This is a genomic window from Neisseria sicca, assembly GCF_003044565.1.
GTDB classification, from domain to species: Bacteria; Pseudomonadota; Gammaproteobacteria; order Burkholderiales; family Neisseriaceae; genus Neisseria; species Neisseria sicca_A.
On sequence record NZ_POXG01000006.1, the window covers coordinates 1 to 55,895 of the forward strand.

General features: G+C 52.2%; 55 protein-coding genes, 1 tRNA gene and 1 pseudogene (1 of these 57 running past the window's edge). 33 read left to right on the plus strand and 24 right to left on the minus strand.

Going from position 1 to position 55,895, the window contains the following annotated elements; genetic code table 11:
* Positions 1 to 505: 505 nt before the first annotated feature.
* The 4 genes from DBZ16_RS11000 to DBZ16_RS11015 all read left to right on the plus strand — a co-directional run bounded on the left by DBZ16_RS11000 (position 506) and on the right by DBZ16_RS11015 (position 3,724).
* A complete protein-coding gene (locus DBZ16_RS11000; RefSeq protein ID WP_107814025.1) occupies positions 506 to 1,483 on the plus strand; it encodes a DNA polymerase III subunit delta' in 978 nt (325 codons plus the stop codon).
* 19 nt (positions 1,484 to 1,502) lie between these two features.
* Positions 1,503 to 1,859 carry a PilZ domain-containing protein gene (locus tag DBZ16_RS11005; protein ID WP_003760734.1) on the plus strand — a complete coding sequence of 119 codons (357 nt, stop codon included), beginning with the start codon at positions 1,503 to 1,505 and terminating at the stop codon, positions 1,857 to 1,859.
* Positions 1,860 to 1,863: 4 nt separating this feature from the next.
* Complete coding sequence (locus tag DBZ16_RS11010) at positions 1,864 to 2,640, plus strand: TatD family hydrolase (protein WP_107814026.1); 777 nt, start codon at positions 1,864 to 1,866, stop codon at positions 2,638 to 2,640.
* A 418-nt stretch (positions 2,641 to 3,058) separates the two neighbouring features.
* Positions 3,059 to 3,724, plus strand: coding sequence for a sulfite exporter TauE/SafE family protein (locus tag DBZ16_RS11015; RefSeq protein WP_107814027.1), 666 nt, complete (start codon positions 3,059 to 3,061; stop codon positions 3,722 to 3,724).
* A 125-nt stretch (positions 3,725 to 3,849) separates the two neighbouring features.
* On the opposite strand, the gene dxs is transcribed toward DBZ16_RS11015, so the two are convergent.
* Complete coding sequence (dxs, locus tag DBZ16_RS11020; protein ID WP_107814028.1) at positions 3,850 to 5,763, minus strand: 1-deoxy-D-xylulose-5-phosphate synthase; 1,914 nt, start codon at positions 5,761 to 5,763, stop codon at positions 3,850 to 3,852.
* Between the two features lie 201 nt (positions 5,764 to 5,964).
* Between dxs and gmk the strand changes: the two genes are divergently transcribed.
* From gmk to DBZ16_RS11045, 6 genes and pseudogenes are all read left to right on the plus strand, one after another.
* Positions 5,965 to 6,582, plus strand: coding sequence for a guanylate kinase (gene gmk / locus DBZ16_RS11025; RefSeq protein ID WP_107814141.1), 618 nt, complete (start codon positions 5,965 to 5,967; stop codon positions 6,580 to 6,582).
* A 59-nt stretch (positions 6,583 to 6,641) separates the two neighbouring features.
* On the plus strand, positions 6,642 to 6,848 hold the full coding sequence (gene rpoZ / locus DBZ16_RS11030) for a DNA-directed RNA polymerase subunit omega (protein WP_003740638.1): 207 nt from the start codon (positions 6,642 to 6,644) through the stop codon (positions 6,846 to 6,848).
* A gap of 110 nt (positions 6,849 to 6,958) precedes the next feature.
* Positions 6,959 to 9,115 (plus strand): RelA/SpoT family protein, encoded by a 2,157-nt coding sequence (locus DBZ16_RS11035; RefSeq protein ID WP_107814029.1) that lies wholly within the window; start codon positions 6,959 to 6,961, stop codon positions 9,113 to 9,115.
* A gap of 93 nt (positions 9,116 to 9,208) precedes the next feature.
* Positions 9,209 to 9,325 (plus strand): annotated as a pseudogene (locus tag DBZ16_RS16000) (IS5/IS1182 family transposase); the annotation flags it as partial.
* Between the two features lie 287 nt (positions 9,326 to 9,612).
* Positions 9,613 to 9,825 carry a 30S ribosomal protein S21 gene (gene rpsU, locus DBZ16_RS11040; RefSeq protein ID WP_002214819.1) on the plus strand — a complete coding sequence of 71 codons (213 nt, stop codon included), beginning with the start codon at positions 9,613 to 9,615 and terminating at the stop codon, positions 9,823 to 9,825.
* Positions 9,826 to 9,994: 169 nt separating this feature from the next.
* On the plus strand, positions 9,995 to 10,441 hold the full coding sequence (locus tag DBZ16_RS11045) for a GatB/YqeY domain-containing protein (RefSeq protein ID WP_107814030.1): 447 nt from the start codon (positions 9,995 to 9,997) through the stop codon (positions 10,439 to 10,441).
* Between the two features lie 96 nt (positions 10,442 to 10,537).
* Here DBZ16_RS11045 and DBZ16_RS11050 read toward each other — a convergent pair whose 3' ends face one another.
* The 3 genes from DBZ16_RS11050 to DBZ16_RS11060 are packed head-to-tail and all read right to left on the minus strand — an operon-like array spanning position 10,538 to position 12,359.
* Entirely contained in the window at positions 10,538 to 11,860 is a 1,323-nt protein-coding gene (locus DBZ16_RS11050; protein WP_107814031.1) for an MFS transporter, read from the minus strand.
* Positions 11,857 to 12,054, minus strand: a complete 198-nt coding sequence (gene ccoS, locus DBZ16_RS11055; protein WP_003744897.1) for a cbb3-type cytochrome oxidase assembly protein CcoS — start codon at positions 12,052 to 12,054, stop codon at positions 11,857 to 11,859. Before ccoS ends, DBZ16_RS11050 begins: the two co-directional genes overlap by 4 nt.
* Positions 12,054 to 12,359 carry an HLGFF motif protein gene (locus DBZ16_RS11060; protein ID WP_070540367.1) on the minus strand — a complete coding sequence of 102 codons (306 nt, stop codon included), beginning with the start codon at positions 12,357 to 12,359 and terminating at the stop codon, positions 12,054 to 12,056. Before DBZ16_RS11060 ends, ccoS begins: the two co-directional genes overlap by 1 nt.
* A gap of 524 nt (positions 12,360 to 12,883) precedes the next feature.
* Between DBZ16_RS11060 and DBZ16_RS11065 the strand changes: the two genes are divergently transcribed.
* Positions 12,884 to 14,080 carry an acetate kinase gene (locus DBZ16_RS11065; RefSeq protein WP_107814032.1) on the plus strand — a complete coding sequence of 399 codons (1,197 nt, stop codon included), beginning with the start codon at positions 12,884 to 12,886 and terminating at the stop codon, positions 14,078 to 14,080.
* 326 nt (positions 14,081 to 14,406) lie between these two features.
* Here the strand turns inward: DBZ16_RS11065 and DBZ16_RS11075 are convergent, their stop codons facing one another.
* The gene (locus DBZ16_RS11075) at positions 14,407 to 15,435 is read right to left on the minus strand and encodes a T6SS immunity protein Tli4 family protein (RefSeq protein ID WP_107814034.1); all 1,029 of its coding nucleotides are present in this window, start codon (positions 15,433 to 15,435) and stop codon (positions 14,407 to 14,409) included.
* Positions 15,436 to 15,626: 191 nt separating this feature from the next.
* Between DBZ16_RS11075 and DBZ16_RS11080 the strand changes: the two genes are divergently transcribed.
* Both DBZ16_RS11080 and DBZ16_RS11085 read left to right on the plus strand, forming a co-directional pair.
* A complete protein-coding gene (locus DBZ16_RS11080; RefSeq protein WP_009312411.1) occupies positions 15,627 to 16,370 on the plus strand; it encodes a pseudouridine synthase in 744 nt (247 codons plus the stop codon).
* A gap of 75 nt (positions 16,371 to 16,445) precedes the next feature.
* Positions 16,446 to 16,904 carry a methyltransferase family protein gene (locus tag DBZ16_RS11085; protein WP_107814035.1) on the plus strand — a complete coding sequence of 153 codons (459 nt, stop codon included), beginning with the start codon at positions 16,446 to 16,448 and terminating at the stop codon, positions 16,902 to 16,904.
* 174 nt (positions 16,905 to 17,078) lie between these two features.
* Here the strand turns inward: DBZ16_RS11085 and adhP are convergent, their stop codons facing one another.
* Complete coding sequence (gene adhP / locus DBZ16_RS11090; protein WP_003764565.1) at positions 17,079 to 18,122, minus strand: alcohol dehydrogenase AdhP; 1,044 nt, start codon at positions 18,120 to 18,122, stop codon at positions 17,079 to 17,081.
* A 432-nt stretch (positions 18,123 to 18,554) separates the two neighbouring features.
* On the opposite strand from adhP, the gene DBZ16_RS11095 reads away from it, so the two are divergent.
* Positions 18,555 to 20,030: an aldehyde dehydrogenase family protein gene (locus tag DBZ16_RS11095; protein ID WP_107814036.1), complete on the plus strand. Its 1,476-nt coding sequence runs from the start codon at positions 18,555 to 18,557 to the stop codon at positions 20,028 to 20,030.
* Positions 20,031 to 20,357: 327 nt separating this feature from the next.
* On the opposite strand, the gene DBZ16_RS11100 is transcribed toward DBZ16_RS11095, so the two are convergent.
* The 3 genes from DBZ16_RS11100 to secA all read right to left on the minus strand — a co-directional run bounded on the left by DBZ16_RS11100 (position 20,358) and on the right by secA (position 24,862).
* The gene (locus DBZ16_RS11100; protein WP_107814037.1) at positions 20,358 to 21,167 is read right to left on the minus strand and encodes a sulfite exporter TauE/SafE family protein; all 810 of its coding nucleotides are present in this window, start codon (positions 21,165 to 21,167) and stop codon (positions 20,358 to 20,360) included.
* Between the two features lie 3 nt (positions 21,168 to 21,170).
* The gene (gene pssA, locus DBZ16_RS11105; RefSeq protein ID WP_107814038.1) at positions 21,171 to 21,935 is read right to left on the minus strand and encodes a CDP-diacylglycerol--serine O-phosphatidyltransferase; all 765 of its coding nucleotides are present in this window, start codon (positions 21,933 to 21,935) and stop codon (positions 21,171 to 21,173) included.
* A gap of 173 nt (positions 21,936 to 22,108) precedes the next feature.
* The gene (gene secA / locus DBZ16_RS11110; RefSeq protein WP_107814039.1) at positions 22,109 to 24,862 is read right to left on the minus strand and encodes a preprotein translocase subunit SecA; all 2,754 of its coding nucleotides are present in this window, start codon (positions 24,860 to 24,862) and stop codon (positions 22,109 to 22,111) included.
* 157 nt (positions 24,863 to 25,019) lie between these two features.
* Between secA and DBZ16_RS11115 the strand changes: the two genes are divergently transcribed.
* From DBZ16_RS11115 to DBZ16_RS11170, 11 genes are all read left to right on the plus strand, one after another.
* Positions 25,020 to 25,442 carry a DciA family protein gene (locus DBZ16_RS11115; RefSeq protein ID WP_107814040.1) on the plus strand — a complete coding sequence of 141 codons (423 nt, stop codon included), beginning with the start codon at positions 25,020 to 25,022 and terminating at the stop codon, positions 25,440 to 25,442.
* Positions 25,443 to 25,732: 290 nt separating this feature from the next.
* Positions 25,733 to 26,326 carry an azurin gene (gene azu, locus DBZ16_RS11120; RefSeq protein WP_107814041.1) on the plus strand — a complete coding sequence of 198 codons (594 nt, stop codon included), beginning with the start codon at positions 25,733 to 25,735 and terminating at the stop codon, positions 26,324 to 26,326.
* Between the two features lie 94 nt (positions 26,327 to 26,420).
* Positions 26,421 to 26,930: a hemerythrin domain-containing protein gene (locus DBZ16_RS11125; RefSeq protein ID WP_003741856.1), complete on the plus strand. Its 510-nt coding sequence runs from the start codon at positions 26,421 to 26,423 to the stop codon at positions 26,928 to 26,930.
* A gap of 119 nt (positions 26,931 to 27,049) precedes the next feature.
* Complete coding sequence (locus DBZ16_RS11130; RefSeq protein WP_003764283.1) at positions 27,050 to 27,670, plus strand: HI_0552 family protein; 621 nt, start codon at positions 27,050 to 27,052, stop codon at positions 27,668 to 27,670.
* Between the two features lie 84 nt (positions 27,671 to 27,754).
* Positions 27,755 to 28,900, plus strand: a complete 1,146-nt coding sequence (gene dapE, locus DBZ16_RS11135; RefSeq protein ID WP_107814042.1) for a succinyl-diaminopimelate desuccinylase — start codon at positions 27,755 to 27,757, stop codon at positions 28,898 to 28,900.
* Positions 28,901 to 29,216: 316 nt separating this feature from the next.
* Positions 29,217 to 29,702, plus strand: coding sequence for a hypothetical protein (locus DBZ16_RS11140; protein ID WP_070512851.1), 486 nt, complete (start codon positions 29,217 to 29,219; stop codon positions 29,700 to 29,702).
* A 275-nt stretch (positions 29,703 to 29,977) separates the two neighbouring features.
* Positions 29,978 to 30,733, plus strand: a complete 756-nt coding sequence (locus DBZ16_RS11150) for a methylated-DNA--[protein]-cysteine S-methyltransferase (RefSeq protein ID WP_107814043.1) — start codon at positions 29,978 to 29,980, stop codon at positions 30,731 to 30,733.
* A 114-nt stretch (positions 30,734 to 30,847) separates the two neighbouring features.
* Positions 30,848 to 31,843 (plus strand): ornithine carbamoyltransferase, encoded by a 996-nt coding sequence (argF, locus tag DBZ16_RS11155; RefSeq protein ID WP_107814044.1) that lies wholly within the window; start codon positions 30,848 to 30,850, stop codon positions 31,841 to 31,843.
* 253 nt (positions 31,844 to 32,096) lie between these two features.
* Positions 32,097 to 33,236, plus strand: a complete 1,140-nt coding sequence (locus tag DBZ16_RS11160) for a THUMP domain-containing class I SAM-dependent RNA methyltransferase (protein ID WP_107814045.1) — start codon at positions 32,097 to 32,099, stop codon at positions 33,234 to 33,236.
* 86 nt (positions 33,237 to 33,322) lie between these two features.
* Positions 33,323 to 33,844, plus strand: coding sequence for a hypothetical protein (locus DBZ16_RS16740; RefSeq protein WP_107814046.1), 522 nt, complete (start codon positions 33,323 to 33,325; stop codon positions 33,842 to 33,844).
* A 230-nt stretch (positions 33,845 to 34,074) separates the two neighbouring features.
* The gene (locus DBZ16_RS11170) at positions 34,075 to 34,317 is read left to right on the plus strand and encodes a putative hemolysin (protein ID WP_107814047.1); all 243 of its coding nucleotides are present in this window, start codon (positions 34,075 to 34,077) and stop codon (positions 34,315 to 34,317) included.
* 131 nt (positions 34,318 to 34,448) lie between these two features.
* Here DBZ16_RS11170 and serS read toward each other — a convergent pair whose 3' ends face one another.
* From serS to DBZ16_RS11195, 4 genes are all read right to left on the minus strand, one after another.
* Positions 34,449 to 35,744, minus strand: coding sequence for a serine--tRNA ligase (serS, locus tag DBZ16_RS11175; protein WP_107814142.1), 1,296 nt, complete (start codon positions 35,742 to 35,744; stop codon positions 34,449 to 34,451).
* A 393-nt stretch (positions 35,745 to 36,137) separates the two neighbouring features.
* Positions 36,138 to 36,704 (minus strand): dCTP deaminase, encoded by a 567-nt coding sequence (gene dcd / locus DBZ16_RS11185; protein ID WP_003741335.1) that lies wholly within the window; start codon positions 36,702 to 36,704, stop codon positions 36,138 to 36,140.
* A 70-nt stretch (positions 36,705 to 36,774) separates the two neighbouring features.
* Entirely contained in the window at positions 36,775 to 37,191 is a 417-nt protein-coding gene (locus DBZ16_RS11190; protein ID WP_107814143.1) for an MORN repeat-containing protein, read from the minus strand.
* 64 nt (positions 37,192 to 37,255) lie between these two features.
* On the minus strand, positions 37,256 to 38,155 hold the full coding sequence (locus DBZ16_RS11195; RefSeq protein WP_049230511.1) for a recombination-associated protein RdgC: 900 nt from the start codon (positions 38,153 to 38,155) through the stop codon (positions 37,256 to 37,258).
* Between the two features lie 155 nt (positions 38,156 to 38,310).
* Here DBZ16_RS11195 and DBZ16_RS11200 point away from each other — a divergent pair.
* A tRNA-Glu gene (locus DBZ16_RS11200) sits at positions 38,311 to 38,386 on the plus strand.
* A 130-nt stretch (positions 38,387 to 38,516) separates the two neighbouring features.
* Here DBZ16_RS11200 and DBZ16_RS11205 read toward each other — a convergent pair.
* The 3 genes from DBZ16_RS11205 to DBZ16_RS11220 all read right to left on the minus strand — a co-directional run bounded on the left by DBZ16_RS11205 (position 38,517) and on the right by DBZ16_RS11220 (position 40,931).
* The gene (locus DBZ16_RS11205) at positions 38,517 to 39,434 is read right to left on the minus strand and encodes an Imm52 family immunity protein (RefSeq protein ID WP_107814048.1); all 918 of its coding nucleotides are present in this window, start codon (positions 39,432 to 39,434) and stop codon (positions 38,517 to 38,519) included.
* Between the two features lie 72 nt (positions 39,435 to 39,506).
* Complete coding sequence (locus DBZ16_RS11210; protein WP_107814049.1) at positions 39,507 to 39,911, minus strand: hypothetical protein; 405 nt, start codon at positions 39,909 to 39,911, stop codon at positions 39,507 to 39,509.
* A gap of 318 nt (positions 39,912 to 40,229) precedes the next feature.
* A complete protein-coding gene (locus tag DBZ16_RS11220) occupies positions 40,230 to 40,931 on the minus strand; it encodes a murein hydrolase activator EnvC family protein (RefSeq protein WP_107814050.1) in 702 nt (233 codons plus the stop codon).
* A gap of 216 nt (positions 40,932 to 41,147) precedes the next feature.
* Here DBZ16_RS11220 and DBZ16_RS11230 point away from each other — a divergent pair, with 216 nt between their 5' ends.
* Both DBZ16_RS11230 and DBZ16_RS11235 read left to right on the plus strand, forming a co-directional pair.
* On the plus strand, positions 41,148 to 41,510 hold the full coding sequence (locus DBZ16_RS11230; RefSeq protein WP_107814051.1) for a DUF2069 domain-containing protein: 363 nt from the start codon (positions 41,148 to 41,150) through the stop codon (positions 41,508 to 41,510).
* A complete protein-coding gene (locus DBZ16_RS11235; protein WP_107814052.1) occupies positions 41,510 to 43,342 on the plus strand; it encodes a PglL family O-oligosaccharyltransferase in 1,833 nt (610 codons plus the stop codon). Before DBZ16_RS11230 ends, DBZ16_RS11235 begins: the two co-directional genes overlap by 1 nt.
* 73 nt (positions 43,343 to 43,415) lie before the next feature.
* Here the strand turns inward: DBZ16_RS11235 and DBZ16_RS11240 are convergent, their stop codons facing one another.
* The 3 genes from DBZ16_RS11240 to DBZ16_RS11250 all read right to left on the minus strand — a co-directional run bounded on the left by DBZ16_RS11240 (position 43,416) and on the right by DBZ16_RS11250 (position 46,010).
* A complete protein-coding gene (locus tag DBZ16_RS11240) occupies positions 43,416 to 44,648 on the minus strand; it encodes a multidrug effflux MFS transporter (protein ID WP_107814053.1) in 1,233 nt (410 codons plus the stop codon).
* A gap of 194 nt (positions 44,649 to 44,842) precedes the next feature.
* Entirely contained in the window at positions 44,843 to 45,685 is an 843-nt protein-coding gene (locus DBZ16_RS11245) for a basic amino acid ABC transporter substrate-binding protein (protein ID WP_107814054.1), read from the minus strand.
* A 73-nt stretch (positions 45,686 to 45,758) separates the two neighbouring features.
* Complete coding sequence (locus tag DBZ16_RS11250) at positions 45,759 to 46,010, minus strand: NGO1151 family protein (protein WP_016687175.1); 252 nt, start codon at positions 46,008 to 46,010, stop codon at positions 45,759 to 45,761.
* Between the two features lie 102 nt (positions 46,011 to 46,112).
* Between DBZ16_RS11250 and DBZ16_RS11255 the strand changes: the two genes are divergently transcribed.
* From DBZ16_RS11255 to DBZ16_RS11275, 5 genes are all read left to right on the plus strand, one after another.
* On the plus strand, positions 46,113 to 46,940 hold the full coding sequence (locus DBZ16_RS11255) for a hypothetical protein (protein ID WP_107814055.1): 828 nt from the start codon (positions 46,113 to 46,115) through the stop codon (positions 46,938 to 46,940).
* A 105-nt stretch (positions 46,941 to 47,045) separates the two neighbouring features.
* The gene (locus DBZ16_RS11260; protein WP_107814056.1) at positions 47,046 to 47,657 is read left to right on the plus strand and encodes a DUF3465 domain-containing protein; all 612 of its coding nucleotides are present in this window, start codon (positions 47,046 to 47,048) and stop codon (positions 47,655 to 47,657) included.
* Positions 47,658 to 47,838: 181 nt separating this feature from the next.
* Positions 47,839 to 49,008, plus strand: coding sequence for an O-succinylhomoserine sulfhydrylase (gene metZ, locus DBZ16_RS11265; RefSeq protein WP_107814057.1), 1,170 nt, complete (start codon positions 47,839 to 47,841; stop codon positions 49,006 to 49,008).
* Between the two features lie 117 nt (positions 49,009 to 49,125).
* Positions 49,126 to 49,329, plus strand: coding sequence for a DUF2788 domain-containing protein (locus tag DBZ16_RS11270; protein WP_003768561.1), 204 nt, complete (start codon positions 49,126 to 49,128; stop codon positions 49,327 to 49,329).
* A 65-nt stretch (positions 49,330 to 49,394) separates the two neighbouring features.
* Entirely contained in the window at positions 49,395 to 49,802 is a 408-nt protein-coding gene (locus DBZ16_RS11275; protein WP_107814058.1) for a hypothetical protein, read from the plus strand.
* 83 nt (positions 49,803 to 49,885) lie between these two features.
* Here the strand turns inward: DBZ16_RS11275 and pgi are convergent, their stop codons facing one another.
* The 5 genes from pgi to zwf all read right to left on the minus strand — a co-directional run.
* Positions 49,886 to 51,529: a glucose-6-phosphate isomerase gene (pgi, locus tag DBZ16_RS11280; RefSeq protein ID WP_107814059.1), complete on the minus strand. Its 1,644-nt coding sequence runs from the start codon at positions 51,527 to 51,529 to the stop codon at positions 49,886 to 49,888.
* A gap of 369 nt (positions 51,530 to 51,898) precedes the next feature.
* Positions 51,899 to 52,747, minus strand: coding sequence for a DNA-binding transcriptional regulator HexR (gene hexR / locus DBZ16_RS11295; RefSeq protein WP_107814061.1), 849 nt, complete (start codon positions 52,745 to 52,747; stop codon positions 51,899 to 51,901).
* 49 nt (positions 52,748 to 52,796) lie between these two features.
* A complete protein-coding gene (locus DBZ16_RS11300; protein ID WP_107814062.1) occupies positions 52,797 to 53,798 on the minus strand; it encodes a glucokinase in 1,002 nt (333 codons plus the stop codon).
* Positions 53,779 to 54,474, minus strand: coding sequence for a 6-phosphogluconolactonase (gene pgl, locus DBZ16_RS11305; RefSeq protein WP_107814063.1), 696 nt, complete (start codon positions 54,472 to 54,474; stop codon positions 53,779 to 53,781). The genes DBZ16_RS11300 and pgl overlap by 20 nt, the downstream gene beginning before the upstream one ends.
* 214 nt (positions 54,475 to 54,688) lie before the next feature.
* On the minus strand, positions 54,689 to 55,895 hold the 3' portion of the coding sequence (zwf, locus tag DBZ16_RS11310) for a glucose-6-phosphate dehydrogenase (RefSeq protein ID WP_107814064.1). The gene runs 239 nt beyond the window's last position; 1,207 of the gene's 1,446 nt are visible here — the last part of the coding sequence; its start codon lies off the right edge, out of view — the gene reads right to left on this strand; its stop codon occupies positions 54,689 to 54,691.

Sequence of the window (55,895 nt, forward strand, 5' to 3'; positions counted from 1 at the left end):
CTGCCGCTAAGAAATAAGTTTAATGCCGCATTCCCAAAGGGGAATGTGCGCAACAGACCGCGTGATAAAAGGCCGTCCGATACCCTCGGGGATTCGGGCGGCCTTTGTGTCGGGCGGGTATGACGTCGTGACTGTTCTTATTTCATTCAGCCGTCAGAACGGGATGCATGGAGAGGACTATGTGGAAAGGTCGTCTGAAAAGGTAGCGGGCTGCAATACTGTCTTAGTATGCGCTGTGAGAACGCTCGTTATTGGAAACGGCCGCCTTGCTGGCGCACTATGCCGACTACGTCTGTGCCAAAAAGGGCATTAACGTACGTTAAGGTGGCGGTGTTAGCGGATTGGGGAGCTTTAGAGGGAAAGGAAGCATCAAAAAGGCTGAGAAGAGGAGAAAAGAGGATAGATACGAGGTGATTAACGTTTCGAATTGCATGATCGGTTTCAGACGACCTCTAACATTTCCCTGTATAATCACGCTTTTGTTCAAACGCTTGTACTTTTCGACATGATTTATCCGTGGCATCAAAGCCAGTGGCGGCAGCTTGCCGACCATTGGGAAAACCGTCCGAACGCTTGGCTGTTTACCGGTAAGGAAAATACCGGCAAGACGGCGTTTGCGCGGTTTGTGGCACAGGCTTTGCTGTGTGAATCGCCTCGGGAAGAACATCAGCCTTGCGGCGTATGCGCTTCGTGTCATTTGTTTTCGCAAAACAGCCATCCCGATTTTTACGAACTCACTCCTGCCCCCCCCGAGGATGGTGCGGTCGGGCGAAAATTGTTGCAGATTAAAATCGATGCCGTGCGCGATATTGTGGAAAACATTTATCTGACGGCTGTGCGCGGAGGATTGCGGGTGGTATTGGTGCATCCCGCTGAAAGCATGAACATGCAGGCGGCAAACGGGTTGCTCAAAGCGTTGGAAGAGCCGCCGCAATACGTTGTTTTTTTAATGGTTACGCATGCACGCGACAAACTTTTACCGACTATTAAAAGCCGTTGCCGCCAGATGGTTCTGCCCGCACCTTCGCGCGACGAAGCTTTGTCGTATCTTTGTGGAGAGGGTGTGGACGATGCGGAATCTTTACTGGCTTTTCACAGTGGTGCGCCGTTGTTTGCCCATACGCCTGAAATCGATGACTTACGCGAAGAGCTGCTCACTTTGCTTGCCGCGCCGCGCCTGTTGACGATACTCGACTACGCCGCTGCGTTCGACAAACACAAGCAGCCGTTGGCGGTCTTCATCGATTGGATGCAGAAATGGCTGTTGGATGTCGGCTTGGCGCAACAACAAATGCCGCCGCTTTATTATCCTGATTACGCGCAGGCATTGTCTCAGACGGCTTCCAAAACCGATCCGCGCCGCCTGTTTGCGCTGACGGGTCGTCTGAACGCACTCAGCCCTTACGGATACCACACCTTGAGTGTTAAAATGCAGCTTGAGTATCTGCTGACTGAATATCTCGAATTTTGGCAAAACAAATAATCAGATAAGGTAAAACAAAATGGTAAACAACAATAAAGACATTCCGGCGAAAATGATGGCGTTGCAGCTCAAAGACCCGACCCTGCTCTACAACTGCTATATGCCGTTTCTCGAACACGGCGGACTTTTCGTTCCGACCGAAGACGTATTTTCCTTGGGCGAAGACATCCTGCTTGCCGTTGAAATCGCCGATTACCCCAAACGCTTCCTGCCTACCAAAGTCGTCTGGATCAACCCTGCCCGTACTTCCGCCCACCGCCCTAAAGGCGTCGGGCTGGCATTTTCCGAACACGAAAGCTGCCTTCAGGCGAAAACCCTGATTGAAGGCGAGCTGGGACCGAAACTGCGCAGCGACCGCGTTACCTTCACGCTTTAAAATCATGCATTTAATCGATTCACACTGCCATCTCAATTTCGAAGGCTTGAGCAACCGCCTGCCTGAAGTGTTCGCCAACATGGAAGAACAAAGCGTCAAGCAGGCGCTTGCCATCAGCGTAAGCAGACAGAGTTTCTCCGAAGTCTTCGACATTGCCCAAGCCAATGAACAGGTTTACTGCACCATAGGCGTCCACCCCGACAGCCAAGAAGCCGAAGAATTTACCGTCGCTGAAATGGTCGAAGCGGCAAAACACCCGAAAGTCGTCGGCATAGGCGAAACGGGCTTGGATTATTACTGGTGCAAAGGCGATTTAGCATGGCAGCACCGCCGCTTCGCCGAACACATCCAAGCTGCCAATGAAAGCGGTTTGCCCGTGATTGTCCACACCCGTGATGCCGCCGCCGATACTTTGGCAATTCTGAAAGAAGGTCAAACCAACTCGGGCGTTATCCACTGCTTCACCGAAGATACCGCTTTTGCCAAAGCTGCCTTGGATTTGGGGCTGTACATTTCCTTCTCCGGCATTGTTACTTTCAAAAATGCCCCGCAAATTCAGGACGCCGCCAAATACGTTCCTGCGGATCGAATGCTGGTTGAAACCGATGCACCGTTTCTTGCCCCTGTTCCCAAACGCGGCAAACCCAACGAACCTTCCTATGTCCGCTACACTGCCGAGTTTGTGGCGAAACTGCGCGGCGAATCCGTAGAAACGCTTGCCGCTTACACCAGCGACAATTTCTATCGTTTGTTCAACAAAGTACCTGACATCCGTGTTTGATTCGAATGGAACAAAGGTCGTCTGAAAATGCCTTAGTTGGCATTTCAGACGACCTTTTGAAATTTGGAATGTTTTCTATATAACTGGGTTATGAGTATCAAATAGGCTCGGTAGATTTTGTCGGGCTGACAAGTGAAGATGAAGAAGTATCTATTGCAAAAGCGGGCAGAAAGTTATTGAAGGGTTTAAAATTGACAATCGGTTGTTTGTACGGATGGTGAAATTCCCATCATCTATTAAAAAGCCTTTCTATTTTAGCTGGCAATCCATTTTGTTCTATGGGCTGAGTTTCTGCTAGGCGGGTATCCCAGCATGAAGATGACAATTTCTTGAAAATATTTAAAGATATAGCTCTTGTTATGCCGCTCTCCGTTCCCCTGATAAATCATACTTCTATCGACACATCGCTTTTCCAATAATGAATTACGACATCACCTTTTTCACTCTGTTTCTACTCGGCTTTTTCAGCGGTACGCATTGTGTCGGAATGTGTGGCGGGTTGAGTAGTGCGTTTGCGTTGCAGCTTCCGCCGCATCTTAATCGACTGGGGCTGATTGTCCTATTGAATTTGGGACGCATCAGCAGCTATGTATTGATTGGTTTGATCGTCGGATTAGTCGGACAAATCGGTATTTCTTTGGATGATACGCGCTGGCTGCAAAACGGCCTGTATGTTGCGGCGAATGTGTTGCTGTTGCTGTTGGGACTGTATCTGGCGGGGCTTTCTACGGCGGCTACGCAAATTGAGCGCATAGGCAGACCGATATGGAAACGTTTGAATCCGATACTGAACCGACTGCTGCCGATTAAATCCGTTCCGGCTTGTTTCGGCGTAGGCATGTTGTGGGGCTGGCTGCCTTGCGGCTTGGTGTACAGTGCCTCATTGTATGCTTTAGGCAGCGGCAATGCGGTGCAGGGCGGGCTGTATATGTTGGCTTTCGCGCTGGGAACGTTGCCGAATTTGTTGGCGATGGGGATTTTTGCAGCGCAATTGAAAACACTTTTGCAACGCAGAGCCATCCGTTTGTGCGCCGGACTATTGGTTGCAGGCTGGGCGATTTTCCGTTTGGCGGTAATGCTTTGAATCTGGCACTGAAACGCTTTTCAAAAGGGTAGGGGTTCATACATTAAAGGTCGTCTGAAAATCCGTTTTCAGACGACCTTTATTCATTACTTGCAACGGCGGCGTTAGTTCATCGCAGTTTCAGCTCAAGCTGCCGGAAGCCAGCCGCGTATGCGTTTTTCCATTGCGTCGGCACTCAAACCTAAATCATCTAAAAGTTTTTTCGGGTCGCCGTGTTCGGTTACGATGTCGGCAACGCCCAAAAGTAAAACGGGTTTGCAGATGCCGTGTTTTGCCAACACTTCCAACACCGCGCTGCCTGCGCCGCCTTGTTCGGCGTTTTCTTCAGCGGTAATGATGTAGTCGTGGCTTTGGGCGAGGCGGATGATGAGTTCCTCATCTATCGGTTTGACGAAGCGCATATCGGCGACGGTGGCGTTCAGTTTTTCGGCAACTGTCAATGCGGGGGCGACCATGCTGCCGAAGGCGATGAATGCGGTTTTCTCGCCTTGGCGGCGGACGATGCCTTTGCCGATGGCTACGGTTTCGAGGCCGTCTGAAACGGGCGTGCCAGTACCCGTGCCGCGCGGATAGCGGACGGCGGCGGGGGCGTTTGCCTGATAGCAGGTCGAAAGCAGCAGGCGGCATTCGTTTTCATCGCTCGGTGCGGCAACAATCATGTTCGGCACGCAACGCAAGAAGCTCAAATCGTACAAACCGGCATGGGTCGGACCGTCCGCGCCGACGATGCCCGCACGGTCGACGGCAAACAAAACGGGCAGGTTTTGCAGGGCGATGTCGTGCACCAGTTGGTCGTAGCCGCGCTGGAGGAAGGTGGAATAAATGGCGACGACGGGCTTCATGCCTTCGCATGCCAAACCGCCGGCAAAGGTAACGGCGTGCTGCTCGGCGATGCCGACGTCGAAATAACGGTCGGGGAATTGTTGTTCGAATTCAACCAGTCCGCTGCCCTCGCGCATGGCGGGGGTAATCGCTGCCAATCGGGAATCTGCCGCCGCTTGGTCGCACAGCCATTTGCCGAACACTTGCGTATAGGTTGGTTTGGCGGCGGGTTTGTTTTCTTTTTCAGACGACATTGCGGTTTTGAGGTCGTCTGAAACGTCTTTGGGCAGGTTGGCGACGGCGTGATATTTGACGGGGTCGTTTTCGGCGAGTTTGTAGCCGTTGCCCTTTTTGGTGATGACGTGCAGTAGTTGCGGGCCTTTGCGGCCGCGCAAATCTTTCAATACGTCAACCAGATGCTCGACGTTGTGGCCGTCCACGGGGCCGGTGTAGCGGAAACCGAAGTTTTCAAACAAAGACAGCGACTGCTTGGCGTGTTCGGCTTCGCCCGCCAGCGTTTTGATTTTGTGCTCGACTTTTTGGGCAAGCTCCATCGCGCCGGGCAGTTTGTCCAAAACCTTGCTTGATTGCGCCTTGATGGTGCTCAACACGCCGCGCATATCGCGCACGACGTTGCTGGCGAGGTATTTCGGCAGTGCGCCGACGTTGGGGGAAATCGACATTTCGTTGTCGTTGAGAATGACCAGCAGGTTCACGTCCATGTCGCCCGCGCAGTTTAAGGCCTCAAACGCCTGACCTGCCGTCATCGCGCCGTCGCCGATAATGGCGACGCTACGGTGGTCGTTGCCCAAGAGTTTGTCTGCCGCCGCCATGCCCAAAGCCGCGCCGATGGAGGTGGAGGAGTGCCCCACGCCGAAAGCGTCGTATTCGGACTCGCTGCGCTTGGGGAATCCCGCCAAGCCACCGTAGCGGCGCATGGTGTGCATTTGATCTTTGCGGCCGGTGAGGATTTTGTGTGGATAACTTTGATGGCCGACGTCCCAAACCAGCTTGTCTTCAGGCGTGTGATAGACGTAGTGCAGAGCCACCGTCAGCTCGACCGCGCCTAAGTTGCTGGCGAAATGACCGCCGGTTTGTCCGACGGAATCCAGCAGAAACTCCCGCAGCTCGGCGGCGACTTGGGGCAACTGTTTTTTATCCAGGCGGCGCAAATCTTGCGGGCTGCTGACGGTATCGAGTAGCGGAGTGTGGCTCATGGTGTGTCTTTGCAGGCTTATTTGTGTATAGCGGGCAATTATAGCAAGAGTTTAGAAAGACGTGGGTTTCCTGCCTGATCTCGGTTGCCAATGATTTGTCGGTAAAAGCAGTGTTTTGTAATGCGTGTAAAGGTCGTCTGAACATGAAATTACACGTCCCGTATGCTACAATCAGCGGATAATTCCATCGGTACCAACATCATGAAACCCCATAAAAAAGGCAATATTTTCATCATCTCCGCCGCTTCCGGTACGGGCAAGACCACGCTGGTTTCCCGTCTTTTGAAAAACAACGGCGATTTGCGCGTCTCCGTATCGCACACTACCCGCCAGCCGCGCGAAGGCGAGCGGCACGGCGTGCATTATCATTTTGTTCCCAAAGAAGAATTTGAATCCTTAATTGAGCAAAAAGCCTTCCTCGAACACGCAAACGTTTTCGGCAATTATTACGGAACCAGCATCGCGGGGGTTAATTCCCTTAGTGAAGAGGGTTACGATGTGATTTTGGAAATCGACGTGCAAGGCGCGGCGCAGGTGCGCAAATCGCTGCCCGAAGCCAGCAGTATCTTCATCCTGCCGCCTTCGTTCGAAGTCCTTGCCGAACGCCTTAACGGGCGCGGCACCGACAGCGAGGAAGTTATCCAAACCCGCCTCTCCAAAGCGCGTCACGAAATCGAACAATCCGTCCTATTTGACTATATCGTCGTCAACGATGATTTAGACAGGGCGGAAGCCGATTTGCTTCACATCATCAAAGCAGGTCGTCTGAAAAAATCTTCCCAGCAAGGATTTATCTCAAACCTGTTGGAAAATTCCTGAAAAACAGCGAAAATACGCATTTACATTCCATCACAAATTAATAGAAAGAAAGCAAACAAATGGCCCGTATCACCACTGAAGACTGCACAGGCAAAATCCCCAATCATTTCGACCTGACCCTCGTCGCCGCCCGCCGCGCACGCCAGCTTGAAAACGGCAACGCCCCTATGGTTGACGACATCCGCAACAACAAACCGACCGTTACCGCCCTGCGCGAAATCGCCGCCGGTCAAATCGGTACCGAACTGCTGACCCGCAACAAATAATACCGGCAGGCAAAATCTGCCCAACCGCCGCGCGGATTGTATCGGCGCGACACATCCGACCGATACAGTCTGACGGCTCAAAACAAAACACACACCGAAGGCCGTCTGAAATGCCCGCCCCCCAGCCCACTGCCCCCTACGACGCGCTGACTGCCGAAGCCCGCGAACTTTTGTTCCGCACCGCCTCCTATCTCAGCCCATCCGAACAGGTCGAGCTTGAAAAAGCCGTCGCCTACGCCTTTCACGCCCATGACGGACAAACCCGTAAAAGCGGCGAACCCTACATTACCCACCCCCTTGCCGTCGCCACGCAGCTTGCGTTGTGGCACATGGACATACAAGGCTTGTGCGCGGGCGTGATGCACGACGTACTCGAAGACACGGGCGTATCCAAAATCGAAATGGCGGCAGAATTCGGCGAAACCATCTCCGAGATGGTGGACGGGCTTTCCAAACTCGAAAAACTCAAATTTGAAGATCACGCCGAGCATCAGGCGGAAAGTTTCCGCAAGCTCATTCTCGCCATGACCAAAGACGTGCGCGTGATCGTCGTCAAACTTGCCGACCGCCTGCACAATATGCGCACGCTCGGCTCCATGCGTCCCGACAAACGCCGCCGCATTGCCAAAGAAACCCTCGAAATCTACGCCCAAATCGCCAACCGCCTAGGTTTGAACAACGCTTACCAAGAGCTTCAGGATTTATCGTTTCAAAACCTCCACCCGAGCCGCTACGAAACCCTCAAAAAAGCGATGGACAACAGCCGTAAAAACCGTCGCGACGTCGTCGGCAAGGTTCTGCGTGCTTTCAGCCAGCGTTTGGTCGGTGTGAACATCGAAGCCAAAATCAAAGGCCGGGAAAAAAACCTGTACAGCATCCATCAAAAAATGTTGGCGAAAAAATTGCGCTTTGCCGAAGTCATGGACATTTACGGCTTCCGCGTCATCGTCAACAGCATTCCCGCGTGTTACGCCGCCCTTGGCGCGCTGCACAATCTCTATCAGCCCAAGCCCGGACGTTTCAAAGATTATATCGCCATCCCGAAAAGCAACGGCTACCAAAGCCTGCACACGACCTTGGTCGGGCCTTACGGCTTGCCCATTGAAGTCCAAATCCGCACGCGCGAAATGGATGCCGTAGCAGAAGGCGGCATCGCCGGACATTGGATATACAAATCCGGCGAAAACACCGTCGATCAAGCCGTCCTCCATACCAACCAATGGCTGAAAAACATCCTCGATTTGCAAGCCAGCAGCGCGAACGCCATCGAATTCCTCGAACACGTCAAAGTCGACCTGTTCCCCAACGAAGTCTATATCCTGACACCCAAAGGCAAAATCCTCACCCTGCCTAAAGGCTCGACGCCCATAGACTTCGCCTACGCCGTCCACACCGACATCGGACACAAAACCGTTGCCGCCCGCATCAACAACACCATGATGCCCCTGCGTACTAAACTCAAAACCGGCGACTCCGTCGAAATCATCACATCCGAACACGCCAAGCCCAATCCGGCATGGCTGAATTTCACCGTTTCCAGCCGAGCGCGCAGCGCCATCCGCCAATACGTCAAAAACCTTAACCGCCACGATGCCATCATCCTCGGCGAAAACCTCCTGCAAAAAGCCCTGTCCAGCCTGTTGCCCAAAGACGTATTGCTTTCAGACGACCTCAAAGAAAAATACCTTGCCGACCTCAACGACAAACAAACCTCGTTTGAAGAAGTCCTCTATAACGTCGGCATGGGGCACACACTGCCCGTGTATGTCGCCATGCACATCGCCGAACTGGCAGGGCAGCACTTCGGCAGCGAAGTCAAACTCAGCCCCATCAAAGTCAACGACCAAGAAACCGGCCGCATCCATTTTGCCGAGTGTTGCCACCCCGTCCCGGGCGACTCCGTCCGCGCCCTTTTGGTCAAAGACAAAGGCATGATTATCCACCGCGATACCTGCCCGACCCTGCTCAAATCCGATCCCGAGCAGCAGCTTGATGCGAACTGGGAAGGAATAGGCAGCCATACCTACCGCACCGGACTCAGCATCCAGTCCGAAGACTCCCACGGCCTGCTCGCCCTTATGGCGCAAGCCATCTCCAACTCCGGCGCGGACATCGAATCCGTCGAAACCCCCAACAAAGCGCTGGCAGGTACGGAAGGGTTTGTCGAATTCAAGTTCATCATCAAAGTGAAGGACTTGGCACAAATCAACCAAATCATTCACAACCTGCACGCCATTCCCCAAGTGCGCAAAGTGGTTCGAAGCTAGGGAAGAAGGGTGGTAAAGCCGATGCTGTTTTGCCGCCTGATAGGGTTTAAATCTTCTTAAAATCCAAAAGATACTTTCGCAAAATCATCAAGACGCGCGAAATATAGTGGATTAAATTTAAATCAGGACAAGGCGACGAAGCCGCAGACAGTACAAATAGTACGGCAAGGCGAGGCAACGCCGTACTGGTTTAAATTTAATCCACTATACGACAAAGGTCGTCTGAAAACCGCCACTCAAGGTTTTCAGACGACCTTCAAACTTGACAGAAACGACGCAATCAAAGATAATCCCGCAATTCATTTGCAGCCGCATCGACGGCATACCCGGCGCCAAGCCGACTTGTTAGGAGGTGATGTTTACATCACGGCGCGTATCCCGCCGGTCGCAAGACACCCGAGATACAAACAACCACTTTTTTACAAACCGCCCCTTTTTACTTTTATCCCTTTCGGCGGTTTGAAACCAGAATTTAATTTAAATTTAAAGGAAATAAAATGCCTGCAATCCGCGTTAAAGAGAACGAACCCTTCGAAGTAGCCATGCGCCGTTTCAAACGTGCCGTAGAAAAAACCGGTCTGTTGACCGAGCTGCGTGCCCGTGAAGCTTACGAAAAACCAACTACCGAGCGCAAACGCAAAAAAGCCGCAGCCGTAAAACGTCTGCAAAAACGCCTGCGCAGTCAGCAACTGCCTCCTAAAATGTACTAAACATCAATTACAGGTCTGCCCTGTGATGCCGAAACACACCGCAAGGCTTTTCCTGCGGTGTGTTTTGTTTTTCAGACGACCTCCAAGACAAGGGGTCGTCTGAAAAATAGAGAATCCTCTAAGGCAGTATTTGAAACACTATTTTCACTCTTTTCCTGAAAGTCATCCCATGAGCCTGAAAGCACAATTAACCGAAGACATGAAAACCGCGATGCGTGCCAAAGATCAAACTGCTTTAAGCACCATCCGCCTGATCAATGCCGCCATCAAACAATTCGAAGTGGACGAGCGTACCGAAGCCGATGACGGCAAAGTGGTTGCCATCATCACCAAAATGGTCAAGCAGCGCAAAGACAGTGCCAGCATTTACACCGAAGCAGGCCGTCAGGACTTAGCGGACAAAGAAAATGCCGAAATCGAAATCTTGCACCGTTATCTGCCGCAAATGATGTCTGCCGAAGAAATCCGCACTGCTGTCGAAACCGTTATCGCCATGACCGGAGCTTCCGGCATGGCGGACATGGGCAAAGCCATGGGCGTGTTGAAAACCCAGTTGGCAGGCAAAGCCGATATGGGCGAGGTCAATAAAGTTTTGAAGGCTGCGCTGAGTTCATAATTGAGTACCGACCGCTTTGGGCGGATTCGAGAAAAACAAAGAGGTCGTCTGAAACCGATATTTCGAGTTTCAGACGACCTCTTTTCAAACTCAGGCTTACCGTTTGATGATATTGCCGAATATCTTGCCCATATCGTTTAAGAAACGGGGTTCGCGCTGGATCAGGTAAACAATCAAAGGAATATTGCCGATGGCGACGATCAGGTAAAGCAGGGAAATGCTGTCGAACAGCATCAGTAATACCGCGCTTAAAATGGAAGCGGACACCATAAATACGCCGTTGATGAGGTTATTGGCAGCGACGGCGTGGGCGCGGAAGGATTCGCTGCTGGCGGTTTGCAGCCAAGTGTAGAGCGGGACGGAGAAGAAGCCGCCGAAGAAGCCGATCAGCGTCATGACAAGCATAACGGGATACGCGATGCCTTGCGAGAGAAACCAGGTGATGCCGTTGAGTTCGGCAAAGCGTTGCCCGTTGGTCAGCCATACCAAAATCAAGCCGCACACGGTCAAACCGATCGTGCCGACGGTTACCAAGCCCAAGAGCAGGCGTTCGTGGCTGAGTTTGGCGCACAATACCGAGCCGGCGGCGATGCCGATGGAGAATAGGGCGAGCATGAGGTTGAAGACGCTGTCGTTGCCGCCCAAATGGATTTGCGTGAAGGTCGGCAGTTGGGTGGTGTAAACCGAGCCGATAAACCAAAACCATGATATGCCGATGATGGAAGTGAAGACGGAATCATATTGCGCGGTTTCGCGCAGGAGCGCGTGCGTGCCTTTGACGATGTTCCATTCGATTTTGGTGTTGGGGGCTTTGGCGGGGACGCTGGGCATGAAGAGGCTGGTCAGCGTACCGCCGATGGCGACGAGCAATACTAAGATGCCGACGACGGAGGGCGGTAGACCTGCGACGGATGTGCCCAAAATCTGACCGAACAAAATGGCGATGAATGTTCCCGATTCGATCAGGCTGTTGCCCATAATCAGCTCTTTGTCGTTGAGGTAATCGGGCAGGATGGCGTATTTCAGCGGGCCGAACAGCGTCGATTGCGCACCCATGCAAAACAGGCAGATCAAGAGCAGCGTGGCAGACTGGATATAAAAGCCGAACGCCGCCACCGCCATAATCACGATTTCCAATACTTTGATCCATCGCGCTAAGACGGCTTTGTCGAATTTGGTGCTCAATTGTCCCGACAGCGCGGAAAACAGGAAATATGGCAGGATAAACAGCAATGCGCCCAAGTTCAGCATTTGGCTGGCGGGTAGGAGGTCGTTTTTGCCCAAACCGTAAAAGCTGATCATCACAAACAGCGCGGTTTTGAACATATTGTCGTTGAACGCGCCCAGAAACTGCGTGCCGAATAGTGGGGCGAAACGGCGGCTGGTGGGGAAATTCAGGTTGTCTTTTTTGAGGCTCATTTTTCGGATTCTTGTTCTTCTTTTTCTATTTCGTTTTCAAGCAGTTTGTCGGTGGAATCGTCGTCCATCAGGATGCGGTGTGCCGGTCCTTCGAGATCGTCAAACTGTCCGTTTTTGCCCGACCACCAAAAAAAATAGCCGATGGCAAACGCCAAAATGATGCTGATGGGCACCAAAATAAACATACTTTCCATCACATCGCTCCCGTCAAATCGGTTAAGACGAAAGTCTGTCCCGATACGGTCAGATATTCGTTGCGCAGCGAGCCGACAAGGGCGTCGTCGAAAAACAGCTCGATACGGTCTTTCACAACGCGCCAATATTGCGGAATCTCGGTTTGTTCGAAAGGAGCCAAAGCCTCCGCCGCCACGCCTTCTTCACTTTGCAGCTTGACGGCAAAACGCCCGCTCTGCGGCTGCGCTTCGGATTCGTCATCCGGCAGCATGATGAAAAAGCCCACATGGGCGCCTTGTTGCGTATGGATACTGAAGTAGTGCATATCAAAGAATCTTAAAAGGCTGCCGCTGTTTTCAGACGACATAGTGAACACAAAAACTGTCTAAATGTAACAGTTTGACACGCCCCTGCAAAGGGCTTTGCGCCCCCGTGTTCGACAGGTCGTCTGAAAACAAACCGTTTCCCTTTAAACATCAATATCTTCCTTGATTGCTTTACGCCTGTTTTAAGTCAAACATTAAGCCAAGCAGCCGAACCCGTTTTTTGCTAGAATAGCGCGGTTTACATTCATCAACCGATTTCAGACGACCCCGCCGAATCAGCGGCGGCAGAAGCCACACGGAAAGCAACATTTATAAAGTTGCCGCCATTCCGAATGTAACGATAATTTTTTCTTTCATAGATTTTACGCCACCAACCGATACGGCACGCCGCGCAGACGCTCGGCGCCGCCCTCAAGCGCATCCACTATGCCTGCGGGAGATGTTTGGCGGGATATCGACGACAAAGAACAGATTGCCGATACTGCCTACACAGGTCGTCTGAAACCTTCAGGAGCCACAACAAATGACCCAAAAACTGATCTTAGTTTTGAACTGCGGCAGCTCATCCCTCAAAGGTGCCGTACTGGATAACGAAAGCGGCGAAGTCCTGCTCAGCTGCCTTGCCGAAAAACTCAACCTGCCTGATGCTTACATCACGTTCAAAGTAAACGGCGAAAAACACAAAGTCGACCTGTCTGCCAAGCCCGACCACACCGGCGCAGTTGAAGCCCTGATGGAAGAACTCAAAGCCCACGGCCTCGACAGCCGCATCGGCGCCATCGGTCACCGCGTCGTCAGCGGCGGCGAGTTGTACAGCGAATCCATCCTTGTTGACGACGAAGTCATCGCAGGCATCGAAAAATGTATTCCGCTCGCTCCGCTGCACAACCCCGCACACCTCTTGGGTCTGCGTGCCGCACAAAGCATTTTCAAAGGTCTGCCTAACGTCGTCGTATTCGACACCGCCTTCCACCAAACCATGCCGGAACATGCCTACACCTACGCTATTCCGCATGAACTGTATGAAAAATACGGCTTGCGTCGCTACGGCGCGCACGGTACCAGCTACCGCTACGTTTCTGATGAAACTGCCCGTTTCCTCGGTAAAGACAAAAAAGACCTGCGCATGGTAATTGCCCACTTGGGTAACGGCGCATCTATTACCGCCGTCGCCAACGGCGAATCACGCGATACCAGCATGGGCCTGACCCCGCTGGAAGGTTTGGTCATGGGTACCCGCAGCGGCGACATCGATCCCGCAGTGTTTAGCTTCTTGGCTGAAAATGCCAACATGACCATCGCCCAAATCACCGACATGCTGAACAAAAAATCAGGTCTGCTCGGTATCTCAGGTTTGTCCAACGACTGCCGTACCATCGAAGAAGAAGCTGCCAACGGCCACGCAGGTGCCAAACTGGCTCTGGAAATCTTCATCTACCGCCTCGCCAAATACATCGGCAGCATGGCTGTCGCAGCCGGCGGTCTTGACGCACTCGTCTTCACCGGCGGTATCGGCGAAAACTCCGACATCATCCGCGAGCGCGTACTCGGCTACTTGGGCTTCCTCGGTCTGAAAGCCGACCACGAAGCCAACCTGAAAGCCCGCTTCGGTAACGCAGGCGTGATTACGACTGCCGACAGCGCAGCCGTCGCCGTTGTGATTCCGACCAACGAAGAATTGATGATTGCACACGACACCGCCCGTCTGAGCGGCCTGTAATACAGCGCATCATCCGATAAAAACCTGCCCGAAGCGGCAGGTTTTTTGTTTGCGCGGAGAAAAAAGCATGATTTGTCTGCATAACCCGCTTCGGGATTTTTTCTCTATCCTCAAAGGAAAGAAGAGGGCGTAGGTTTTTCTGCTGCGTATCCCAAACGATATAGTGGATTAAATTTAAATCAGGACAAGGCGAGGCAACGCCGTACTGGTTTAAAGTTAATCTACTATATCTATCCAGACTTTCCCCTTTGGACAATGGGGGATAAAGTTTCCTTTGCAGTAAAAAGGTCGTCTGAAAATTTTCAGACGACCTTTGTCTATTGCTGCTATTGCTTCACGGGTTTCAAAGTCGGCAAAACCGTATCCCAAATCGCCAGCACTTCGGCTTCGCTGCGCTTCGTCCCGTCTTTCTTCTCCGCGCCAAACTGCATCATGATGCGCGGGTCGCCGCCGTCGCGTTCCCAAAAGAACATATATTTGTTGCCGCCCCATTTCACCAACTTTTCCTCGCCCGACATGCCGTTGATGGTGCGTTTGCCTTGGCGGATGGTGTGGGTTAGCGCTTTAACCAATAAGCCTTTTTCTGGGTCGATTTTGCGTTTCAGCAACGTCGCTTCGCCCGCTTTCAACACATCGCCGTGCATGATTTCCAGACTCATATCGTGTTGTTTGGCAAATTCGACGGTGCTATGGACTTCAAACGGTTTTTTGCCGTCATCGGCGATAAAACCGCCTATCAGGCAGATGCCGTGTCGGTTTGGCACTTCAAATTCCTGTCTTGTTTTCAAGCCGCTAATGAAATCTTGGCGGAATTTTTTCTCTATGGTGTTGATCGCTTCTTTTTCTTTGGCTTTCCAGTTGGCAGGTGCTTTACCGTTTTCAGCAGGGATATAGAAATAGCTGCGTACGATATAGGCGTCATTATTATCCAGTTTGAAATATAAATAGGCTTCGTAGGGCATACCGTCATCACCAACAAGATCTTCCCAATCAAACCCTCCGCGTGTAACCTGCATCATCGCCTGCCCCGGAATCAGGGTGCGGGTATCGACGACAATATCGGTGCCAAATTCCCCAGTAGTTTTAAATTCATTAATATTCCTGACATTTCTATTCCAGTCATTAAACATAACCATCACGCTCCAGCCATTGTAATCAAGGTGCGTACTGCCGTGACGGCGTTTGGACGGCAGGCGCAATTGATAGCGGCCGCTGCAATAGAGCTGTTCGGTCCAGTAGGCAGTATCGATAGCGGATTTGGTGACGGTCGGTGAAGTTTCTGCCGATGGGGAAACGGTGGGCGTGCAGGCTGCGACGGCAAGGATTAGGGATAATGTAGTCAGACGGATGGACATGGATAAGCTCCGTGTTTGAAAAAGGTCGTCTGAAAGTATAGTTTGATTCAGACGACCTTTGTCATAAAACGGGCTTGGCGGTATTTATCCAACATAGGCGGGCGTTTCGTACAGCAGAATGAGCATAATGTCGGTAGGGGAAACGGCTGTTTGGCTTTATAATCTGATTCATTCTTTTCAGGCAGACCATTATGGAACACGATTCAAACGAAACCATGCGCCTTTCCAAGCGTATGGCGCAATTGGGCTTATGCTCGCGCCGCGAGGCGGACAGCTACATCGAGCAAGGCTGGGTCAAGGTCAACGGGCAAACCGCCGTACTCGGTCAGAAAGTGACCGAACGCGACCGCATTGACCTCAACCGGCAGGCGCATGAAAAACAGGCAGAGCGCGTTACCATCTTGCTCAACAAGCCCGTCGGCTACGTCAGCGCGCAGGCGGAAAAAGGCTACAAATCCGCCGCCGAGTTGATTACCGCCGACAACCGTTGGGAAGGCGACGACAGCCGCATTCCGTTCAGCGAAAAACACAAATTCGGCTTGGCACCCGCCGGTCGGCTGGACATCGATTCCGTCGGATTGCTGGTGCTGACACAGGACGGCCGCATCGCCAAGCAGCTTATCGGCGAAAACAGCGGCAGCGAAAAAGAATATCTGGTGCGCGTGCGCGGCAAATTGGACGAAAAAGGACTTGCCTTGCTCAACCACGGATTGAGTCTGGACGGCGAGAAACTGCGCCCCGCCAAAGTAGAATGGCAAAACGAAGACCAGCTGCGTTTCGTGTTGAAACAAGGCAAAAAGCGGCAAATCCGCCGTATGTGCGAACTCGTTGGTTTGCGTGTCGTCGGGCTGAAGCGGATTCGGATGGGTAAAGTCAAACTGGGCAAACTGCCGCCCGGCAAATGGCGTTACCTGCGGGCGGATGAATCGTTTTGATTGGATTTGAACTTGGGAATGACGGCAAGAGGCCGTCTGAAAACGTCACTGTATCCGTTTTATAAAGATAAGAATATGAATTTAGAAACCAAAATTCCGCCGCCGGCGGTATGTTTTATCTGCGCATTGCTGATGTATGCCTCTGCGCAAGTATCCGCGCTGGCAGGCATACTACCGCGCTTTCCGATATTGCTGTCGGTTGTTTTGATAGCGTTTGGGACGGCGTTGGGCGTGTTAGGTGTGTGGGCGTTTCGCCGTGTGCGCACGACCGTCAGCCCGTTCAACCCCGAACAAACTGAACATTTCGTTTCAGACGGCGTGTACCGTTTCAGCCGCAACCCGATGTATGCGGGCATGGGCTGCTGGCTGGCGGCATGGGCGGGACACTTGGCGCATCCGCTGCCGTGGCTGTTTTTGGCGGTATTTGCCGCCTATATGACGCGTTTCCAAATCATGCCTGAAGAGCGCGTGTTGGCGCGGAAATTCGGTGCTGAGTATGAAGCGTACTGCCGACGCGTCCGCCGTTGGTTATAAAAGCGGCAACGTCAAATCGGGTATCGCCCCTGCGCCTTTGCGGCATGAAATGATTCGGCTGCGCCGATTGACTCTGATTGTGTGAATCCTCGATGGTTCAAATCAAACAAAAGGTCGTCTGAAACCCCAAAACAGGGTTTCAGACGACCTTTTTAGTCAACTGCCTACATCAAATTAATGATGACCGCAGCCGCATTCTTTTTTCATGTCGATAACCATGCGGCCGGTGATTTTGCCTTCGCGCATTTCTTGGAAAATCGCCGGAGCTTCGTCCAAGGCGCGCAGTTGGACTTTCGGTACCACCAAGCCTTCCGCGCCGAATTGGAAGGCTTCTTCCAAGTCCTTGCGCGTACCGACCAGCGAGCCGACCACTTCGATGCCGTCCAAGACCAAGCGCGGGATGGACAAGTCCATAGATTCGGGCGGCAAGCCGATGGCAACGACGCGGCCGCCAGCACGGACGCAGTCCACGGCGGAGTTGAACGCGGCGGCGGATACGGCGGTAACAACGGCTGCGTGCGCGCCGCCGGTTTTTTCTTGAATCACTTTAGCTGCGTCTTCTTTGGCAGCGTTGATGACCAAATCTGCACCGCTTTCTTTAGCGAATGCCAGTTTTTCATCGTTGATGTCGATGGCGACGACGTGTGCGCCGAATACTTTTTTCGCGTATTGGACACCCAAGTTGCCCAAACCGCCCGCGCCGTAAACGGCAATCCATTGTCCCGGACGCACGCCGGAAACTTTCACGCCTTTGTAAGTGGTTACGCCGGCGCAGGTAATGCTGGAGGCTTGTGCAGGGTCGAGGCCGTCGGGTACTTTGACGGCATAGTCCGCATCGACGATACAGTGGGTCGCCATGCCGCCGTCGGCGGTGTAGCCTGCGTTCAATACGGAACGGCACAAGGTTTCGCGGCCGGTATTACAGTATTCGCACGAACCGCAGCTTTGGAACAACCATGCGATGCTGACGCGGTCGCCGACTTTCAGGGCGTTTGCGCCCGGAGCGACTTCTTTGACAATGCCGATGCCTTCGTGCCCCAACACGCGTCCCGGTTTTTCACCGTAGTCGCCTGCCGCAACGTGCAAGTCGGTATGGCACACGCCGCAATATTCGACTTCAACCAACGCCTCGCCGTATTCCAACGGGCGCAGTTCGCGTTCTACAACTTCTACATCGCCTGCTACATTTTGATTCACAACAACTGCTTGCATCTTCATGGTGTTCTCCTTGGCATTCGTCAGAAATCCGTAAAAGGTCGGGTAGGAGGTAAACTCCCTATGAATGAGAATACTCCCCTTCATTTCGCCGTGTCAACACCCTATCTTTTTGAAAAATAAGAAATAAAATGTTATACCATAACAATCTGTTTGCGTAGAAATATATCTGCTAAGCTGCTGAAAAATTCTTACACATATCATGTAAAAAAGGTCGTCTGAAAACTTTAAATACATTAACAAACCCGCTTCATTTCCATACGGGGTCAAGCCTTATCGGATTGGATTTCCTATTTTAGAAAATTACATATTTGGAATTTTGAGAACGTTATCATTTTTAGTGCTTGAACTGAAAGAGAAAAAATACTATTCTATTTTCAGACGACGTTGGAGATACGTCCGAAACCTCAAGAAGACAACCAAGGAGACAGCATCATGGCAAAAGATTTAAATGTGTTTGATAAAGAGTACGGCCTCTTGATTAACGGCGTGTGGACCAAACCCGGCGCGCTTTTGGATTCATACAATCCTGCCAACGGCGAATTGTTAGCCAAATTTACCGACGCATCCGATGCCGATGTTGATGCTGCGGTTGCCGCCGCGCAAGAAGCGTTCAAAACATGGCGTAAAACCACCACCACCGAACGCGCCGCCATCCTCAACAAAATCGCCGATGTGATTGACGAAAACTTGGAATTGTTTGCCTTGCAGGAAACGCTGGACAACGGCAAACCCATCCGCGAAACCCGCGCTGCCGACATCCCGCTGGCCTCCGACCATTTCCGCTACTTTGCCAGCGTCATCCGCGGCGAAGAAGGCACTGCCACCCAGCTTGACTCCGAAGATTTGTCTATCGTCCTACGCGAACCTATCGGCGTCGTCGGTCAGATTATTCCGTGGAACTTCCCCTTCCTGATGGCGGCTTGGAAAATCGCGCCCGCACTCGCCGCAGGTTGTACCATCGTTATCCACCCGTCTTCCAGCACTTCGCTGAGCCTGTTGTCGTTCGCTCAAAAAATCAACCACTTGCTGCCTAAAGGTGTGTTGAACATCATCACCGGACGCGGTTCTAAATCCGGCGAATACATGTTGCACCACAAAGGCTTCAACAAACTCGCCTTTACCGGTTCGACCGAAATCGGCCGCCACATCGGCATCGCCGCCGCCGAAATGCTGATTCCCGCCACCTTGGAGTTGGGCGGCAAATCTGCCAACATCTTCTTTGACGACATGCCGTTCGACAAAGCCCTCGAAGGCGCGCAAAAAGGTATTTTGTTCAACCAAGGCCAAGTGTGCTGCGCCGGTTCGCGCATCTTCGTACAAGAAGGCATTTACGACAAATTCGTCAACGCCTTGGCAGAAGAATTCAAAAAAATCAAAGTCGGCCTGCCTTGGGAAGACGACACCCAAATGGGTTCTCAAGTCAACGCCGGTCAGCTTGAAACCATTTTGAAATACGTCAAAATCGGCGAACAGGAAGGCTGTCGCATCATCACCGGCGGTAAGAAAATCGAAGGCGCGTTGGGCAAAGGCGAATTTGTCGAGCCGACCTTGATTGAAGCCGGCAGCAACAGCGCCCGCGTTGCCCAAGAAGAAATCTTCGGCCCGGTTGCTACCGTGATTAAATTCAAAACCGAAGAAGAAGTCATCAAAATGGCGAACGACAGCGAATACGGCTTGGGCGGCGCAGTATGGAGTACCGACATCAACCGCTGCCTGCGCGTTTCCAATGCGCTGGAAACCGGTCGCGTTTGGGTGAACTGCTACAACCGTCTGCCCGCAGGCGCACCGTTCGGCGGCTACAAAACTTCAGGCATCGGCCGCGAAACCCACAAAATGATGCTCGCCGCCTACACGCAGGTGAAAAACATCTACATTTCCACCCGCGAAGAGCGCGAAGGCTTCTATTGATTGAATGTTGAACATCGTTTATTGATGTAGAAAAAAGGTCGTCTGAAATCTGGATTCGGGTTTCAGACGACCTTTTGTATAGTGGATTAAATTTAAATCAGGACAAGGCGACGAAGCCGCAGACAGTACAAATAGTACGGCAAGGCGAGGCAACGCCGTACTGGTTTAAATTTAATCCACTATATTGAGTGGTGTTCTTATGAATGCTTGTCGTTGCAGGCAAATAAACCGCCAGGCCCTGCATTGGGGAAAGATTAAACGTTTTTCAGAAAGGGCATGCAGTCAAAGGGTTGGGAGGATTTCTCTATACGGTGTTCGCCGTCATGATCAGCGCACAAGGTTCCAAGCCATTTTGACGGCAATCAGCAGCAGCATGATGCCGAAGGAGATTTTGAGTTGGCGGGCGGGAAGTTTGTGCGCGGCTTTGACGCCGAGCGGGGCGAAAATCATGGTCGCGATGCTGAGGATGGCGACAGCGGGCAGATAGAGGAAGCCGCCAGAGCCGTGTGGCAGGTCGGGAACGTTCCAGCCGGTAATGAGATAACCGATTGTGCCCGCAAATGCAATCGGCCAGGCGAGACCGGAGGATGTGCCGATGGCGCGGTGGGCGGGGAAGTTGCAATACATCAGGAAGGGGACGGACAGCGAGCCGCCGCCGATGCCGACCCAGCTTGAAGCTGTGCCGAACAATGTGCCGACTGCGCTTAAGCCGGGTAGGGCGGGCAGGTGGCGCGAGGCTTTGGGTTTAGAGTCGTTCAGGGTTTTGAGGGCGATAAGGGTCAGGAATGCGATAAAGAAGATTTGTAGGGCGCGGGTAGGCATGTATTTGGCGGTTACCGCGCCGATCAGTACGCCGAATATCATGGAGGGGGTCATACGGCGGACGGTTTGCCAGTCGATGGCGCTTTTTTTGTGCTGCGCGTACATGCTGGAGAAGGTGGTGAATACCATGACGGCGAAGGATGTGCCGATGGCGAGATGTTGGGCGTAGGGGTGGCCGCTGATGCCCTGTAATTGCAGTGTCCACAAGACGACGGGGACAATCAATGTGCCGCCGCCTACGCCGAACAATCCCGCAATAAAGCCCGCCGCGCTTCCGACGGCGAGCAGGGAAAGGATAATATCCCAAGTCCACATTTTTCAGACGACCTTTTTGATTCTACGGCGTTTTTTCAGCCAACGCCGTGCCGCCATGATGTAGCCTGAGAGGCTGTATCCTAAGAAGAAGAGGAATAAGACGAGGGCGGGCTTCCATGTGACTAAGAGGAGGATCAACACGGCAAGTACCATGCCCATAAAGGGAACTTGGCGGCGGATGTTGATTTCTTTAAAGCTCCAAAACGGGATTTGGACAATCATGGAAATGCCGGCGAAAAGCGTGATGCCCAATGCCCACCACTTTACGCCGGGGAAGCGTTCGACGCTGTGGTTAACCCAAATCAGACCGACAATCAGCGCGGCGGCAGTCGGACTGGGGACGCCGATGAACCAGCGTTTATCGACTTTGCCGATGAGCGTGTTGAACAGTGCGAGGCGCAGCGCGGCGCAGGCGCAGTAGATGAAGGCAACGGAATAACCGATTTTGCCGAACTGCGAAAGTTGCCAATTGTAAATAATCAGTGCAGGCGCAACGCCGAAGCTGACCATATCGGCAAGACTGTCGAGTTGTTCGCCGAATGCGCTTTGGCTGTTGGTTAACCTTGCCACGCGCCCATCCATGCCGTCGAGCAACATGGAGAGAAATACCGCAATCGCCGCTATTTCAAAATGCTTGTGCATGGATTGGGTAATGGCAAAGAAAGCACAGAACAGGGCAGCGATGGTGAAGGAGTTGGGTAGCAGGTAGATGCTGTTGCGACGCAACGAATTGCGTTGCGGATTTTGAGGAATTTGCGTATTGTCCATAAGCGTTTGATGATGCTGTACGAAGCAGATTTAGGGATTATACCGTATCGTGACCGCCTGACAATTTAATCACGATGGTATTTTTTTATGTCAGTCCGGTTCTGTAACTTGTGTGATGAAAAAGGTCGTCTGAAAGCTTTGGGGTTTCAGACGACCTTTTGTTTAAGCTGTCATCAGCTTAGTTTGCCGTGGCATTGTTTGTATTTCAGACCGCTGCCGCAAGGGCAGGGGTCGTTGCGGTGAACGATACGGCCTTGTGCGGTAAGCGCTTCGGGGCTGAAGTCCGTTCCGTCGGGGTCGAACGCTTCGGTAACCAAATCGGTTTGGGATTGTCCGAGCAGTTCTTCCATATCGGGCGCTTCGGAGTGGATGGTTTGGATGCCGACGGGAGTAGGTTCGGCAATTTCTTCTACGTCGGTGTTGCGCTCGATTTGGACGGAGGCTAAGAGGGAAGCGGTTTGATGCTTGATACCGCGCCACAGGTTTTCAAACATGGCGAAGGCTTCGCGTTTGTATTCCTGTTTCGGATTTTTCTGGGCATAGCTGCGCAGGTGGATGCCTTGACGCAGGTAGTCCATGGCGGCAAGGTGTTCGCGCCATTGCAGGTCGATGACTTGCAGCATGACGTTGCGTTCGAAATCCGCCATCGGTTTTTTACCGACAAGCTCGACTTTTGCCGCGTATTCTTCTTCCACGCGTTTAATCAGACGCTCTTTAATGTCTTGGTTGTCCAAGGTGGTGTCTGCCTTGAGCCATGACTGGATGTCTTCATGCAGACGGAACTCGCCGGCAAGCTGGCTTTCGAGTGATGGGATGTCCCATTGCTCTTCCATGCTGTCGGGCGGAATGTGCAGGTCGATCAAATCGCTGATGACTTCTTCGCGGATGCCTTTGGTCAGATCGCTGACGTCTTTGCTGTTGAGAATTTCGTTGCGTTGGTGGTAGATGACTTTACGTTGGTCGTTGGCAACGTCGTCGTATTCCAATACTTGTTTACGCATGTCGAAGTTGCGGCCTTCGACTTTGCGTTGCGCACCTTCGATTTGACGGGTCAACATGCCGTGTTCGATAGCGACGCCGCGTTCCGGCGCAAGGCGGTTGAGGATGGCGGCGGCGCGGTCGAGTGCGAAGAGGCGCAGCAGCGGGTCTTCAAACGAGAGGTAGAAACGGCTGGAGCCGGGGTCGCCCTGACGGCCTGCGCGTCCGCGCAATTGGTTGTCGATGCGGCGGCTTTCGTGGCGTTCGGTACCGATGATGTGCAGACCGCCTGCCGCGACCACTTGGTCGTGTTCTGCCTGCCAGCCGTTTTCAAGGGCGGCGATTTGTGCGGCTTTTTCTTCGTCGCTCAGGTTTTCGTTGGACTGGATGGCTTCGATTTGGTGTTTTAGGCTGCCGCCGAGGACGATGTCGGTACCGCGGCCCGCCATGTTGGTGGCGACGGTAATGGCGCCGACTTTACCGGCTTGGGCGACAATCAGGGCTTCGCGTTCGTGCTCTTTGGCGTTAAGGACGTTGTGCGGCAGGCCTGCCTGATGCAGCAGCTTGGACACGAGTTCGGAGTTTTCGATGCTGGTGGTACCGACGAGGACGGGTTGTCCGCGTTTGTGGCATTCTTGGATGTCTTTGACGACGGCCTCGAATTTTTCTTCGGCAGAACGGAAAATTTGGTCGTTGAAGTCTTTACGCTGTACGGGGCGGTTGGTCGGGATGATGACGGTTTCGAGGTTGTAGATGCTTTGGAACTCGAAAGCCTCGGTATCGGCAGTACCGGTCATGCCGGAGAGCTTGGTATACAGGCGGAAATAGTTTTGGAAGGTGATGGAGGCGAGGGTTTGGTTTTCGCGTTTGATTTCCACGCCTTCTTTGGCTTCGACGGCTTGGTGCAGACCTTCGGACCAGCGGCGGCCCGACATTAGACGGCCTGTAAATTCGTCTACGATGACGATTTCGCCGTCTTGGATGACGTAGTGTTGGTCCTTATGGAACAGCGTATGCGCGCGCAACGCTGCCATGAGGTGATGCATCAGGGCGATGTTGGCGGCGGAGTAGAGGGAGTCGTTTTCTTGCAGCAAGCCCATTTGAATCAGGATTTGCTCAGCGTGTTCGTGACCCGCTTCGCTCAAGATGACTTGGTGTGCTTTTTCATCGACCCAGTAATCGCCTTCGCCTTCTTCGGTTTCTTGGCGGATGAGGTGCGCGGGAAGGCTGTTCATGATTTGGTACAGCTGGATGTTGTCATCCGCCTGACCTGAGATAATCAGCGGGGTACGCGCTTCGTCGATCAAAATGGAGTCCACTTCGTCCACTACGGCAAAATTCAATTCGCGCTGAACTTTGTCGTATTGGTCGGTAACCATATTGTCGCGCAGGTAGTCGAAACCGAATTCGTTGTTGGTACCGTAGGTGATGTCGGAGCCGTAGGCGTTTTGACGGTCAAATGGCTGCATATCGGCGATGATGACGCCGACGGTTAAGCCAAGGAAGTTGTAGAGCGGCGCCATAATGCCCGCGTCGCGCGAGGCTAGATAATCGTTGACGGTAACGACGTGCACGCCTTTGCCGGACAGGGCGTTGAGGTAGACGGCAAGAGTGGCGACCAAGGTTTTACCTTCACCGGTACGCATTTCGGCGATTTTGCCGTCGTGCAGCACCATACCGCCGATAAGCTGTACGTCGAAGTGGCGCATACCGAGTACGCGGCGGGACGCTTCGCGGCAGGCGGCGAAGGCTTCGACCAAGATGTCGTCCAGAGTTTGACCGTCGGCAAGACGTTGTTTGAATTCGGCTGTTTTGGCCTGTAAATCCGCATCGCTCAAGGCTTTCATTTGTTCTTCGAGTGCGTTGATTTTGGCAACGGATTTACGATATTGTTTCAGCAGTCGATCGTTGCGGCTGCCGAAGATTTTCTTAGCAATGTTTGTTAGCATGAAATAGTTCCTGCGCCTGATATAAAATAATGGCGAAACGGGGATTTTAACACAAGCCTCGCGGCAAGGCAGTCATGCCGTTTGAAATATAGGCAGTTTTACCGGATTTCAATCTTGATAATACAACCGTACACTTTGAAAAGGTCGTCTGAAACATATGAATTTGGAACAATTAGGCAAACGGGATAAGCGGTTGGCGGGTTTGTTGCAGCAGTCGCAACAATGGCGCAGGCTGGATGCGGCAGTCAAACGCATCCTTCCGGCAAACCTGCATCCGCACTTTCAAACCGCCTGCATCGAAGAGGGCAGGTTGGTGTTGCTGGCAGCAAACGGCATGGCTGCCTCGCGACTGAAAATGATATTGCCCGCGCTTGTGCCGCAGCTTCAGGAATTGAACGCGGGTATTCAAGATGTGGCGGTCAAAGTCGTACCGAAGCCGCCGGCGCAACCCAAGGTCAACAGCCTGCATTTGAGTGGGGCGGCATTGGAGAGTTTTGATGCGGCGGCGGCAAAATTGGAAGACAAGCATCCTGAATTGGCTGCCGCGCTGGCGGAGTTGGTGCGCAAACACAGCCGCTGACTTGGAATAGTTGCGATGTTTGTTAATTAGGGTTAAAAAATATTTCGTCTGACCGATAGGGTCTAATACTAAAGAAATACGTCAGAAATAGTAGTTATTCTCATTTGTGTAAACTGAGGTAAAACAGCCGCCGAGCTTTGGATTTGTTCGATTTCTTGTAGCAGAATACAGCTTCATTTCTATCCTTCTTCCGCTTGCAAATATCAAAACCGATATTGGTTTATTAATATATTCGCAGGTTTTATTTTGTGGAACTTAACATATTCTCACCATATCATTAGGAGATAAACATGAAAGCTTATTTGGCTCTGATTTCTGCTGCCGTTATCGGCTTGTCCGCTTGTTCGCAAGAGGCTTCAAAACCTGCCGAACCCGCTGCTCCGACTGCATCTGCTGCTTCTGAAGCCGCACCAGCAGCCCCCGCAGAAAGCGCGCCTCCTGCCGATGCGCCTGCTTCCGAAGCGGTTCCTGCCGATAATGCTGCCGCACCTGCCGCAGGCAACTGCGTGGCTACCGTCGAATCCAACGACAATATGCAGTTCAACACTAAAGACATTCAAATCAGCAAAGCTTGTAAAGAATTCACCATTACCCTGAAACACACCGGTACTCAACCTAAATCAGGCATGGGTCACAATATCGTGATTTCCAAAGCGGAAGACATGGATGGCGTATTGAAAGACGGCGCCTCTGCCGGTGCTGAAGCCGACTATGTAAAAGCCGGTGATGCCCGTGTCGTCGGTCATACCAAATTGATTGGTGGCGGCGAAGAGACTTCTGTAACCGTTGATCCTGCCAAACTGGCGGACGGCAGCTACAAATTCTACTGCTCATTCCCAGGACACGGCGCTTTGATGAAAGGCGACGTTACTTTGGTGAACTAAGCCGCCTTAAGCGTCCGAATACAGACAGCCTGCTTTATGCAGGCTGTTTTGTTATAAAATGGTCGTCTGAAAAGTACCCATTGAGAACACAACCATGAATCCGTTTGAAACCAAAAGCGTTACCTTTGCCGAACCGATTGAAATGCTGTATGCCTGCCACGGCAAAGTGCGCCGTTTCTGCGGCCAAGTCGCCATGCTGTCGGACTACATCGCCGAAAACGGCTGCAATCAGATTGTTTTGCAAACCATCCGCCAAATCGCCCAGTATTTCAACGTTGCCGCGCCGCTGCACCATGAAGATGAAGAAGAAAACTTTTTCCCGCTCCTGCTGCAATACGCGCCGCAAGCCCAAGAAAGCGTGGACGAACTTTTGCGGCAGCATGTAAGCCTGCATGGCAACTGGGATGCCGTGGCTGCCGAATTTGCCAAACTTGAAGCAGACAACGCCTATATCCCCGATGCGGAAGCGTTCAAACGTTTTGTGGCGGGTTACGATGTGCATTTGGCGATTGAAGAACCCTTGTTCGACATGGGCAAAACGTTTATCCCCAAAGAGAAGCTGACTGAAATCGGCGAAATCATGGCGGCGCGCCGGCGCAGATAAAGTCGTTTACAGATTGCCGTTTCTTCAAACAAAGGTCGTCTGAAAACTTGAAAACAGATTTTCAGACGACCCCAGTATCCCCCGTAACACAACCACGTCGTCTGAAAAGGAAGCAAACCATGCTGACGCCAAAAAGCTGCGATTTGTTCAATATCCCGTTTTTCCAGTTTGCCCAGCTCAAAAAATACCAGCCCGAAAGCATTCCGCAAATCAAAGCCGACTACAAGGAAAACTGGCAGATATGGCAGCAGCTGATACAGCAGGTCGCCGCAGATTTGGGTGAACCTTTCGCCCCGCCGCATATCGAACGCTGGTGTAACGGCTGGCAGGTGCGCGCCCATTTCTTCGCCTACTTCAAATACGCCCAATACAAAAACTCTGCCGCGATTTTATCGATTTTATTGAACCGCCGCCGCCTGAGCGTCAGCTTGGACTGGCACTGCTACAAAGCTGATGTGTCGCCGATTGCGCTGCCCGAATACAACCGCTGGCTGGATGATTTCGATACCGAAAAATACGCCGCATTCGATATGTGGCACGGCGCGGAAAGCGAATACGACGATTACCGCACCGTCGCACAACAAAGCGAATCCGACCGAAAGTTGCAAAACGACGAAGACTTTTTCTGCATCGGCAAACACATCGAACGCGACGATTTGGGCAAACAGGATGTAGCAAAATGGATAGTTGAAACGGTGGAAGATTTGCTGCCGCTTTACGAAGCCTGTCATGGCAAATGATTTAGAACTATCAACCCAACCCAAAGGTCGTCTGAAAATCAGATTGAGAACATTTCAGACGACCTGATTTCCAAAGTGAACAAAATGACCGAAACCCAATCCCTAGAACTCGCCAAAGAATTAATTTCCCGCCCGTCCGTTACTCCCGACGACCGAGATTGCCAAAAACTGCTTGCCGAACGCCTGCATAAAATCGGTTTTGCGGCTGAAGAACTCCATTTCGGCAACACTAAAAACATCTGGTTGCGACGCGGCACGAAAGCTCCCGTCGTCTGTTTTGCAGGGCATACCGACGTTGTGCCGACGGGCCCTGTTGAAAAATGGGATTCGCCCCCGTTCGAGCCGACCGAGCGCGACGGAAGATTATATGGGCGCGGCGCGGCGGACATGAAAACCAGCATCGCCTGCTTCGTTACCGCCTGCGAACGCTTCGTTGCCGAACATCCCGACCATCAAGGCAGCATTGCGCTCCTGATTACATCCGACGAAGAGGGCGACGCGCTGGACGGCACGACCAAAGTCGTCGATGTGTTGAAAGCGCGCGACGAGCTTATCGACTACTGCATCGTCGGCGAACCGACCGCTGTGGACAAATTGGGCGATATGATTAAAAACGGCCGACGCGGCTCGCTGTCGGGCAACCTGACCGTCAAAGGCAAGCAAGGACATATTGCCTATCCGCATTTGGCAATCAATCCCGTGCATACTTTTGCCCCTGCCTTGTTAGAGCTGACGCAGGAAGTTTGGGACGAAGGCAACGAATACTTCCCGCCGACCAGCTTTCAAATTTCCAATATCAACGGTGGCACAGGCGCGACCAACGTCATTCCGGGCGAGCTGAACGTCAAATTCAATTTCCGCTTCTCCACCGAGTCCACCGAAGCAGGGCTGAAACAACGCGTTCATGCCATTTTGGACAAACACGGCGTGCAATACGATTTGCAGTGGTCGTGCTCGGGGCAGCCCTTCCTGACCCACGCGGGCAAACTGACCGACGTGGCACGCGCCGCCATCGCCGAAACCTGCGGCGTAGAGACCGAATTGTCCACCACCGGCGGCACTTCGGACGGACGCTTCATCAAAGCCATTGCGAAAGAACTCATCGAATTAGGCCCGTCCAACGCCACCATCCACCAAATCAACGAAAACGTGCGGCTGGACGATATTCCGAAGCTGTCGGCGGTGTATGAGGGGATATTGGCGCGGTTGTTGGCTGAAAAGGTCGTCTGAAAACAGCAGAAAGGGCATTGCCACGTTCAAATCGGCATATTTTGAGGCAACAACCTGAAGAACATTTTAACGACAGTTTTAACCCGGTTTCTTCTGATTTCTTAATTGATATTTGAGGAAATATTATGGGGTGTTTGAAAGTTTTATGAGTGATAGTGGCTATTGTTTTATGGTTTTGTGAATTTTAATTTCAAGTTACGCCATTTGGTTAAGATTTAAAACGAAGCTATAATAAATACTTATCATAAAAATCATTTTACTTTTTAGCCTGATACATTGACTGTCATTAATCGATTTCTTCACTAAAGGTTTCCCCATGCCGAAATTTATCTCTGCCCTTGTTGTATTGGGATTGTCATTGTCTTTGACGGGTTGCTTTGAGTCCAAACCAAAGCCCCCAGTGGTTTCAATCAGTCAAGGAAAAATTTTAGAAAAAAATACACTGGTGGGATTGTGGCATATTGACGAGTTACCCATGGATACTCCCCAAAACGCATATTATCTCAGTCGGGTAGAAACAGCTGGCTCTGACAATCACATTTATGGAAAGCACATTGAGTTTGATAAAGATGGCAGGTTTAGCAGCGGTTATTCAGCAGAATGCGGTAATGATTGTTTTCCGCATTCAGAAGGTCTTTATCGATTTGTAAGTGATGACGAAGTGATTTTGCAAACAACCAAAGTTGAGCAAAGAGGCTATTGTGGAGAAAACGGAGAGTTTAAAAAGAACGGCGAGTGGGTCTTGGGAAAGTTTAAGATAGAAAAAGACAAAGAATTTGTTGTTTTAAAGAAAATTCTATAATTTCAATTTTTGGATTTTACAAAATTTTGAGTGAATTTTGTTGAGAAAGGCGACGGTTTTCAGCCGGTTTGTACAGTAATTAGTTTAAAGCCATCATACCGGATGGGCTGTGGAATTTATCGATCCGTCGGGTACTCGGTTGGGGTTTGTAGATTATCGGGAATAAAAGTCCATGAAATGAAAGCAGGGGTGCGCTGTGGTATTGGCAAAGAAGCCGATAAATTGTTATAACGGGGAGGATCATGCCTCCCTTTATTGTAAATAGATCTATACCTATGATTACCCTACCTTCTTTGAACGACCTTCCTTCAAAATGGAATGAAATCCGCGAGCGACTGGAAACAGACTTTTCAGACGACCTCGAAGCCCTGCTGCATGAACGTTTTACAGAACACGAAGCCAAGCAGTTCGAGCAGGATTTTATCGACCGCATCGGTTGCGCGCCTGAAGAATATGTCCGCATCCGCCGCGCCATCAGTTTGTTGGAAGCGCATTATCCTGACAGCTCGAACGAACTGACCGCCGCCGCCATTGCTACGCCTTTGGGTGAGATGCTGGCGGTGTTCGGCGGTAAAGGCTTGTGTTTGCTGGAATTTGTCGGGCAGAAGCATATGGAGCAGGAAATTACCGCCGTCCAAAAAGCCTTGCGCGGACAGTTTGTGTTTCGGGAAGATGAGCGAACGCAACTTCTGCGGCAGGAATTGGATTTATACTTCAAGGGTCGTCTGAAAACCTTTGCCACGCCTTTGGAGCAGATCGGTACCGAATTTCAAAAGCAGGCATGGGATGCGCTCTTGGCGATTCCTTATGGCGAAACGCGCAGCTACAAGGAGCAGGCGCAGCGTTTGGGCAATCCCAAAGCCGTCCGCGCCGTTGCCGCCGCCAATGGGCAGAACAAAGTGTCCATCCTGATTCCCTGCCACCGCGTCATTGGCAGCGACGGCAAGCTGACCGGCTACGCAGGCGGCTTGAACCGCAAACAATCGCTGCTTGCTTTGGAACGCGGCGAAGTTCAGACGACCTTGTTTTGATTAGAAGCAGGCTTCGCACTCTGAAAAACGGTCTGCAATGATGCCTGACAAAATCCGCATACAAAACAATATCGGGCATCAATGCCCGACCTGCCGGAAAGGAGAAATACGAATATGAACCTGAAAAACCGCCATTTCCTGAAACTTTTGGACTTCACGCCTGAAGAAATCACCGCCTATCTCGACCTTGCCGCCGAATTGAAAGCCGCCAAAAAGGCAGGGCGCGAAGTGCAGCGGATGAAAGGGAAGAACATCGCCCTGATTTTTGAAAAAACATCGACCCGCACCCGCTGCGCGTTTGAAGTCGCCGCACGCGACCAAGGGGCGGGGGTGACTTATCTGGAGCCGTCCGCCAGCCAAATCGGGCATAAGGAAAGCATCAAAGACACTGCCCGCGTGTTGGGCAGGATGTACGACGGCATCGAATATCGCGGCTTCGGGCAGGATGTGGTCGAAGAATTGGCGAAATACGCCGGCGTGCCCGTGTTCAACGGCTTGACCAACGAGTTCCACCCCACCCAAATGCTCGCCGATGCGCTGACCATGCGCGAACATAGCGGCAAACCTTTGAACCAAACCGCGTTTGCCTACGTCGGCGACGCGCGTTACAACATGGCGAATTCGCTGCTGGTGTTGGGTGCGAAGCTCGGCATGGACGTGCGTATCGGCGCACCGAAAACCTTGTGGCCGTCTGAAAACATCGTCGCCCGCGCCCGCGCCGTCGCTGAAGAAACCGGCGGAAAGATTTTGCTGACCGAAAACGCGGAAGAAGCCGTCAAAGGCGTCGATTTTATCCATACCGACGTGTGGGTCAGTATGGGCGAGTCGAAAGAGGCGTGGCAAGAACGCATTGATTTATTGAAAGATTACCGCGTTACCCCCGAACTGATGGCGGCATCGGGCAACCCGCAGGTCAAATTCATGCACTGCCTGCCCGCCTTCCACAACCGCGAAACCAAAGTCGGCGAATGGATTTACGAAACCTTCGGCTTAAACGGCGTGGAAGTGACGGAAGAAGTATTCGAAAGCCCCGCCAGCATCGTGTTCGACCAGGCGGAAAACCGGATGCACACGATTAAGGCGGTGATGGTGGCGGCACTGGGGGATTGACGGCGTTTCTGTTTGAATCCATTAAAAAGGTCGTCTGAAAATCAATATATCGGGTTTTCAGACGACCTTTTGACTTTATATCCTTTATAATTACGTCCATCACATTTTTATCCGCGCGCCCCTTCAAGCGGCGACGGAGCAATACGCGGCAGAGGCATAGCGGGTTCAGTTTAAACGGATTTGGCGTTGTCCCGCCTGTCCTGATTGAAGTTTAATCCGCCATCCGAATACGTCGCCCATCCGAAAGGTTCGCATGACCACTTATTCCCTCTTCGTTACCTGCCCGCGCGGTCTCGAAGCCCCTTTATCCCAAGAACTCGAACAACTCAAATGCCAAGACATCCGCGCCGTTGACGGCGGCGTCGCGTGCAAAGGCGGTATGGAGAAGGTATACCGCATCAACCTGCATTCGCGTACCGCCAGCCGCGTGCTGCTGCGCCTGACCAAAAGCGGCTACCGCAGCGAGCAAGACATTTATAAAGCAGCGAAAAATATCCGCTGGACGGATTGGTTCGACTTGGAACAAACCTTCAAAGTCAAAGTAGAAGGCAAACGCGCCCAAGTCAAAAGTTTGGATTTTGTCGGACTGAAAATCAAAGATGCCGTGTGCGACGTGTTCCGCGACGCTTGCGACGCGCGCCCCAGTGTCGGCAAAATCCGCCCCGACATCCGCATCCATGCCTTTATCGACGAGCGCGACATTCAAATTTTCATCGACACGTCCGGCGAAGCTTTGTTTAAACGCGGCTACCGCCAAGACACGGGTGAAGCGCCGATGCGCGAGAACTTGGCGGCGGGCTTGCTGCTGCTGGCAGGCTATGATGGCACGCAGCCTTTCCAAGACCCGTTTTGCGGCAGCGGCACCATCGTCATCGAAGCCGCGTGGATTGCCACCCGCCGCGCGCCCGGTTTGATGCGCCGTTTCGGGTTTGAAAAGCTGAAAAACTTCGATGCCGCCCTTTGGAAAAAGCTGCAACACGAAGCCGAAACGCAAATCCGCCCCGCGCCGGCCGCGATTTCGGGCAGCGACAACGACCGCTATATGATTCGCGCCGCCGTTGCCAACGCCCAAGCTGCCGAAGTGGACACGTTTATCCGTTTTGAAGTCAAAGACGCGCAGGACAGCCGTCCGAACGGAGAGGGCGGTATTTTGATTTCCAATCCGCCTTACGGCGTCCGCCTTGCCGAAGTCCAAGCCTTGCAAGCCCTTTACCCGCAGTTGGGCGCGTGGTTGAAACAGCATTACGCGGGCTGGCTGGCGGGCATGTTTACCGGCGACCGCGATATGCCGAAATTCATGCGCCTTTCGCCCAAACGCAAAATCCCGCTCTACAACGGCAACCTCGACTGCCGCCTGTTTTTGATGGATATGGTCAAAGGGTCGAACCGATAAATCCGATAGAGGTCGTCTGAAAACCAAGGCAGCGATGCCGTATCGTTTTCAGACGACCTTTTCGTTTGTCAGAGAGTGGGTCAAGCATGATGCAAAACAACACGCCAAACAAGCGCACAATATCCGCTCTCCCGCTTATCGCAGCGGGCATCTTCTGCCTGCTTGCCGTCGGGCGCGCGGAAGCCATGTCACCGCCTTTGACGCAGCATGTGGAAATCATCAATCGTTGCGAACACGCAGTCGAAGCGCGAGCCAAGCAGCGGCTGACGCGTCCGTGGAAGAAGGTTGCCCGCCGATTCACTTTGGAAGCGGGCGGACGGTTGGAAGACAGCAGACAGTTGGCAGGGCTGTTCGGTTTCGGTGTGAGACAGGCGCCGCCGCCTAAAGTATCGTTCAGCCATCAGGGGCAGGAAATTTCTTCGGCAGTTATCAAACGCTTTATGTACGCCGATGAGTATTTCATCATCATCGCCTGTTCGGAAAACATGACCGACGAAGAGAAAATGAGTCCGCAAGAATGGTATAGTGGATTAAATTTAAACCAGTACGGCGTTGCCTCGCCTTGCCGTACTATTTGTACTGTCTGCGGCTTCGTCGCCTTGTCCTGATTTAAATTTAATCCACTATATCGTTGGTGGGATGAGCAGCGAAAGCAGGAAATAGGCGGATAATCCGATGGGGTTGATTGCGTTTGTTTACTCAAGCGTGGAGAACTTTCTTTCAACAGGAACTGTCTGATTTCACTCGGATGTCCCGTGAAAACAGCGCAGCAGCTCGTGTCGCCTGCCGCAAAATTTGTACTGAGGTCATCTGAATCACAATATCGAAAGGAAATAATATGATGAAACCTGCTGTTTTAAGCATTGCCGCCGCTACGGTTTTGGCGGCTTGTGGTACGTCTGGTAAGGAAGGTACCCCTATGGTCGGTGCGGCAAATCCGGCTTCTGAGTTTTGCGTGAAGCAGGGCGGGAAATTGGAAATGAAAAAAGACAAGGACGGTGCGGAGTATGCGCTGTGCCATCTGCCGGACGGTACGGTCGTCGAAGAATGGGAATATTTCCGTCAGAACAATAAAAATTAACGCTTTGGGCATTCGGACGAGATGATGTTCTGATTGCCGTGTAAAGTCGATAAAGAAAGGTCGTCTGAAACCTTGTTGAAGGGTTTCAGACGACCTTTTGATATGTTAGCGATGGAATGCAGCTACATGGCTTATCGGACTTCCAGTTTGGTCACGCCGCCCATATAAGGCTGCAAAGCGGCGGGAATATTGATGCTGCCATCGGCGTTTTGATGGTTTTCCAAAACCGCAACCAAAGTGCGGCCGACTGCCAAGCCGGAGCCGTTTAAAGTGTGTACCAAGCAGTTTTTGCCGTTTTCGTCTTTGAAGCGCGCTTTCATGCGGCGGGCTTGGAAATCTTCGCAGTTGGAGCAGCTTGAGATTTCTCGGTAGGTATTTTGCGCGGGAACCCAAACTTCCAAGTCATACGTTTTGGTCGCGCCGAAGCCCATGTCGCCGGCACACAGGGTAATCACGCGGTAGGGCAGTTCCAAAGCCTTCAGGATGTTTTCGGCGTGACCGACCATTTCTTTCAGCGCTTTGTATGATTTTTTTGGATGAACGATTTGCACCATTTCCACTTTGTCGAATTGGTGTTGGCGAATCAGACCGCGCACGTCTTTGCCGTGCGAACCGGCTTCGCTGCGGAAGCAGGGTGAATGGGCGGTCAGTTTCAGCGGCAAATCGCTTTCCGCCAGAATACTGTCGGCAACGGTGTTGGTCAGCGTCACTTCGGCGGTCGGAATCAGGTATTGCGTTTTTTTGCTCTCGTCGCCGCCGCGAGTAACGTGGAACAAATCTTCTGCAAATTTAGGCAGTTGACCCGTGCCTTGCAGGGTGGTGTCGTCCACGATGTAGGGCGTGTAATGCTCGGTGTAACCGTGTTTCAGCGTGTGCGTATCGAGCATGAACTGCGCCAGCGCGCGGTGTAGGCGGGCAATTTGACCTTTCATGACGGTAAAGCGCGCGCCGGAAAGTTTCGCGCCGCCTTCGAAATCCAAGCCCAAAGGCTTACCCAAATCAACATGGTCTTTAATTTTAAAGTCAAATTCGCGCGGCGTGCCGACTTTGCGGACTTCGACGTTTTCGGTTTCGTCTTTACCGACGGGTACGCTTTTGTGCGGCAGGTTGGGAATGCTCAACAACCATGCGTCCAATTCCTTCTGAACCGCATCCAAATCGGCGGCTGCCTGCTCCAAATCGGTTTTGATTTGGGCGACTTGATCCATGGCTGCCTGCGCCTCTTCGTGTTTGCCCTGTCCTTTCAATGCGCCGATTTGTTTGGAAATGCTGTTGCGCGAGGCTTGCAGTTCTTCGGTTTTTACTTGGACGGCTTTGCGCTGCTTTTCCAAGGCATTGAAACGTGCGGTATCAAACTCGTAACCGCGTTTTTTCAAACGGTTCTTGACGAATGTAGTGTGCTCGCGGAGATTTTCGATGTCTAACATTTTGTTCTCTCGATAAGATTTAGAAATGGCATCATTGTAAACCAAATTAAGGATATTTTCACAATGGAAGCGTTGGGCGGCGGGCTTTGCGGCAAACATGAAAAGGGTCGTCTGAAACGCCGGATTTAAGTTTTCAGACGACCTCGGACGGATTCGGATACGCTAAACGCGATGCCGTCGGATTTGTTTTTTCTATAGTGGATTAACTTTAAACCAGTACGGCGTTGCCTCGCCTTAGCTCAAAGAGAACGATTCTCTAAGGTGCTGAAGCACCAAGTGAATCGGTTCCGTACTATCTGTACTGTCTGCGGCTTCGTCGCCTTGTCCTGATTTAAAGTTAATCCACTATAATGCCCTTAATGTCTGTAAAAGACGGGCGGCAGGCTGCCATCATCAGGTTTTCGGCAGGGTAACGCCGGTTTGACCCATGTATTTGCCGTTGCGGTCTTTGTAGGAGGTTTCGCAGATTTCGTCGCTTTCGAAGAAGAGGACTTGCGCTACGCCTTCGCCTGCGTAGATTTTGGCGGGTAGGGGAGTGGTGTTGGAAAACTCGAGGGTAACGTAGCCTTCCCATTCCGGCTCGAACGGGGTAACGTTGACGATGATGCCGCAGCGGGCGTAGGTGGATTTGCCCAAGCAGACGGTCAGGACGTTGCGCGGGATGCGGAAATATTCGACCGTGCGCGCCAGTGCGAAGGAATTGGGCGGGATGATACAGCAGTCGTCTTCGACGGTAACGAAGTTTTTGGGGTCGAAGTTTTTGGGATCGACGATGGTGCTGTTGATGTTGGTGAAAATTTTAAATTCGTTGGCGCAGCGGATGTCGTAGCCGTAGCTGGACGTGCCGTAGGAGATGATGCGCTGTCCGTTGGCTTCTTTGATTTGGTTCGGCTCGAAGGGATCGATCATGCCGAACTCTTCGCTCATGCGGCGTATCCATTTGTCGGACTTGATGCTCATAATGTTTTCCTTGTTTTTTGCGGTTTCAGACGACTTCTGCGGGGAGGTCGTCTGAAAGTGCGGGACGGGGTTATTTGGTTTTGGGCAGTTTCACTTCTTTAATCATGCCGTTTTCGCATTTCATGATGAAGACGGTTTCGCCGTTTTGCGAGGCGGTGAATTTGCCGTGTGCCAGGCCTTTTTTGAACGTGCCCGACAGTACCATGTTGCGGAACTTGGTGCTGTTGGAATTGAACGGTTCGATGAAGGTTTCGCGGTTGACGGAGACGGTGTAAACGCCTTGACCGTCGAATTTGCCGTTTTTAAACGCGCCGGTGTAGCTGCGTCCGTCTTGGCAGCGCCATGTACCTTTGCCGGCGGGTTTGCCGTCTTTGCCGACATCGCCGTCGTAGGTGCAGCCCGGTTCCTGATAGGAATTCAGGACGGCGGCCGAGGCGGGCAGGGCAAGCATAATGGCGAGCGGCAGGAGTGCGAGGTGTTTAAACATAAGGTTGTCCATCGGATGTAGGTTTCAGACGACCTTTTATCATGTGTAAAGGTCGTCTGAAAAATTAGTCTTGCCAGCCGCCCAAATAGGAAACCAGCTCTTCCAACATGGTGCTGACGGATTCCGCCATCAGGATTTGCGAGGCAAAGGCAAGGCTGGCGGCATCGTCGCCGTTGCTCTCGGCTTCTTCCTGCAATACGTCGAGGTATTGGATGCGTTTGAGCGTGAAGTCTTGCGTGAGGATGAAAGCGATTTGTTCGCGCCACACCAAGCCGAGCTGGGTTACAGTTTTGCCGTTTTTGACGTGTTGGACCACTTCATCGGCAGTCAAATCTTGTTTGGACACTTTGACGACGGGAACAACATCGCCCACGCCTTTGAGTTCGCAATCGCTATCCAATTCAAAACCGCCTTCGCAATGCCCTTGCAACAGCCACTCGGTCATCAGGGAAGAGGGCGATTGCTTGGTATTCGGCAGCGAGGCTTCCAAACCGCCCAAGGCTTCGCGCAGCTTGGTCAGGATGTTTTCCGCTTTGGCGGAAGCAGCATTGTTGACGAGCAGATAGCCGTGGCGGGTGTTGAACACCGCTTCAGTGCGGCTGCTGCGGGTAAACGCGCGGGGCAGCAGGTCGTCTGTAATTTGCTCTTTAAGCTCTTGTTTTTCCTTGCGACCGACATTGCGGGCTTCATTGTTTTGGATTTCCGCCACCTTTTCTTCCAAGATATCGCGGATGACGCCGGCAGGCAGGACTTTTTCTTCTTTTTTCAGGGCTACGCGCAAAGTAAAATCGGCAGGGAAAACGAGTTCGGGAGAGAACGGAACCGGTGCGGCAAAGCCTTCGCTGGACCAGTCCAAACCTTGGCAGCGGGTAAATTCAGCCTCTGCAAGTTTGTCGGCAAGTACGTCCGCCTCGGGCAGCTTTTCTTTGTTGAGCGGATAAAAACTGATCTGCTTGAACCACATGGTTTGTTTTCCTTTTCATTAAAAGCGGCATTATACAGGCAAAGCCGATACAAAGATAAGGAACAGAAGGGTCGTCTGAAATCAGTTTGACCATAAAAAACGCCTAACCCGTTGACAGCGTTTTAACGCTTATGTATAGTTCGCAACTCGGTTACGCGCCCATCGTCTAGAGGCCTAGGACACTGCCCTTTCACGGCGGCAACCGGGGTTCGAATCCCCGTGGGCGTGCCAGATTTTCAATAAACCCTTACTGGAGAACAGTAAGGGTTTATTTTTTTGTCTTTTGAAATGGGTGGGGTTGGGTGTTGAGTGTTTTACTGATGCCATTAATGCTGAGAGTGGATTCCCGCATTTCGTTTGTCTATCCTTCGCTTCCACGACTCATGTTTATCAGACGCTGCTCACGACTGATAAAGGGTAAATCGCTAATTTGAGGAATGCCAAAATGATCCACAAGAGGCAGCAATCCTAAATGGTGCAGCTCCTGTTCGATGGCGGCAGTCACCTTGCGCATTTCAGGGTTCTCAAAGTCGTAGGGCTGCTCGGTGCTGATAATGATGCTGCCACAATTCGGAAGATAGATAACTTCGTTTGCACTAGGTACTTCCTCAGGCAGAATTTCGGCGGGTAGAAAGGAAAACCATTCTAAAGCCATACGTTTTTCATAAAGGGAAAACTGCTGGACAGGTGAGTAGTAAGAGCGATTCACTCCTCGAAATTGACAATGCGGTTGATATTTATCCAAATAAAAGAATATCCATTCCTTTATCATGTTTTTATCGATGTCGGATTCGTTCATCAAAAAATAATGTCCAAAAACAACAGAGCCATCGGCACTTGGGGCTAACCCTAGTTTAAACAAACCGTGTCGTTTTTCTATCGGATAACGTTCCCCACGATATTTATACCATTCCTTATAGGGCACATTCAGCCAGTCCAGGTCGAACATTTCGGGCTCATGCTGTACTTCTTCCGAAGTCATTGCAAAATCCTTCATCAGCGCAAGATCGGCAAGAGGCAGGGGAAACTCGACGTATTTGTCTTTATAGTTGTGATTGTAGTTTTTACTGGTCTTGATCACCGGATAGCTTTTGCCTTTTAAGTTGACCATGCCGTTTTTGATATTTCTACGTTCTGTCAGCAGTTTTACGGTGACCGTATCGTTGCATACAAATAATTCCTGGAGGTGTTCTTTTTGAAAGGCCAGCATATCCTTGAATACTCGATCGAGGGACTGCTGCACAGCAGAAAAATGCATAGTAAAATCGATTTTTTTCATTTAGTTTCCTAGATTCATTCTTTGGGCGTATTTGGGATTTGCTGCAATTTCTTGTTTACCTAGCAAATACTGCTAGAGTTCAATATTATTGAAGAGTCTGTCCCGATTCATGGCGTCGAATGTTTCCATATCTAAATGTTTCCATTTGTATTCGCTGACGAAGTCGCGCAGCATTTGGCTTTTTGACACGGTTCTGCCCCATGCGTCATAGATGGTTTTTCCCAAATATTCTTTGAGCGCGCTGATTACCTCGTCTGGTGCTGAGGCGGAAATAATAATGTAGTCGTTGACTGCACTTTTTTTCAATCCTGCTGCAACGGCTTCGTCATATAACGATGAGAATTTTGAAAAATTGTTCAACAAGGATTTAATTTCCTCTTCTTTTTCAAGATGGTGCAGAGTTTTAAAAATCCACTGCTTTTCGGCTTCGTGATCGATATCATCATCGTCTAAGTAGCTGCACGTTAAATCAAACATTGTATGTGTCCTTTCTAAAAGTAATTGTTGTGTTTGTGTGGTGATCCGAAAATATGTCATGTTTTGAAATGCTTTTAGAATATCTGAAATGTTTCCTTCTAGCAAAATATGTTGCAGATAAAAGCGCATTGTCAAATTTATATATGAGGAAAAGTGGGCAAGGCGTAGCCAGCAGGTACATCAGCATCTCCTCAAGAATGCAAATTGTAAAAAACGCTTCTGTCTCTTAAAACAGAAGCGTTTTTGCATTTCAGACGACCTGCAATCCGTTTGTCGGAATCGGGCTGCGGCTTGGTTTGGGTTCTATTAAGATGTAAATCAGCCGGGCAGGTACTGCATCGGGTCGACGGCTTTGCCGTTCATGCGGACTTCGAAATGCAGTTTGACGCCGTCTGTGTCGCTATTGCCCATGGTGGCAATCGGCTGGCCTGCTGCGACTTTTTGGTCTTTTTGAACCAGAATGGTGTCGTTGTGTGCGTAGGCGGTGATGGAGAAGTCGTTGTGGCTGATGAGAATCAGTTTGCCGTAGCCGCGCACTTCTTCGCCGACGTAGATGACGGTTCCGGCTGCTGCGGATTTGACGCTTTGTCCGAGCATGCCGCCGATGTCGATGCCTTTGTTGGTTGTGCTGTTGTAGCCGCGGATGATGGCGTTTTTGCCGTTGTCGACCGGCCATTGCAGGGTCAGGCGGTTGACGGGGGCGACGGTTTTGGCGCTGCTGATGTCGGTGCTGCCGGAGCGGGGGCGGTTGGCGGCGTTTTTGCGGACGCGCAAGACTTGTCCGACTTCGATTTGTGAGGCGTTGTTCAGATTGTTCCAGGATGCCAGTGTGTTGACGTTTTGTCCGTAGCGTTTGGCGATTTGGCTGAGTGTGTCGCCCGGTTTGACGCGGTAGTAGCCGTCAGGTACGGCGCCGGTGGGCGAGCCGCCGCCGGCACAGGCGGCGAGCGTGAATGCTACGCCTAATGCGGTCAGACGGAGAAGTGCGGTTTTGAAAGATAGGGTACGGTTTGTTTTCATAGGGAACTAAATGGATAAATCAATAGGATTATGGGCAGGCTCGAAGGTTCAACCTGATGGGGTATGTTTTTGATTCGTCGGACAGTTTGAAAAACAATACGACGGATTGGGACGGTGTCCTTGGGTCGTCTGAAACAGTCGGGCTGCAACGGCTGTTTCGGTTTTCGGTATAATCCTGCATTTTACACTCGGCGCGATGCCTGTTGAACTTTATCCGTGAATACTTCTTCTCATAAATCTTCTTTACCTTATCTGGCTGCTTGCGGCAGCTTGATTTTTTTGATTGTCCTTTCTTTATCTTGGGAGCTGTGGATTGCGCCTTTGCGCAGCGGCGGTTCGTGGCTGGCGCTGAAGGCTTTGCCTTTGTGCCTGCCGTTGCCGGGTATTTTGAAGGGTAAAGTTTATACTTACCAGTATAGTTCTATGTTGATTTTGATTTATTTTGCCGAGGCGGTGATGCGTTTGTTTAATGCGGGTACTGCCGAGGTGGTGTGTGCCGCTTTATCGTTGACGGCGTGTTTGGTGTTTTTTGTTGCATGCCTGGCTTTTGTGAAGCAGCAGAGAAAGGCGGGAAAATAATGTTTATGCGTTTTTCAGACGACCTTAAGAGTGAATGGGACAGACGTTTGTTGCCGTTGTGGTGCTGTTTCTTGTGGATATGCGCCGCGCCGTTTTTGTCTTTCTACCGTGTGGGTCCGTTGTCGAGTTTTTATCTGGAAGCGGCTTCGCTTCTGGGCGCGCTGATGCTGGTGTTGGTCACGGCGTATAAGGGTTTGTTGAGCGTGCGCCTGCCTAAGGCAGCTGTCGGTTTGCTGGTTTTGGCGGCATTTTGGTGGCTTCAGGCGCGGATGATGGATTTGATTTACGTCGGCATGAACGATATGGTGATGTGGACGTTTATCATTCTGGCGTTGGCGGTATGGGCTTGCCGCGGTTGGGTGGCTGCCTATGGGCAGGAACGCATCGTGACGGTGTTTGCATGGTCGCTGCTGTTTGGTACGTTGCTGCAGGCTGCGATTGCGTTTATACAGTTTAAGGGCTGGTACGATCTTGGGTTCCTGCGCAACATGATTGTGTATAGCGGAAAAGAGGTCAGCGGTCAGCTTGGGCAGCGCAACCACCTCGGGCATTATTTGATGTGGGGTGTTTTGGCGGCGGCTTATTTGTGGTCAACCCGCAAAATGCCGGGCTGGTTGGGATTTTTGTTGGTCTTCCTGATGACGGCTGTCTTGGGCTTGGTCAACTCGCGCACGATTCTGGGCTATGTGGCCGGCGTGGCGTTGATTTTGCCCGTGTGGCGTTGGCGTGCGGGACGTGATTCTGCAAGGCAGGTTCGGATATTTCTCCTGACGGTCGCGTTGGTGGCGGTATTTCAATTTGCGATGGGTTCGATTTTGGAGCTGCTGGGCAACGGTCAATATGAAACGGCGGTCGAACGCGCCGGAAACAGCGGTTTTGAAGGCTCGATGCGTCAGATTGAATGGCGTAAAGCTTGGACTGCCTTTTTGTCCGCGCCTTGGTTCGGACACGGCTGGAACAGCTTTGCCCAACAGACTTTCTGGATTAATGCGGAGCAGCAGTATTTCCCGAATAATATCTTGGGCGTGTTGTTTACCCATTCGCACAATATTGTTTTACAACTGCTTTCCGAAGTCGGGCTGGTCGGTACGGTATTGGTTGCCCTGACGATGCTTGCGGGGCTGTGGCGGATGCTGGTGCGTCCTTACCATCCGGCTTCGCTGCTGCTGTTGTCTATGGTTGCCGTCAGTATGTGCCACAGTATGCTGGAGTATCCTTTGTGGTACATCTATTTCCTGACGCCGTTTGTGTTGATGTTCGCGCTTGCGCCGGCACGTTATGAAGACGTTTCAGACGACCTCGCTTGGGCGCGCGGCCGAAATTGGGCGGGCGGGCTTACCACGTTGCTGATTATCGGCGGGCTGCTGCACATGGGTTGGACTTATACGGATTTGGTCGATTACAGCCGGATTCCGAAAAATGAAAGTACGGATATGGTCGGGCGTAAGATTAACGGTTTGCGCCATATTTCTGAAAATAGTCCGATGCTGGCTTATTATGCCGATCTCAGCCTGACCCGTCGGGCAGAGCCGACCGATATGCAGGTCAAACCTTGGGCGGAGAAGGCGGCGATTAATTCCTTGTCTTACCGACCGTATTCCAACGCTTATCAGGTGGCGCTGTATCTCTACCGTCAAGGCAAGACGGAAGAGGGCGCGAAATGGATGCAGGCGATGCAGTATTATTATCCGTACATGATGTCGTTTTATGCGGGCAAACTGCGCAGCCATCCCGTGTTCCAACCGCTTTTGCCCAAGCTGCTGGCGGACTGCAAAGATTTCGTCAACGCGCCTAAACACGAAAAAGCGAAATCTTGCGATGTTGTGCAATAAACAATAGGTTGATGTAACAAGGTCGTCTGAAACCCGATTTCAAGGTTTCAGACGACCTTTTATTATTGATTATTCACACATATTCGCTTTTATCGTTTTCCTTCCAAGCCTGATGAGAGCATAGCCACAGCAACACAATCCCGCACACCGTCGAAGCCAGCATCATGCCCGCCATCACCAACGCAGAACCATTGTGCAGCCGCGTTACCAACAGCCCCACGCTTGCGCCGATGATGGATTGGAACGCGCCCAATACCCCATTTGCGCTGGCGCTTTCCTGTTTGAAATAAGCCATAAAGCAAGCTTGTGTGTTCGCGCCGACCAAGCCTTGCGTGCCTACCGAAAACATCACGCATGGCACCAAAGCCCACATCGGCGGCAGGCCCATCGACCAGACCAGCAGCACCATCGTCAGATTCGCCGCAAACTGAACGATAATGCCCCATTTCAAAATACTTTGCGGGTGCGCCCCCGTTTTCAGCCGCCATGCCGTGATGCGGTTAAACGAAGCCATCGTGAGGATGTTCAGCGCAAAGACCCAAGAATATTGGTTCGGCGTCACATGGTACAGCTTTTGGTAAACAAACGACGATTCCGTCAAAAACGCAAACATCGACGCAAAGCTGAACGCCTGAAAAAACAGATAGCCCATCGCCGCACGCGTTTTCAGCACTCTGGCGAAACGTCCTGCCACCAGTCCAAAAATGTCCATCCTGATTTTGCCTGTCTGCTTAGGAGGCGGCAGGAAAGTAAACACCAAGATAAACAAAACCAACGAATACGCCGCCAAAAAACCGAAAATAAAACGCCAGCCGCCCAATTCCTGCAACTGCGAGCCGACCATAGGCGCAATCAGCGGCACGATCATCAGGATAATGCCGATTAAGGCAAACATCTCCGCCGCCTGTCTGCCCGAATAATAATCGCGCACCATCGCTCCGACGATGACCACCGTCATCCCCGCGCCGAACGCCTGTACCGCGCGCAGGTTCAACAGCCCGTCCGCCGACTGCACCATCGTCAGTGCGACAACAGCCGCAAAATAAATGCTCAAACCGACCAAAGCTACCGGTCTGCGCCCTTTAATATCCGAAACCGCGCCGCCGACAACCTGCCCGAACGCCACGCCGAACATAAACAAAACCAAACTCTGCTCGATACGATGTATATCCGCGCTCAAAGATTGTGCCATTTCGGGAATAGCGGGCAGGTAGGCATCGACCGAAAACGGCATCAGGGCAACCAACATCGCCATCAAAACCGCCATTTGCTTTTCACCCAGCGGGGAGGGGGTGGATTGGGACATAAGGGACTTTCTGTGTATTTGAATTTCTATGGCGGATTCGTTCGGCAATATCTGGTTGTCGGATAACGAGGGTTCGGTTAATCCACTATAACAATAACTGCCTTCGGAACAAAGTCCGACATAAAAGGTCGTCTGAAACCCGCGATACAGGCTTTCAGACGACCTTGCTTATTGCTTAAGAACGTTGAAACAGATTATTTGGCTGCTTCAGGTTGGCTGGCTGCTTGGCTAGCGGCTGCCGCTTTATCGCCTTCTTTGGCGAAGTATTTGGCGTGGATTTTGTCGTATTCGCCGCTGTCGCGTACTTTTTTCAGCGCTTCGTTCAGCATTTTGACGGTCGCTTCGTCGCCTTTGCGTGCGGCGATGCCGTAGTTTTCAATCGTGAAATCAGGCAGGGTGATGAAGTCCATGCTTTTGGTCGGGTTGTTTTTCACATAGTTGGCGATGACCGCGCTGTCGCTGACTACGGCATCCACGCCGCCGTTTTCCAGCTCTTTGATGACCAAAGGAACGCTCTCGAAGCGGGCAATTTTCGGATTGTCGTTGCCCAAGAGTTTGGAAACGGAGAAGTCGCCGGTTTGTCCAGTAACGACACCGACTTTCGCCATGTTTTTGAGGTCGTCTGAAGAGGCGACTTTTTTACCTTTGGGAACGAGGACGACTTGGGTGATTTCAAAATAAGGGTCGGTGAAATCCATGGACTGCTTGCGTTCGTCGGTAATGGTTACGCCGGAGATGACGATATCCGTATCGCCGTTTTTGAGCGCGGGGAAGAGGCTGTCCCAAGGCTGGTGTTTGAATTCGACTCTGAAGTTGCCGGTTTTTGCCATGGCGTTCATCAAATCGACGTCGAAACCTTCAACGTTGCCGGCGGAATCCAATGATTCGAAAGGGGCGAATTCGGCGTTGGCGGCGACGCGGTACACTTTGTCGGCTTTAGGGGCTGACGAGGATGCGTCTTTGCTTTGGCCGCCGCAGGCGGAGAGTGCCAGCGCAGAGCAGGCGAGGGCGGCTGCAATCCATTTTTTCATGTTCATGGGGAGGTTCCTTCTTTACGGATATTAATAAATAAACGGATAGTTTAACACGGTTTGGGGAAGTCGCTACGCGTCAGTGTTCTTTTTCGCGGAAAAAAGCGTAGGTTACGTCATGGAAGAGGTCGGTATGCGGGCTGTCTTCGTAGTTCAATTCGGCGAGCGCGTCTTCGAAGGCAAGCTGGATGGACTCGACGGCTTCGTTTGCCATATCGGACGGCAGCGAACGGATCAGACCTTTGAGGGCGGTGGCGAGGACGTGGTTCTGCATACGCAAAACGTCGTTGGCTTCTTCCAAATATTCGAGGCGTTGTTCGATGCTGCTCATGATGTGTTCCTGGGAATCTGTTAAAATACCGCATTATAGCAAATCACGGCATTCGCTATGCGCGTGAAATGAAATGACACAACGGAAGAACGAAAGCTAAAAATGGATACGAATCGTCCCGATACGCCGCAACAAACGGATGAAAGCCTGGATTGGGAAAGCCGCTTGGAAAAGCTGCGGCAAACCCGCCAATTGAACGCACCTTACACACACGCGCCTTTGGTGCGCGAATCTCAAGAGCCAGCCGTCGAGCAGAAGCCCAAAGCCAAGTCGGTCAAGCTCGACGATGCCAACCGCGATGCCGTGTTGACGGAATATCTGCGCAAATGGCAGGAGGAGCATAACGCCATGCTGGAGGAAGACGCTGCCGAAACGGCGGAGACCGATGCGATGGTGATTTTGCAGGAGAACTGGCTGAACGCGCAGTCTTCGCTGCAAATGAGTGCGACAGACAGACAAATCGAGTCCACGCGTACGGTTTGGCTGAATCCGAAACGTAAAACGGTCGAATTTGATGCGCCTGTAAAAGACGCGCCTATAAAAGAAGAAGCAACGTCGTCTGAAAACGAAGGTCCTCAGGCACAAGAGCAGGTTTCAGACGACCTCAAGCAAGAAATGCCGCCGATTACCGTCAATATCAACGTGCTGAACCCGCAGGTTATCAACCGCAGGGAAGTGTTCTGCATTTCCGAGCAAGACCTGAGCGAGCGTTTAATCAGACGCCTGCGCCCGCACGTCGCCGACGCAGTCAACGGCATGATACGCACCGCCGTGCAGAAACAAATGGCGCTGTTTACCTACCAGCTCCAACAAACTCTCAGCGAGCAGGCGCCCGATTTGGTGGAACAGCTTTTGGATTACAACGTGAAAAAAATCCTGAACGACATCAAATACGAAATGAAATACAGTCAGGGAAACAAAAAAGCGTGATCACGCCGCCGTTTCAGGTATCGGACTGAAAATGCTGATTTTTCCGCCGGTTTTGTATATAATGGCGGCTCACGTTATCGTGATTTAACTCCTTTCAAATAATTTATGCCCGATACACTGTCGGGCATTTTTTTGGGCATGGATTTTATGAATAAAAACAAATGGATTTGGATACTGATTGTTGCCGCCGTGGTAATCGGTTATCAAAAAATGCAGCAGGGGCGGCAAGGTCAGGCAGCAGATGCCGTAGAAACCCAAACGCAGCCGCAAGCCCAAGCGGAAAAACGCCCCCCATCCGAACCGCCTCAGCCTCAGCAGTCTCCATCCCAAAAGTCGCAACCCAACAAGCAGCCGAAGTCTGACCACCAAGCAGGGCAGGGCAGCGCGGAACAAATATTGCAGCAAGCCTTTGAAAACCAAGAGAGCGATATTCAAGTGAAAGGCGCAGGCACGGTTCTCAAAACGCTGCCCGACGACAACCAAGGCACGCGCCATCAGCGTTTTATCTTGAAACTGTCCAGCGGGCAAACGCTTTTAGTGGCGCACAACATCGACCTCGCCGACAAAATTAAAGGCTTGAAAAAAGGCGATAAAGTCGGCTTCTACGGCGAATACGAATGGTCGGAACAGGGTGGCGTCCTCCATTGGACGCACCACGACCCCGCAGGCCGCCATACCGATGGCTGGCTGGAACACAATGGACGTGTTTATCAATAAAAGTCTGGAACGATTGCAAAAGGTCGTCTGAAAAACGTTTTCAGACGACCTTTTGCCATTCGCCGTCAAACTTGAAAGACGGCGCAAATAAGCGCAAAATGTTAACAAGTTGACCTATGAAGCGCGCAGCTTCCCTCCTTTCCCACATCAAACAAACCTGCTGAACAAGATTGGAAAACAAATGAGTAAAAAACTCCACCCGCAGACGCTCGCCATACGCGGCGGCAAAGAGCAAACCGAATACCGCGAACACAATCAGGCATTGTTCCTCACCAGCAGCTTCATGTGGGACAACGCCCAACACGCCGCCGATTTGTTTTCCAAAAAAATCAAAGGGTTCACTTATACTCGCACCGCCAACCCGACCATCGCCGCTTTTGAAAAACGCATCGCCGCTTTGGAAGGTGCAGAACGCGCGGTCGCCACTTCGACCGGCATGTCCGCGATTCAGGCATCGTTTTTCACCTTCTTGCAGGCGGGCGACCATGTGATTTCCAGCCGAAGCCTGTTCGGCACGACCGTCGGCTTTATCAATAACATCGTCACCAAATTCGGCATCGAAGTGAGCCATGTGTCGCCGACCGATTTGGACGAATGGAAAGCCGCCGTCAAAGCCAACACCAAACTGCTGTTTTTGGAAACGCCGTCCAACCCTTTGGGCGAAGTGGCCGACTTGGAAGCTTTAGCCGAATTGGCGCACAGCATCGGCGCGCTTTTAGTGGTGGACAACAGCCTGCTGTCACCCGCCGGTTCGCAGCCTTTGAAACACGGCGCGGATATTTCCGTTTCCTCTGCGACCAAAGCTATTGATGGACACGGACGCGTGATGGGCGGCGTGTTGGCAGGTTCGGAAGATCTGCTGACGCAGGTCGCCATGTATTGCAACTCTTGCGGGCTGGCGATGTCGCCGTTTAACGCATGGCAGTTGTTGAGCGGCGTAGAAACCCTGTCGCTGCGTTTGGAAAAACAGTTCGACAACGCTCTGAAAATCGCGCAATGGCTGCGGACACAGCCGCAAGTCCAAGCCGTGTACTACACCGGATTGCCCGACCATCCGCAGGCGGAGCTTATCCGCAAACAGCAAAACGGCGGCGGTATCGTGGTGGGTTTTGAAGTCGCTGACCAAGAAGCCGCGTGGAAAGTCGTCGATAGCGTCGAACTCTTCTCCCGTACCGCCAACCTCGGCGACGTGCGCTCGACCATTACCCACCCGTGGACAACCACACACGGCAGGATGCAGCCCGAAGAAAAACTCGCCGCCAATATCCGCCCCGGACTGGTGCGCCTGTCCGTCGGTTTGGAATACGTCGATGATTTGATTGACGATTTGAAACAGGCATTGGCGCGTTAAGCCAAACGCCCGACGGACGGCATTTGCTGAACCATTACATTTCAGACGACCTCTTGGCGTTTCAAAGGTCGTCTGAAAACATTAAAATACACACAACATCAAATAAGGAAATCGATTATGAGTGAAGCAGAATTTTCCGACTGGGCAATGAAAATCTGCCTGACCGGACTGGTTATCTTCTTGGGCTTTATCGTTTGGAACTTGGGCAAGGAATCCAAGGCGGGCAAATTCGGCATCGCGATTTTGTTCCTGGTCTTGGGCTTGGGCGTGTTCGGTTTTATTTTCAAAGAGGTGCTGATTAAATTCATCGCCCTGCCTTGAGGCGGTAACGGCAAAATAAGCACAAAGGTCGTCTGAAAACAGCTTAGAAAACAGGGAGGGTATGTATGTTTATGACATCGGGTCTGTTGTTGTGTCTGTTATGGTGTGCAGTAGATATCGTTGCCGTCAATCGAGGATTCGGATTAAACACGAAACAAAGCATTATCGCCGGTATGAGCCTGTTTGCAGTTCAAATGATCTTGGCATTGTGCGGGGTTTGGGCGGTTGCTCTGGTCGTCGAATCGATTGTCCGCCATTTTTTCGGGAACAGTGAGGCTGCAATTGGCATCAGTCTTTTGACGGTTTATGCGTCCGTACCGGTTTTTACTTATCTGGTGGGGTTGTGGTGGCTGAAACAATATCAGCTTCCGAGGATGGAAAAGCCTGATCGTTTATTTGTCAAAACGGTTGCAGCTGCTCTGCCTTTGGTGCAGGTTATTTTGTTTGTTGTTTCGCTGTTTAACGGTTTATAAACGCCATACATGGAATGGAAAAGGTCGTCTGAAAACCTTGAATCTGGGTTTTCAGACGACCTTTTGTCCTGATGGGGCTGTCTTTATTTGTTGGCGTTCAGATAAAGATTGATCAGACGGGTGGTGGAGCTGTCGTGTTTTTGTAAACCGGTTTCGCCGGTCAGCTCGGCAAGGATGGTTTTGGCGAGCTGTTTGCCGAGTTCGACGCCCCATTGGTCGAAGCTGTTGATGCCCCAGATGATGCCTTGGACGAAGGTTTTGTGTTCGTACATGGCAATCAGGCTGCCCATGTTGCGGGGGTTGACCTTGTCCATGAGGATGAGGTTGGTCGGGCGGTTGCCGGAGAAGGTTTTGTGCGGAACCAGCTCTTCGATGCGGGCTTCTTCCATGCCTTGGGCTTTGAGTTCGGCGCGGACTTCGTCGGGCGTTTTGCCGCGCATGAAGGCTTCGGCTTGGGCGAAGACGTTGGCGAGCAGGATTTCGTGGTGGCCGCGCAGGTTGCTGCGTTTTTCAAGCGAGGCGATGAGGTCGATCGGGGTGATGTGGGTACCTTGGTGCAGCAGTTGGAAGAAGGCGTGCTGACCGTTGATGCCGGTTTCGCCCCAAATAATCGGGGAGGTTTCGTAGCCGATGGACTTGCCGTCGAGGGTAACTTGTTTGCCGTTGCTCTCCATGTCGAGCTGCTGAATGAATTTGGGCAGGCGGTGGAGGTGCTGGTCGTAGGGGGCGATGACGTGGCTGCCGCCGCCGTAGTAGTTGATGTACCAGATGCCGACGAGGGCGAGGATGACGGGGAGGTTGCGCTCGAGCGGGGTGTTGATGAAGTGTTGGTCCATCAGGTGCGCGCCGTTGAGCATTTCGATGAAGTTTTCTTCGCCCAAGTAGAGCATGATGGGCAGGCCGATTGCCGACCAGAGGCTGTATCGTCCGCCGACCCAGTCCCAGAATTCAAACATATTGGCGGTGTCGATACCGAATTCGGCGACGGCTTTTTGGTTGGTGGAGACGGCGACGAAGTGTTTGGCGACGGCGGTTTCATCGCCTGCGTGGTCAAGGAACCATTTGCGCGCGGTCAGTGCGTTGGTAAGGGTTTCTTGGGTGGTGAAGGTTTTGGAGGCGATGATGAAGAGGGTGGTTTCGGGGTGGACTTTGGAGAGTACGTCGCGCAGTTGGGAGCCGTCCACGTTGGAGACGAAGTGCATTTTCAGGCGCGGATGACCGAAGGGTTTGAGCGCGGTACACATCATCAGCGGGCCGAGGTCGGAGCCGCCGATACCGATGTTGACGACGTCGGTGATGACTTGGTTGGTGAAGCCCAGCCAGTTGCCGCTGCGGACTTCGTGTGCGAATTCACCCATGCGTTGCAGGACGCGGTTGACTTTGGGCATGACGTCTTCGCCGTCAACGACGATGGGGGAGTTGGTGCGGTTGCGCAGGGCGACGTGGAGGACGGCGCGGTTTTCGGTGGTATTGATTTTTTCTCCGTGGAACATCTGCTGCATACGCTCGGGTACGCCGGCTTCGCGGGCAAGCTCGGTCAGCAGCGACATGGTTTCGTCGGTGATGCGGTTTTTGGAGTAATCCAGCGTCAGCCCGCCGACTTGCAGCCAGTAGCGTTCCGCACGCTGCGGGTCTTGCTCGAACATTTCGCGCATGTGTTGTTCTTTGGTTTCGTCAAAATGTATCCATAATTTTGACCAAGCCGGTAAGTCGTGAAGGTGTTTCATCGGATGCTCCTGAGGTTGGACGGTTTTGTGGGAAAAACGGCCGCGAGGTCGTCTGAAACGGGAACGGGTGGGTTTCCGTTTTTAGGGTTTGTGGCAAAGGCGGGGTGTCTGCCGTTATTTTTTCTAGTGGATTAAATTTAAACCAGTACGGCGTTGCCTCGCCTTAGCTCAAAGAGAACGATTCTCTAAGGTGCTGAAGCACCAAGTGAATCGGTTCCGTACTATTTGTACTGTCTGCGGCTTTGTCGCCTTGTCCTGATTTTTGTTAATCCACTATATTTGGTGTTGAGGGATAACGGTAGCGCTGATTTGTCGGTCGGTATTTTCAGACGACCTTGAGATATAGAAGGTCGTCTGAAAAGGTATTGTTTAGTCTTTATCGTAATCGATGTGTTTGTTGTGTATGCTTTTTTTGCTTTTTTGTAATTGCAGGCTGGCGGCATCACCCAAGCGCAGGGCGAGTCCGATGGCGAGGATGTCGATGACGGCAAGTTGCAGCAGGCGCGAAACCATGGGGGTGTAGAGTTCGGCGTTTTCCTGCGTGGCGATGCTCAAAACGCAGTCGGCAAGCTGTGCCAACGGGGAGTCGTTGCGGGTCAGGGCAATCACTGCCGCGCCGTTTTCTTTGGCGATGCTGACGGCGTCTAAAAGCTCGATGGACGAGCCGGTGTTGGAAATGGCGACGAGGACGTCTTGATCGGACAGGACGGAAGCCGCCATCAGTTGAGTGTGAGTATCGACGTAGGCGACGGTGGAAATGCCGAAGCGGAAGAATTTGTGTTGCGCGTCTTGGGCGACGATGCCGGAGTTGCCGACGCCGTAAAACTCGACGCGGCGGGCGTGCATCAGGGTGGCGATGGCGTTTTCCAGTTCGGATTCTTTCAGGAAGCGGCGTTCGCCCAAAATGGAGGCGGCGGCGTTGCCCAGCACTTTTTCGACCACGACACCCATGTCGTCGTCGGCGTTGAGTTCTTCATGGACGTAGGGCATACCTTCGTGGCCTATGCTGGCAGACAGGGCGAGTTTGAACTCGGGCAGTCCTTTGTAGCCCAGGCTGCGGCAAAAACGGATGACGGTCGGCTGGCTGACGGATGCGCGCTCGGCGATTTCGGCGACGGCGGCATGGACAAACCATTTGGGTTCCGCCAAGGCGCATTCGGCGACTTTGCGTTCTGCGCCCGACAGGTTTGACAGTGATTCGCTGATTTTGCTTAACATAAATATGCCCTTCGGTGTGTGCCGCCCCGCGGCGGGGCGGCTTGTGTGATTAAACGTTTTTCAAGTGGTTGTCGAGTGCCGCCGCTGCGCCGGTGATGCCCGGAAATTCGCTTAAGACGACATAGACGGGAATCGCGGCGAGATAGGCTTCAAAACGGCCTTTGTTTTCAAAGCGGCTGCGGAAAGGTGAGTTTTTAAAATATTCCAAAACGCGGGGGATGATGCCGCCGCACAAATACACGCCGCCGCGCGCGCCCAACGTCAGGGCGAGGTTGGAGGCAACCGTACCGAGCATGGCGCAGAAGATGTCCAAAGTCTGACGGCAGAGCGGGGAGGTGCCGCTTAAGGCTTTTTCGGTGATTTCGGACGGTTTGAGGCGGTAGTTTTTCAGTTTGTCGCGTTTGGCGAGTGCTTCGTAAATCAGGCTCAAACCTGCGCCGCTGAGGAAGCGTTCGGCGGAAACATGACCGTATTTGTTTTTCGCATACTGCCAAATCAAAACTTCCATGTCGTCAAACGGCGGAAAGCTGGAATGGCCGCCTTCGCCGGCAAGCGCGACCCAGCCTGCGGGGCTGTGTACCAGTCCGCTGACGCCCAAACCGGTTCCCGGGCCGATGACGGCTTTGGGGGCGAATTCGACAGGTTTTTGCCCGCCTATCTGCATCAGGTCTTTGCTTGAAGTCTGCGTTACCGCCAAAGCCTGCGCGGTAAAGTCGTTCAAGAGGATAAGGGTGTCCAGTCCCAACGCCTGACGGGTGGTTTCGATGGAAAACGCCCAATGGTGGTTGGTCATTTGCACCCAGTCGCCCAAAATCGGATTCGCCATGGCGAAGGCAGCGTGCCGGACTTCGACTCCGCCTGTCTGTTCCAAATAGGAGCGGGCGGCATCGACGATGGTGTCGTAGTCTTTGCATGGCAGCACTTTGGCGTTTTCAATCTGCTGCGGTGCGGTTTCGAGCGCGAAGCGGGCGTTGGTGCCGCCGATGTCGGCAACAAGGCGCGGATAGCTTTTGCTGACGGGTTGTTGAATATCAGTTTGAGTAGAAGACATGGCAGTTCACTCCTTGATGGTTCAATACCAGGCTGGTCGGATATTCCAAATCGGCGCGGGAGGCGGCTTTATCGAACACGGCTTTCTTCTCCGCACCTTGAATCGCCAGAAAGACGTTGTCCGTTTTGGCGATGGCGCCCAAGGTCATGCTGACGCGCTCGTGCGGCGCGGTAACGGGCGTGGTGTGGATGAGGGACGGGTCGTCTGATTCGTTGATGGCTGCCTTCAGCTGCGGCGCTTGCGGGAAGAGGGAGGCAGTATGTCCGTCGCCGCCCATGCCCAAAATCAGCACGTCAGGTTGTTTGTAATGTTTCAGTGCGTAGGCAACGACGCTGTCGGGTTGTAATTCAGTTTCAGATTTACCCGCTTCGACAACAGGAATCCAAGTCGCTGCTGCGGCTTTGTTTTGCAGCAGGTATTCGTGTGCCAAGGCAGTATTGCTGTCGGCGTGGGTGGTCGGCACGATGCGCTCGTCAACCAAAGTGATGCCGACTTTTTGCCAGTCCAAATCTTTTTGCGACAGGGCTTGGAAGAACGGAATCGGCGAGCGGCCGCCGGAAACTGCCAACACCGCGCTGCCTTTGTTATCCAGCGCGTTTTGCAGCGCGGCGGCGACTGCGTCTGCCAAAGCCTCTGAAGCGGCTGCTGCGTTTTCGTATTCATGCCAAACGAACATAAAAGTGTCCTTTCTCTGTTTTCAGACGACCTTTTGTAGGGAGGATGTGTGAGGTCGTCTGAAAGGCAGTGTTTGTGAGCGGGAAAGTAAGTAAGAGCCTGTGTTGTTGATGGCGGCGTGAATGTCGGTGGAAATGCCTAATCCGCCGCCTTATGGTTTTCAGACGACCTTTTTGAACCGAGAACGCTTCAAGCAAAGGTCGTCTGAAAAGGCTTTACTGGTCTTCGTGCCACTTATGTCCGTCGCGCGCCAAGAGTTCGCGGGCGGCTTCCGGACCCCATGAATGCGCGTCGTAGCCGTGCGGCGGGGTTGTGTTGCTTGCCCAGTTGTCCAAAATCGGCATCACATATTCCCAAGCGGCTTCGAGTTCGTCGCGGCGGTTGAAGAGGGCGAGTTTGCCGTTGATGACATCCAGTAGTAGGCGTTCGTAAGCTTCGGCGCGGCGGCCTTCGAGGGCTTTTTCCAAGTCGGTTGCCAGCGGCACGATTTCGACTTTGTTGCCTGCACCCGGCGTTTTCATCTGCGTATAGAGGCGCACGGATTCGGTCGGCTGCAATTCGATAACTAAACGGTTTGGCGCGGCTTGACTGTTTTCAAAAATATGGTTTTGCAGCGGACGGAAGTTCAATACGATTTCCGCCACTTTGCCCGCCATGCGTTTGCCGGTACGCAGATAGAAGGGAACGCCTTTCCAGCGGTCGTTTTCGATTTCAGCTTTGATGGCGACGTAGGTTTCGGTGAAGCTGTCTTGCGGAACGTTGATTTCTTCCAGATAGCCGTTCATGCCTTTGGCGGCGGTGTATTGTCCGCGCACGACGTTTTCGTTGACGGATTCGATGGTCAGCGGTTTCAAAGATTTGATGACTTTGACTTTTTCATCGCGCACTGCGTCGGCATCCAAGCTGGCGGGCGCTTCCATCGCGGTCATGCACAGCATTTGCATCAGGTGGTTTTGCACCATGTCGCGCAGCGCGCCGGTAATGTCGTAAAACTCGCCGCGCTCTTCCACGCCGAGCTGTTCGGCGATGGTCAGTTGTACGCTCTCAATATATTTGTTGTTCCACAACGGCTCGAACATCACGTTGGCAAAACGCAGCGCCAGCAGGTTTTGCAGGCTTTCTTTGCCTAAGTAGTGGTCGATGCGGTAGATTTGGCTTTCTTTGAAGTAGCGGGCGACATCGGTATTGATTTGTTGGGAAGAGGCGAGGTCGGTACCCAGCGGTTTTTCCAAAACGACGCGCGCGTTGTCGGCGTTCAGACCGACTTTGGCAAGGTTTTCACAGGCTTGTGCGAAGAATTTCGGCGCGGTGGAAAGGTAAATGATGACGTTGTCGGTTTCTTTGCGGGCTTTGACCGTTTCGCCCAAAGCGGCAAAATCGGCTTCTTCGGTAACGTCCACTTTTAGATATTCGATGCGTTTG

Bases quoted from the DNA above. Each gene is read 5' to 3' on its own strand.
- DBZ16_RS11000 (WP_107814025.1), top strand. From the start codon at position 506: ATGATTTATCCGTGGCATCAAAGCCAGTGGCGGCAGCTTGCCGACCAT.
- DBZ16_RS11005 (WP_003760734.1), top strand. From the start codon at position 1,503: ATGGTAAACAACAATAAAGACATTCCGGCGAAAATGATGGCGTTGCAG.
- DBZ16_RS11010 (WP_107814026.1), top strand. From the start codon at position 1,864: ATGCATTTAATCGATTCACACTGCCATCTCAATTTCGAAGGCTTGAGC.
- DBZ16_RS11015 (WP_107814027.1), top strand. From the start codon at position 3,059: ATGAATTACGACATCACCTTTTTCACTCTGTTTCTACTCGGCTTTTTC.
- dxs (WP_107814028.1), bottom strand. From the start codon at position 5,763: ATGAGCCACACTCCGCTACTCGATACCGTCAGCAGCCCGCAAGATTTG.
- gmk (WP_107814141.1), top strand. From the start codon at position 5,965: ATGAAACCCCATAAAAAAGGCAATATTTTCATCATCTCCGCCGCTTCC.
- rpoZ (WP_003740638.1), top strand. From the start codon at position 6,642: ATGGCCCGTATCACCACTGAAGACTGCACAGGCAAAATCCCCAATCAT.
- DBZ16_RS11035 (WP_107814029.1), top strand. From the start codon at position 6,959: ATGCCCGCCCCCCAGCCCACTGCCCCCTACGACGCGCTGACTGCCGAA.
- rpsU (WP_002214819.1), top strand. From the start codon at position 9,613: ATGCCTGCAATCCGCGTTAAAGAGAACGAACCCTTCGAAGTAGCCATG.
- DBZ16_RS11045 (WP_107814030.1), top strand. From the start codon at position 9,995: ATGAGCCTGAAAGCACAATTAACCGAAGACATGAAAACCGCGATGCGT.
- DBZ16_RS11050 (WP_107814031.1), bottom strand. From the start codon at position 11,860: ATGAGCCTCAAAAAAGACAACCTGAATTTCCCCACCAGCCGCCGTTTC.
- ccoS (WP_003744897.1), bottom strand. From the start codon at position 12,054: ATGGAAAGTATGTTTATTTTGGTGCCCATCAGCATCATTTTGGCGTTT.
- DBZ16_RS11060 (WP_070540367.1), bottom strand. From the start codon at position 12,359: ATGCACTACTTCAGTATCCATACGCAACAAGGCGCCCATGTGGGCTTT.
- DBZ16_RS11065 (WP_107814032.1), top strand. From the start codon at position 12,884: ATGACCCAAAAACTGATCTTAGTTTTGAACTGCGGCAGCTCATCCCTC.
- DBZ16_RS11075 (WP_107814034.1), bottom strand. From the start codon at position 15,435: ATGTCCATCCGTCTGACTACATTATCCCTAATCCTTGCCGTCGCAGCC.
- DBZ16_RS11080 (WP_009312411.1), top strand. From the start codon at position 15,627: ATGGAACACGATTCAAACGAAACCATGCGCCTTTCCAAGCGTATGGCG.
- DBZ16_RS11085 (WP_107814035.1), top strand. From the start codon at position 16,446: ATGAATTTAGAAACCAAAATTCCGCCGCCGGCGGTATGTTTTATCTGC.
- adhP (WP_003764565.1), bottom strand. From the start codon at position 18,122: ATGAAGATGCAAGCAGTTGTTGTGAATCAAAATGTAGCAGGCGATGTA.
- DBZ16_RS11095 (WP_107814036.1), top strand. From the start codon at position 18,555: ATGGCAAAAGATTTAAATGTGTTTGATAAAGAGTACGGCCTCTTGATT.
- DBZ16_RS11100 (WP_107814037.1), bottom strand. From the start codon at position 21,167: ATGTGGACTTGGGATATTATCCTTTCCCTGCTCGCCGTCGGAAGCGCG.
- pssA (WP_107814038.1), bottom strand. From the start codon at position 21,935: ATGGACAATACGCAAATTCCTCAAAATCCGCAACGCAATTCGTTGCGT.
- secA (WP_107814039.1), bottom strand. From the start codon at position 24,862: ATGCTAACAAACATTGCTAAGAAAATCTTCGGCAGCCGCAACGATCGA.
- DBZ16_RS11115 (WP_107814040.1), top strand. From the start codon at position 25,020: ATGAATTTGGAACAATTAGGCAAACGGGATAAGCGGTTGGCGGGTTTG.
- azu (WP_107814041.1), top strand. From the start codon at position 25,733: ATGAAAGCTTATTTGGCTCTGATTTCTGCTGCCGTTATCGGCTTGTCC.
- DBZ16_RS11125 (WP_003741856.1), top strand. From the start codon at position 26,421: ATGAATCCGTTTGAAACCAAAAGCGTTACCTTTGCCGAACCGATTGAA.
- DBZ16_RS11130 (WP_003764283.1), top strand. From the start codon at position 27,050: ATGCTGACGCCAAAAAGCTGCGATTTGTTCAATATCCCGTTTTTCCAG.
- dapE (WP_107814042.1), top strand. From the start codon at position 27,755: ATGACCGAAACCCAATCCCTAGAACTCGCCAAAGAATTAATTTCCCGC.
- DBZ16_RS11140 (WP_070512851.1), top strand. From the start codon at position 29,217: ATGCCGAAATTTATCTCTGCCCTTGTTGTATTGGGATTGTCATTGTCT.
- DBZ16_RS11150 (WP_107814043.1), top strand. From the start codon at position 29,978: ATGATTACCCTACCTTCTTTGAACGACCTTCCTTCAAAATGGAATGAA.
- argF (WP_107814044.1), top strand. From the start codon at position 30,848: ATGAACCTGAAAAACCGCCATTTCCTGAAACTTTTGGACTTCACGCCT.
- DBZ16_RS11160 (WP_107814045.1), top strand. From the start codon at position 32,097: ATGACCACTTATTCCCTCTTCGTTACCTGCCCGCGCGGTCTCGAAGCC.
- DBZ16_RS16740 (WP_107814046.1), top strand. From the start codon at position 33,323: ATGATGCAAAACAACACGCCAAACAAGCGCACAATATCCGCTCTCCCG.
- DBZ16_RS11170 (WP_107814047.1), top strand. From the start codon at position 34,075: ATGATGAAACCTGCTGTTTTAAGCATTGCCGCCGCTACGGTTTTGGCG.
- serS (WP_107814142.1), bottom strand. From the start codon at position 35,744: ATGTTAGACATCGAAAATCTCCGCGAGCACACTACATTCGTCAAGAAC.
- dcd (WP_003741335.1), bottom strand. From the start codon at position 36,704: ATGAGCATCAAGTCCGACAAATGGATACGCCGCATGAGCGAAGAGTTC.
- DBZ16_RS11190 (WP_107814143.1), bottom strand. From the start codon at position 37,191: ATGTTTAAACACCTCGCACTCCTGCCGCTCGCCATTATGCTTGCCCTG.
- DBZ16_RS11195 (WP_049230511.1), bottom strand. From the start codon at position 38,155: ATGTGGTTCAAGCAGATCAGTTTTTATCCGCTCAACAAAGAAAAGCTG.
- DBZ16_RS11205 (WP_107814048.1), bottom strand. From the start codon at position 39,434: ATGAAAAAAATCGATTTTACTATGCATTTTTCTGCTGTGCAGCAGTCC.
- DBZ16_RS11210 (WP_107814049.1), bottom strand. From the start codon at position 39,911: ATGTTTGATTTAACGTGCAGCTACTTAGACGATGATGATATCGATCAC.
- DBZ16_RS11220 (WP_107814050.1), bottom strand. From the start codon at position 40,931: ATGAAAACAAACCGTACCCTATCTTTCAAAACCGCACTTCTCCGTCTG.
- DBZ16_RS11235 (WP_107814052.1), top strand. From the start codon at position 41,510: ATGTTTATGCGTTTTTCAGACGACCTTAAGAGTGAATGGGACAGACGT.
- DBZ16_RS11240 (WP_107814053.1), bottom strand. From the start codon at position 44,648: ATGTCCCAATCCACCCCCTCCCCGCTGGGTGAAAAGCAAATGGCGGTT.
- DBZ16_RS11245 (WP_107814054.1), bottom strand. From the start codon at position 45,685: ATGAACATGAAAAAATGGATTGCAGCCGCCCTCGCCTGCTCTGCGCTG.
- DBZ16_RS11250 (WP_016687175.1), bottom strand. From the start codon at position 46,010: ATGAGCAGCATCGAACAACGCCTCGAATATTTGGAAGAAGCCAACGAC.
- DBZ16_RS11255 (WP_107814055.1), top strand. From the start codon at position 46,113: ATGGATACGAATCGTCCCGATACGCCGCAACAAACGGATGAAAGCCTG.
- DBZ16_RS11260 (WP_107814056.1), top strand. From the start codon at position 47,046: ATGCCCGATACACTGTCGGGCATTTTTTTGGGCATGGATTTTATGAAT.
- metZ (WP_107814057.1), top strand. From the start codon at position 47,839: ATGAGTAAAAAACTCCACCCGCAGACGCTCGCCATACGCGGCGGCAAA.
- DBZ16_RS11270 (WP_003768561.1), top strand. From the start codon at position 49,126: ATGAGTGAAGCAGAATTTTCCGACTGGGCAATGAAAATCTGCCTGACC.
- DBZ16_RS11275 (WP_107814058.1), top strand. From the start codon at position 49,395: ATGTTTATGACATCGGGTCTGTTGTTGTGTCTGTTATGGTGTGCAGTA.
- pgi (WP_107814059.1), bottom strand. From the start codon at position 51,529: ATGAAACACCTTCACGACTTACCGGCTTGGTCAAAATTATGGATACAT.
- hexR (WP_107814061.1), bottom strand. From the start codon at position 52,747: ATGTTAAGCAAAATCAGCGAATCACTGTCAAACCTGTCGGGCGCAGAA.
- DBZ16_RS11300 (WP_107814062.1), bottom strand. From the start codon at position 53,798: ATGTCTTCTACTCAAACTGATATTCAACAACCCGTCAGCAAAAGCTAT.
- pgl (WP_107814063.1), bottom strand. From the start codon at position 54,474: ATGTTCGTTTGGCATGAATACGAAAACGCAGCAGCCGCTTCAGAGGCT.